Origin of the sequence: Streptomyces rubellus (assembly GCF_036323805.1) — a bacterium.
Taxonomy (GTDB): Bacteria; Actinomycetota; Actinomycetes; order Streptomycetales; family Streptomycetaceae; genus Streptomyces.
Genome location: NZ_JAZDCX010000005.1, coordinates 113,491 through 169,126, shown reverse-complemented (window position 1 = coordinate 169,126; position 55,636 = coordinate 113,491). Strand labels below are relative to the sequence as shown.

Sequence of the window (55,636 nt, the reverse complement as noted above, 5' to 3'; positions counted from 1 at the left end):
CGCGGCGGAGGAGGCGGGAGTGGCCGGACCGGGGGAGGACCGCTATCTGGCGCCGGAGTTGGCCGCGGCGGAGGCGTTCGTGCGCGGGGGAGGGCTGGTGGCGGCGGCCGAGTCCGTCACCGGGCCGCTGGCGTGAGGCCGGCGCGGCCGGAGCGGATGTGGGCGTGGGCCAGCAGGACACCGCCCACGCTCAGGAAGCCGAGGCCGCCGAAGAGGTAGGGCGTGGTGTTGAAGCTTCCGGTGTCGGCCAGTTCGGCGCCCTGCGCGGAGTCGCTCCCGGACGGGCCCTGCGCCTGTGAACGGGCCTGTCCCTGTTCCTGGGGCTGCCCCTGGACCTGTTCCTGGGGCTGGGTCTGCACGGTGCCGGGCCGGGCGGGGGCGCCGTCCCCGGTGGCGTTCGCGGACGGTACGAACCACAGACCGCACAGGAGGCCGCCCGCGACGGCGGCGGTCACCAGCGGTCGGCGATGTGCTCGCACGGAAGAGCCCCCTCGGTGCTGCGAGTCGACGGTGCGGAGAACGATGCTAGCCATGCGGGACGGGGCGCGGGAAGGGCGGTCCGGAGGAAGGTTCGCGCGCCCTCTGCGATTCCGGTCACACCGTGACATAAGGCTGTCAATGCTCAGAAAAACCATGGAGAATGGGAGTCGTGTGATCGGGTGCCACCGTGTGGTGAGCGTTCGATAACAATACGGAACGGCTGGGGAATTCCCCGCCCGACGCTGCAACCCTCCGCCCGGCACGGATGTCTTAGCCCACAGTCCTACCCTGGGGGGAACGGGTGGCGGCTCCCTCGCGTTCTTGTACGCGTGGCTGTGGGGGGTGGACATCCCGGTCGACCCTCGCCGGACGGTGTGAACGGGGATCGGGACCAGAGGTTCGAAAGCGGATGGAGAAGCGTGTGATGACGGACGGCAAGCGCCGCAGGGGCTTCGTGGCGACAGCCGCGCTGCTCAGTGGGGTGCTCACACTGTCGGCGTGCGGGGGCGGGGACGACGGCGACGGATCCGGCTCCGATTCCGCGAAGAAGCCGGACAAGCAGCAGTCCCAGGTCGACAGGGCCGCGGCCGAGGAGGCCTCCGAGGCGCGAATAGTCATCTCGCCCAAGAGCGGCTCGGACAACGCGAGCATCAACGGCACCAAGGTCACCGTGGAGAAGGGCAAGCTCACCTCGGTGACGCTCAAGGTCGCCGCCACCGGTGAGGAGGTGGCCGGCACGCTGGCCGCCGACGGCACCAGCTGGAAGCCGGACGGCTCGCTGGAGCGCTCCACCCGGTACACGCTGAGCGCGCAGGCCGAGGACGCCAAGGGCCGCGAGATCCACGAGAACGCGACCTTCACCACCGTCTCGCCCACCAACAGCTTCATCGGCTACTTCACGCCCGAGGACGGCTCGACCGTGGGCGTCGGCATGCCGGTCTCCTTCAACTTCGACAAGGGCATCACCAACAAGAAGGCCGTACAGGAAGCGATCGAGGTGAACTCCACCGGCGGCCAGGAGATCGTGGGCCACTGGTTCAGCGACACGCGCCTCGACTTCCGCCCCCAGGAGTACTGGAAGGCCAACACCAAGGTCACCGTCGACATCAACCTCGACGGCGTCGAGGGCGCCCCGGGCATCACCGGCGTCCAGGACAAGACCTTCAGCTTCACCGTCGGCCGCGCCCAGGTCAGCACGGTGGACGCGAAGAGCAAGAGGATGGAGGTCGTCCGCGACGGCAAGACCGTCAAGACCGTCAAGATCTCGGCCGGCGCTCCCGAGACCCCGACCTACAACGGTCAGATGGTGATCTCCGAGAAGTACAAGGAGACCCGGATGAACGGTGCGACGGTCGGCTTCACCGACGACGACGGCGAGGGCGAGTACGACATCCCGGACGTGCCGCACGCCATGCGGCTGTCCACCTCGGGCACCTTCATCCACGGCAACTACTGGGGTGCCGACTCGGTCTTCGGCAACGTCAACACCAGCCACGGCTGCGTGGGCCTGAACGACGTCAAGGGTGCGAACGACCCCAACCAGGACGGTGCCTGGTTCTTCCGCGAGTCGCTCATCGGTGACGTGGTCATCGTGAAGAACTCCGACGACAAGCAGATCGCCCCGGACAACGGCCTCAACGGCTGGAACATGTCCTGGGAGGACTGGAAGGCGGGCTCCGCCCTCTGACCGTCCGCCGAGGGCAACCTGACACGTCCCGCCCGGAGGCGGCGGGCCCGGCGCTCCCCGCGCCGGGCCCGCCGCCTCCGGCGTTCCCCGCCTCCCCGGACCCCGGTGCGCGTCCGTACGCCCCGGTGCGCGCTCCCCGTCTCCCGCACCGCGCCCGGCGTCCCCCGGTCTCCTGACGGAGGGCCAGACGGGGCTCCCCCGAAGGACGTTGCGGCCCGCTCCGGGGTCCGGTTGCCCCAAAGGGCAGAGCGGGCGGGGAAAACCGCCGGAGTCGAACCCGCGGGTAGGAACGGGCGTCTCCACCAGTGCGAAGGCCGGTGCGCCGGACGGACGCGGCAACGCGACCGCCCCGCCACCGAAGGGCGGGCCACCGAGTCCCGCGGTGCCCTGGAGAACACCAGCTCCCCGACGACGGCACGGACGGCATGAACAGCGTGAACGGCATGCCGCCGGGGCGCCGCGGCGCTGCGCCGTTCCGGCCTCCCGCGCACGGGACCGGACGCGGGGGCCACCGGGGCTCCCCGCCTGTGGTGTGACACCACCAGGGGGAGAAGTTGAGACACAGAAGGACAGCGGGCGCCGCGTCGGCGGCCACCGTGCTGGCCGTCGCGCTGACGGCGGGGCTGATCACCTCGTCGTCCGCCACCGCGGAGACACCGTCCGCCGGCGGCGGTCCCGCGCGGCAGTACACCTGGGGCGGCGAGGACGGCAGCTCCGTCACGCTCATCACCGGCGACCGGGTGCTGCTCGACGGCGACGGCAAGGTGCGGGGCGTGATCCGCGCCGAGGGCCGCGAGGACGTGCCCATGCAGATCATCAGCACCAAGAAGCACACCTATGTCCTGCCGCAGGACGTCACCCGGCTCGTCCGCGAGCGGAAGCTGGACCGGCGGCTGTTCGACGTCACCGAGCTGAGCCGTGCCGAGTACCGCGAGCGGGCCGGCGACGGGGTGCCGTTCATCGTCACCTACCGGGGCGGCAGCCCCGCGGCCAGGGCGGAACTGCACGCCGAGGCCGACCCGGAGGTGCGCGCCACCCTGGAGTCCGTCAACGGCGAGGCGCTGACCGTCACCGAGGAGGGCGCCACCGACGCCTGGACCGCCCTGACCCGGCCGTCCGGCGCCCCCGGACAGCTGACGGCGGCGCCCGGGGTGGCCACCGTCTCGCTCGACGGCATCAAGCGGGCGCTGCTGGACCGCAGCACCGCCCAGATCGGCGCCCCCACCGCCTGGCAGGCGGGCTACGACGGCGAGGGCGTCACCGTCGCCGTCGTCGACACCGGCGTCGACGCCACCCACCCCGACCTGAAGGGGAAGGTCGTCAAGGAGAAGAACTTCTCCACCGCCAGGACCGCGAGGGACGCCGACGGTCACGGCACCCATGTCGCCTCCACCGTCGCGGGCACCGGCGCCAAGTCGGGCGGCAAGTACAGGGGAGTCGCTCCCGGCGCCAAGCTGATCAGCGCCAAGGTCCTCGACGACGCCGGCTACGGCAGCGACTCGGAGGTCATCGCCGGCCTGGAGTGGGCCGTCGAGCAGGGCGCCAAGATCGTCAACGTCAGCCTCGGCGACACCGACACCGCCGAGGTGGACCCGATGGAGGAGGCCGTCAACCGGCTGTCGGAGCGGCACGACGTCCTCTTCGTCGTCGCCGCGGGCAACTCGGGTGAGTTCGGTCCCGTCACCATCGGCGACCCCGCCGGCGCGGAGGCCGCGCTGACCGTCGGCGCCGTGGACAAGCAGGGCAGGCTCGCGGAGTTCTCCTCCATCGGCCCGCTGCCCGGCGCCGGCACCGTCAAGCCCGATCTGACCGCCCCCGGGCAGGACATCGGCGCCGCGGCCGCCAAGGGCAGCACCACCGAGCGGGAGGGGAAGCGGGTCGCCGACGGCTACGTGTCCATCTCCGGCACCTCCATGGCCACCCCGCATGTCGCGGGTGCCGCCGCCCTGCTCGCCCAGCAGCACCCCGACTGGAGCGCCGAGCGCATCAAGGCCGCACTGACCGCCTCCGCCAAGCCCGGCGAGTACAGCCCGTTCCAGCAGGGCACCGGCCAGGCCGACCTGGTCCGGGCGATGAAGCAGACGGTCTTCGCCGAGCCCGTCTCGATCGACTTCGGGCTGGCCCAGTGGCCGCACGGCGACGACAAGCCGGTCACCAAGCCCCTCACCTACCGCAACACGGGCACCGAGGACGTCACCCTGGCGCTGACGGCCGCCGGCACCCGCCCCGACGGCGGGGCCGCCCCGGCGGGCATGTTCACCCTCGCCGCCGACCAGGTCACCGTCCCGGCGGGTGGCACCGCCACCGTCGACGTCACCGCCGACACCCGGCTCGGCGGCAGCGTCACCGGCGGCTACGCCGTGACGGTCACCGCGACCGGCGGCGGGCAGACCGTCCGCAGCACCGGCGCCGTCCACCGCGAGGCGGAGAGCTACACCCTGACCGTCAGGCACCTCGGACGCGACGGGAAGCCGACCGGTTCCTGGGACGGGAACGTCACTTCCTACGAGGGCTTCCTCAGCGAGCCCGTCGGGCTGCCGCACAGCGAGACCGGCACCAGCACCGTCCGCCTGCCCAAGGGCAGCTACGCGGTCTCCAGCGACATCCTCACCCTCGACGCGGCGGGGAAGAAGACCCGGGGCCAGGACTGGCTGCTGGCCCCCCGGGTCCAGCTCACCAAGGACACCACGCTCACCTTCGACGCCCGCAGGGCCAAGCCGATCACCATGACGGTGCCCGACAAGAAGGCCCGGCAGACCGATGTGAACCTCAACTTCCTCGGTGTCTCCGCCGACGAGGACGAGGGCGCGTACATCGTGGAGAAGAGCGTCCCGGCACCGCCGGCCGGCTTCCGCACCGCGCAGGTCGGCGGTGTGGCGGGCCTGGAGACGGCCGAGTCGGCGGCCGGGACCCGCTGGGCCAACGGCAGCACCGAGTACCACACCTTCCACACCCGCACCGGCGGCTTCTACACCGGTCTGACCCAGAACAACGCGAAGTCGGACATGGCGAAGATCACCGTCAGGACGGGCTCCACCGCCGCCGGACGCCGCGGCGAGCTGGCCCCCGTGCCGGCCGGCGGCCAGTGGTTCACCGGCCGGAAGCGCACGTTCCCGGCCACCACGACGATGTACGTCCGGGCCAAGGAGAAGACGGCCGCCTGGGGTCTGGAGTACTACCAGTACGCCCCGGACGGCGCCGCCGAGGGCGGGTACTACACCGACGAGCGCAGGTACGCGGCGGGCAAGAGCTACACCCACACCCTCAACAACGGCGTCTTCGGCCCCTGCCTGACCGAGTACGGGGGGATCCACCGCGACGGGGACACCCTCTACGGCGAGGACCACCCGTTCGCGGACGGCTCGTGCAACATCGGCGGCACCGAGTACGACTCGGCGAGGACCACCCTGTACCGCAACGGCAAGAAGCACGAGTCGGTCGACGCGCCGCTGTACGGCATGGAGTTCACGCTCCCGAAGGGCAAGGCGGAGTACAAGCTGGCCACCACCGTCAGCCGCAGCAAGCCCTCCAGGCTGAGCACCAAGGTCAGCTCCACCTACACCTTCACCTCGGCCCGTCCCGGGGACATCAGCGCGCTGCCGGTCTCGGCGGTGCGCTACACCCCGACGCTCAACCTGGACGGCACCTCCAAGGCGAAGACCGGCAAGTCGGTTCCGGTGACCCTCCAGGGAGCGGCGGCGAAGAACCGCAAGAACCTGAAGTACCTGAACTTCTACGTCTCCTACGACAGCGGCAAGACCTGGAAGAAGCTCACCCTGAAGAACAACAGGCTCACGGTGAAGAACCCCGCCAAGGGCAAGGGCGTGTCGTTCAAGGTGAACCTCCGGGACAAGAAGGGCAACGCCCTGTCCCAGACGATCATCAACGCCTACCGCACCAGGTGACCCACCGGTTCGCCCCCGGCGCCTGAGCCACTCGGGCGACCGGAGCACCGCACGGCACCGGCGGCCCGCCGGGAGCACCCGCTTCCGGCGGGCCGCCGCCGTGCGCGTCCCGCCCCCCCGTTCCGCCCGGAAAATCCAGAATCCCCGCATAACGCACTGTTCACCGGGGACCCGAAGACAGGAGGGGGGAACGCACAGAACCGGACTGCCGAAAGGACGTGGCACAAGTGAAGGTCGCCTTTCTCGTGGCCCCCGAGGGCGCGGAGCAGGTGGAGCTGACCGAACCGTGGCAGGCCGTGATCGACGCCGGCGGGAACCCCAGCCTGCTGTCCACCGGCAGCGGGGAGGTCCAGGCGTTCAACCACCTCGAACCGGCCGACACCTTCCCGGTGGACCGGCAGGTCGCCGACGCGGCGGTCGAGGACTACGACGCCCTGGTACTGCCCGGCGGTGTCGCCAACCCCGACTTCCTGCGGGCGGACGAGAACGCCGTCGCCTTCGTGCGGGGCTTCTTCGACGCCGGCAAGCCGGTGGCCGTGATCTGCCACGGACCGTGGACGCTGATCGAGGCGGACGTGGTGCGCGGCCGGAAGATCACCTCGTGGCCCAGTCTGCGGACGGACCTGCGCAACGCGGGCGCCAACTGGGTGGACGAGCAGGTCGTGGTCTGCACGGGCGGACCCAACACCCTGGTCAGCAGCCGCAAGCCGGACGACCTCAAGGCGTTCAACCAGGCGTTCCTGAAGGAGTTCAGCGCTGTGGCGGCCTGACGGCCCCGGCCGCGCGGACCCCGTCCGCGCGCCTGCTCCCACCCGGCCCCCGGCCCGCGGCGTCCGCCCGCGACCGGGGGCCGGGCCGTGCCCGCCCGCTCGTCCCGCTCACCCCGCCGGCTCGTCCGCCACCGGGAGCCGGACGGCCAGCAGGGCGCGGTCGTCGGGGAACTCGGCACCGGGCTGGTGGTGCAGGAACAGATCACACAGCTCGTCCACGGTACGGCCGGCGCTGTCCCGGGCGAGGGCGGCCAGCCGGGCGAGCCCGACGTCCAGCGACTCCCCGCGGCGCTCGATCAGCCCGTCGGTGTAGAGCAGCAGGGTCTCGCCGCCGCGGACGGTGAGCCGCGCCTCCCGGTACCGCACCTTCGGCACCGGGCCCAGCGGCGGCGCGAGCGCCCGGTCGAGATACCGGCTGCCGCCGTCGGCCCCGACCAGCAGGGGCGGCGGATGCCCGGCCCGGGCGTAGCGCACCGCGCCGGTGCGGTGGTTCAGCACCAGATAGCAGGCGGTGGCCATCAGACCGGGGTGGTAGGAGTCGACGAAGGCGTTGAGCTCCCGCAGGACGGCGGCGGGGGAGTTGCCGAAGCGCAGGACGATGCCGCGCAGGGCGGCGCTGATCCGGGCCATGGCGGCGGCCTCGGCCAGCCCGTGCCCGGCCACGTCCCCGATGCTCACCCCGGTGCGGTCCGCGTCCAGCGCGTAGACGTCGTACCAGTCGCCGCCGACCTCGACCATGCTGGTGCCGGGGGCGTAACGGCAGGCCGTCCCCAGGCCGGGGACGGCCGGCAGCACCGGCAGCAGGCTGCGCTGCAGCCGCTCGGCCAGCCGGTGCTCGTGCTCGTACAGCCCGGCACGGCGCAGCGCCTGGGCGATCTGCTGCACGACGGCGGTGATGTGCTCCCGCTCCGGGGCGGGAGCGCTCCCGTAGTGGATGACGAGGTCCCCCAGGAGCAGACCGGACACCTCCAGCGGCACCCGCGCGGCGGCCCCGGCGGCCCGCTCGCCGCCGGGGCCGCGGACCGCCGGCCGGTCGAGGTCGACCCAGTCGTCCCCCGAGATCGCCAGCAGGCTCTCGGCGGGTTCCAGGGACGGCACCAGCCGCCGCGAGTGCAGTTCCAGGACGACCTCCGCGGCGTCCAGCGCGGCGGGGGCGGTCTGCCGGGTCGCCCGGACGACCTCGGCCAGCGTGGTCGCCGCGGCCAGGGCGGCGGTGAAGCGGTACAGGCGCTGCATGCGCGCCCGCCCGGCCTGCTCGGCGGCGAGCAGCCGCCCGCGCTCGGCCTCGGCCGCCCGGCGGAAGGCGACCTCCTGGTTGAGGGCCGACACCTGCTGGGTCAGCGCCACGAACTGGTCCCCGTGGTCCAGCCGGGTCAGATGGAGCTGCACCGTCGCGTCCGGGCCCCGCCACCACACCGCCCGCGCGCCGTGGCAGCGGAACCGCACCGGCTCGCCGTCGGGGCCCTTGACCGTCATGGCGCCCGGCAGGGGATCGCCGCTGCGCAGCCAGTGGTCCATGAGCCTGCGCAGCGTGTCCGGTCCGTCGGCCGCCAGCTCGAACAGGACGCCCCCGACGGACAGGCCGGGAAGGGACCGGGCCGCGGTGGGGTTCGCGGCGAGGACCCGGCCGTCCGCCGCGCACAGCAGGACCGGGTCGGGCAGTGGTCTGGTGACGGCCTGGAACAGGCCGAGATCCATCGGGTCCCCGTCCCGGTTATGGCTGCTGCCGGACGAGGGCGCCGTCGTCGAAGTACTCCCGTCCCCCGTACTCCGCCGCCGGGTCCGGATCGGCCTTCAGCCGCACCACGACCCTGCACCCGGCGTCGCCGCGGGCGATCGTCTCCGCCAGCTCGACCCTGGCGTAGCCCAGGTTCCGCGCGGCCACGGTGCCGAAGACGTTCGAGGTCATCATGCACATCGACTCGCGTCCCACCACCTTCTCGGCGAACGGGCAGCTGCGGCCGGCCAGCACGATCTTCTCGTCGTCCTGCTCGACGACGCGGAAGTCGCCCCGGATGCGCTGCTTGAGGTCCACCAGCACCTCGGCCACCTGCTCGCGGCCGAGCCGCTCGACGGCCAGGGCCCGGGTGTAGGACTCGTTGATCTGGGTGCCCACCGACTGGCCGACCAGGCTGATGTAGCCGGAGGCCTCCTGGAGTCCGACGACCGCCTCCAGGGAGGTGGCCAGCTCCCGCACCAGCGTGCGCATGAAAACGTCCCGTTCCAGCGGGATGTCGAGCTCCGCCGCGTGCTTCACACTGGCCCTCCGCGCCGCCGTGACCGGTACCGCACGGTGCGCGCGGCTCCTCCACGGTAAGTTGCCGGGACCACAAGGGCAATCAAGCCGGGAACCGGCCGTCCCGCCGCCGCACGGGCGGGTCCGGAGGAGGGCCGCCAGGCCCGTGAGGGACGGCGCGGGGCCGGGAGGCGGTGGCCGTACCCCCGTTCCGGCCACTTCCCCCCGGCCCCCGTTCACACCCGCGAGGCGGGTGGGACCTCAGCCGCCGGGCCTCTCCCCGGCGGACGGTTCCGCCGCGACCACCGCGGCCGCCACGCCCGCCGGGGCCTGCCGCAGGGACGCGGCGATCCCGTCCGCGTCACGGAGGACCACGACGGCCGGATCCTGTCTGCTGGAACCGAACATGACAGGATCCTCCCCCGAAAGCGGTCCGGAGCCCAGCGAATTGAGGCACTTCTGAGGTCCCGCCGGCGGTACGGCGCCGTGCGCCGGCACCACGCGCACGGCCGCCGGTCCCGGGCACGGGGGCCCGGGACCGGCGGCCGGGAGGGCGTCAGGCGTCCCGGAGGAATCAGACTGTCCGGGCTGTCCGGACCGCCCGCGCCGCCCGGATCAGTTGGCGTCCACCAGGCCGTGCGGCGGCACGGTCACCGTACGGGCGCCCTTCTCGCCACCCAGGACGACCTTGCGCAGCGCGCTGTTGTTGTCCGTGTCGGTCTCCTTCAGCCGCTGCTCGGGGTTGGCCAGCACCTGGATGTAGTAGGTGCCGTTCGGCAGGTCGGTGATGTCGAAGGACTGGTCGGGCAGGTCCTGGGTGTAGGTGTCGCCGGAGCCGACGTCCAGCACCTCGCGGACGGAGATCGAGTTCTCCACCCCGCAGGCGGTGGACAGGTCGGTGTTGTGCGGGTGCCAGTCGGCGTTCTCCACCGTGTAGTCCACGGCGTCGGTGTTGGCCAGGCAGAACGCCTCCTTGCCGCTGCGCACCGCCTCCTTCTTGTCGGCCTTCAGCAGCCGGTAGCTGGCGAAGTCGGTGAAGTGCCAGTGCTCGTGGCCCTCGCGCGGGTCCCACTCCATGGTGCCGGTGGGGGTGTAGCCGACCTGCTTGCCGTCGGCGTCGTGGAAGTACTGGTAGGCGTCCATCAGGTCCTTGCCCGGGGTGCGGAAGCCGTCGACCACCAGCGGCGCGGGGCCCGCGTTCCACACGTTGGCGCTGAAGGCCAGGTAGTCGCGGTCCGGGGCGGACTCGTAGCCGTCGGTGGTGGTGATGCCGTAGGCGGGCAGGGAGCGCAGGTCGGGCAGGGGCACGTCCGGCACGCCCGCCTTGCCGGTGGGGCGCTTGGCGGCGGGTTTCAGCGCGGGCGCCTGCCGGGAGCCGTCCGTAAGGCCCGGCCCGTCACCGATCCCACCGTCGAGCGCGTCACCGCCCTCCTCGCCGTCCGTTCCCCTCACCGGCGCCCAGGGCAGGGCGGGCGGCGCGGGCGGGTACGGTCCGTGGCCCACGTTGTACGCGGGGCCCGCCCGGTCCGCGGCGGCCGCGGGCGGCGCGTCGGCGGCCGGGTGGTGCGCGTGCCCGGCGGTGTGGGAGCCGTGGGCCGAGGCGCCGTCCGGCAGGCTCTCGCCGCCCTCCTCGTCCTCCCAGCTGAGCTCGCGCACGGTCATCGCCACCGTGCGGGGCTCGTCCGCGATGCCGAACGCCTCGCGGTACCGCTCGGCCACGGACACCGTGGCGGTGTACTTCCCGGCCGGCAGCTCGACCTCCTGCTCGCCGTCGTAGCGGTAGGTGTAGGTGTTGGCCGCCCAGCCCTCCTCGATGCCCCACACCGAGCCGAGGGTGAACGGGTTGGTGGGGCAGCTCTCGGGATACCGGGACGTGGCCGGTGCGTCGGGGCTGATCCGGCCGGAGGCGTTGTTCGGGCAGAAGTCCTGGGTCTCCTCCAGGACGGTCTCGCCGCTCTCGTCGGCGACGGTGACCTCCAGGAACCCCGGCAGCCCCGAGAACCGGTCCACCAGACCCTCGGGGAGGACCTCGGTGCGGGTCCCCCCGCCGTCGCGGACGACCTGGGTGGCGACGACCGGGTCGCCGTAGGACTTGCGGGTCACCCTGATCTCCAGCGGCCCGTCCTCGGCGGTGACGTACGTGCCCAGGTCCAGGAAGAAACCGGGCGAGTCCGTCCAGGAGGTGAAGGTCAGCGAGGTGCTGGCGGCGACCAGGCCGAGCTTCGGCGTGCCGTCCGCCCCGTCGTCCTCGGCGGCGGACGCCACGGCGGCGATGCCCGCGGTCACGGCGAGGGCTGTGGTCGCGGCGAGTGCCGAGTGCCACGGGCGGATCCTGTGGGGGCGTGTCATCGTGCTTCGTTCCTCCGATTGCCTGCGGTGACAGATCGGATGACAGTCGGCGAACGGATGAGCCGGCCGGAGCGGTCGGAACACGGCGGGTCTGCCCGCGTCTGCTGTCTCCGGTGCGGATGAGGGAGGAACGGGGCCCCGGGGTTGTCCACAGGCCCGTGAGCGGCCGGTCATTGGCCGAAAACCCGTCGTGGACAACGAATCAGGACGTTCTCCGGGTACTTTCGCCGCGTCGGCGCCCCAGTGTGCTAAGGCGCGAACTCCACGACCGCGCCCGCACGGTGGCCCTCGCCGCCCTCCGCGCCTGAACGCCCCCGAGCGGCGTCGGCCGGGCGACTCCGGCCGGTCCCCGCCCAACCGGCCCACCTACCGGCTCCCGACCCGTTGCCCCACCCGCCCTCACGAACCGGCTCCGCTCGCCGGAGCCGTTCGGGACCGCCGCACGGCCCATGCCGGTGGCCGGACCGGACCGGACCGAAAGCGGCCCGCCGCCTCACCCTCCGCCACCGCGGTGGCCTGCCCCGGTCATCGAGATCCCGTCGCCCGCCGGCCGGCGTTAACCTCGACCACGGAGGACCTCGCGGCAACTCCCCGGCGAGCAACCGAGACCAGGTCCGAGGACGGAGGAGGACGATGAGTCCGGTCGAGATCCCGCAAGCGCTCGGGAAGCCCTCCTACGACTCGGAGAAGGAGATATGGCGCACCCTCTGCGCGTACTGCGAGGCCATCGACACCGCCGACTTCGACGGAGTCGCGAGGCTCTGGAAGCACGGGACGTGGCCTTTCGCGGACGGGCCGGGGCCGGAACCGGTGCGCCGCTGGCTTGACGACCACGTGATCCTGCACGACGGGCAGACGCACACCAAGCACCAGCTCACGAACGTCGTGATCGACGTCGACGAGGACTCGGGAAGCGCTTCCTTCACAAGCTGCGCCAGCATATGGCAGGCACTCGCGGACTTCCCGCTCCAGCCGATCATCTACGCGCGCTTCAACGGCACCTTCGAGCGCGTGGACGGACGGTGGTGGTGGAAGACGCTCGAGGTGATACCGGACCTGACAGGCGATACCAGTCGGCACGTCCGCGGGTGAAGAAGGGCTCACAGAAGAGACGCGCGCTTTTCATCGGGAGATCCCGGACTCCCTGGTCCCGCTCGGCGTCAGCTTCCACCGGCCGACCGGCCCGACGGGGCCTTCTCCCTCACCCCGGGCGCCGGCCCGGGTGCGGCCCGTCCTGCCGTTCGTGGCGGTCAGGAATCCTCGGAGTCCTGCTCGAAACCGAAGTAGACGCTCAGCCAGTACGGCTCGTCCTCGTCGTGCAGGAAGTCCCAGGAGGTGTCGACGAGGAAGACCTCGCGCCCCTCCACCCACTCGGCGGCCTTCCTGAGGACGCCCGCGGCGGTGGTGGCGTGGAACAGCTTCCGGGCGACGGGGTGGACCTGGGTTTCGGCGTCCGAGTCGTCGAACCCCTCCGGGACGTCCAGGCAGAGTCCGGGATCGATCTCCACGGGCTGCGTTCCTTCCGGCGAGTCCACGGGCGCGAGCCGACGGGGGCCGGCGCCCCGAGCACGGCACCCGGTAAGACAGCGGCACCCCCGGGGAGGTCGCCCGTACCGGCGGGCGGCCGGTGGCCGCCGGTGACGTGGGCGTCGTCCGTGCGTACTCCCCGCGGTGGATGCCGCTCACCGCCGGGGCGGAGTGGCAAGCGCGGCGTCCAGAATGCGGCCGATCCCGGAGGCCACCCTGCGGGCACCTGCGCGGCTCTCTCCGAGACGAGCCCCTCTTCCGTCCCCCGAGCAGCGCCGGACGGCATGCCGAACCCACTCCCCCTGGTCGTGACCGACCGTGTGCCGCCGAGGCAGACGACGGCACACAGCGGACATCAACCCGACCGTACCCAGGGAGAGGAGCTGCGACGAGGCCAGGACGTGACGGTCTGCCGACCGCCTACTTCAGTGCCAGGCCGGGGATGAGGGCGATGAGCCCGGACAGGAAGCTCTCCCCACGCCCGCAAGTGTGACCACAGCGGCCTTACTGTCCGAGAACAGACCGGAACAGAACTCCCTGACCTGTCGGCGGAGGATGAGCATCTTCAGTTTCTGCCACCGATGCTGGCGTATGCGGCAGCCCAGGAGCAGGCCGTATGCGTTGTTCCGGCAGCCGTCCTTGTGGCCCCGGACCGGGGCACCGCACGTGACGGGTGCCTGGAAGAAGGACCACACGCCTGTGGCCGCCGAGAGGATGACCACGACTGCCGGTCCGACAGTCCGGTCAACCCACGCCGCAATGAGCAGGGCGCCCGTGAGGACGCCCCACCAGCGTTCCAGTCCGCCGTATCTGCTGCGCGCCGAGGTGGCCATGCCCGGATACTTATGCTCGGACGGACAGCGTTACTCGGGGATGGTTCACATTGGCCGGATCCGATTCAGGGAGCCAGCCATCACTCTCCGGCGGGGGCGATGCCGGTCGGGCAGGAGCGGCCCCAGTTCGTCTCGGACGGGGCACTTAGCTTGACGCCTGTGCCGCCGATGCCGCAGTAGCCGCCCGGGTTCTTGCCGAGGTACTGCTGGTGGCTGGAGTCGCCTGCACACTCCCGTTCACAACTGGTCGAAGGGCGGGACGATCCTCACGACGACGATCAGGCGGTCCCTGGGGGAGGCCAGGAAGTAGAACCAGCCGCCTGCCGCGTCCATACGGCGCAGTCCGCCGGTGCGCGGTCCGTTGCCCAGGTCTCCGATGTCGACGCCCATGCCGGCCAGTTCGGTGAGCTGGGCGGCGAGGCGTTCCACTTCGGCGGTGATCTCGGCCGGTACTCCGCCGGTGACGTGCGCGCTGTCCGGGTCGTATTCCCAGCGCCAGGTGTCACTCACCGCTGGGGCGGGGTGGCGAGCGCGGCGTGCGCGTCGTCCAGGATGCGGCCGATCTCGGAGGCCGCTTTGCGGGCCTGGTCGGCGTCGCCGGTGGCGGCGAGGTCCTCCAACTGCCGCAGCCGCTCCGCCAGGTGGGGATGCCGCTGGATGTGCACCTGGACCGCCCACTGGGCGACGAAGCGCCGCAGCGGCGCGAGGTCGGAGCCCTGCCGCGCCTGGTCGGCGGCCTGGTCAAGCTCCCGGGTGAAGGCAGGCAGGGCCGCCGGTGCGATCTGGGCGACGGCCTGCCGCAGCGCGGCCACCGTGGCGGGCGGCTGGGGGATGAGCGGTCGGCCTGTGGCGGAGGTGGTCATGGCGTCTCCCATGGGCGGGATTCTGCTCGCTGCGGGCAGCGTATCCGGCGGGGGCCGCCCGCAGTCGTCCGAACGAGTGACGACGGCGGACGGCCCGGCCGGTCAGCCCTCTGCCTTGGCCACGCCGACGGGGCAGGCGACACCGGTTCCGCCGATGCCGCAGTAGCCGCCCGGGTTCTTGTCGAGGTACTGCTGGTGGTAGCCCTCGGCCGGGTAGAACGGGCGGGGGGCGGCGGGGAGGATCTCGGTGGTGATCGTGCCGTGGCCCGAGGCGGTCAGGACCGACTGGTACGCCTCGCGCGAGGCCTCCGCGGCGGCCTGCTGGGCGGGGGAGTGGGTGTAGACCGCCGAGCGGTACTGGGTGCCCACGTCGTTGCCCTGGCGGAAGCCCTGGGTGGGGTCGTGGGCCTCCCAGAACACCTTCAGCAGCTCCTCGTAGGAGACCTTCGCCGGGTCGAAGACGACCCGGACGGCCTCGGTGTGCCCGGTCAGGCCCGAGCAGACCTCCTCGTACGTCGGGTTCTCGGTGTGGCCGCCCTGGTAGCCCACCAGGGTCGTCCACACGCCCGGCGTCTGCCAGAACTTCCGCTCCGCGCCCCAGAAGCAGCCCAGGCCGAAGTCGGCGGTCTCCAGGCCCTCGGGGTAGGGGCCCAGCAGGGGGTTGTCCAGGACGGTGTGGCGCGCCGGGACCGTGTAAGGGCGCTCCGGGCGGCCGGGCAGGGCCTCCTCCGGGGTGGGGAGGGACTTCTTGTGGTGGCCGAACAGCATGCTCAACTCTCCTCCGTGCGCCTCGTACGCCTCGTGTGCCGCCGGTGCGTCAGTGCGACGGCGGGGTGCGGGCCGCGTCGCCCCGGGTCTCGTAGCCCGCGACCGCCAGGGCGCGGTACGCCGCGTACTCGGCCGCCGGGTCGCCGCCGTCGACCCACGGCACCGCTCCCACATAACCGTCGACGGCCCGTACCTGTTCCAGGGCCTCCGCGTACCGCTCGGCGCGCACCAGGAAGCACAGCAGCAGATGGCGTACGTGCGGGGCGACGGGGTGGCCGGCGGGGGCGTGGTGCAGGGCGTACTGGGCGCCGGCCACGGCCTGCTCGATCACCGCGCTCCGGTACAGGCCGCTGACCATGTTGGCCTCGGGCAGGTGGTCGTAGACCGCGAAGAGGGGGAGGGCCGGGAGCAGGCTGCCCTCCGGAGCCCGGCCCGCGGCGCCCTCCGCGAAGGAGTAGGCGTCCTCCTTGGAGCCGCAGCCCTTGGCGGACCAGTACCGGAGCGCCGCCAGATGCGCGCCCATGTGGTGCGGGGCCCGGCGGCGGACCTCCTCCCACAGCGCCTCGAAGTCGGCGTGGCGCAGGCCCAGGGCGCGGGCGGCGAACAGGTCGGTGATGTACGGGGTGGGGTCGGCCGGGGCGATGCGGGCCGCCTCGCGGGCGATCTCGCGGGCCTCCTCCAGGATGATCCGCCGGTCCGCCGAGCCGGTGCCGCCCAGCACCTGCCAGACGAGGAACTGCGCGTACACCTGGGCGCAGCCGGCGTCGCGCGGGGACGAGGAGCGCCACTGGCGCAGCCAGCGCGCGTCCTGGGGGACGGGGGCGGCGTCCGGGTCCTTGGAGAGGGAAAGGTCCTTGGAGAGGGAGGGGGAGGGGTCGGCGGGCTCGGCGGGCGGGGGCTGCTCCTCGCCGTCGGCCGGGGCGGTGCGGGAGCGGGCCAGTTCCATGGCCGCCGCGCCCGCCAGCGACTGGACGCGCTGCCAGCGCAGCTCCCAGTCGTCGCCGGTCAGCGCGAGCAGCCGGGCGACGGGCTGCCAGTCCTGGGTCCGCTGGGTCTCCTCCAGCGCGTCGGTCAGCTCCCGGTCGGGGCCGGGCAGCCGCACGTCGAGCCGTTCGGGCGGTACGAAGCCGTAGTGGTCCGGGTCGGTGAGGCGGGCCGGGAGTGCGGCGGAGCCCTCCAGCGCCCGGCGGCGGCGGATCGCGGGAACCACCAGCAGCCCGACGACGGCGGCGATGGCGACGAAGAACAGCAGCGCTTCCATGCCTCTACCGTACGGCCACCGCACGGCCCGCAGACTACGCTCGGGGACCATGAGTGACCAGCACGCAGACCCGAACACGGCCCCGGAGCGGGCGCGGCACTTCGAGACCCTCGCCATCCACGCCGGGCAGGAGCCCGACGCCGCGACGGGGGCGGTGGTGCCGCCGATCCACCAGTCCTCGACGTTCAAGCAGGACGGGGTGGGCGGCCTGCGCGGCGGCTACGAGTACAGCCGCAGCGCCAACCCGACGCGCACCGCCCTGGAGGAGAACCTCGCCGCGCTGGAGGGCGGCCGCCGCGGGCTGGCCTTCGCCTCCGGGCTGGCGGCCGAGGACTGCCTGCTGCGCACCCTGCTGGTGCCCGGCGACCACGTGGTGATCCCCAACGACGCCTACGGCGGCACCTTCCGGCTGTTCGCGAAGGTGGCCGAGCGCTGGGGCGTGGAGTGGGACGTCGCCGACTCCGCCGACCCGGCGGCCGTACGCGCCGCCCTGCGCCCGCGCACGAAGGCGGTGTGGGTGGAGACCCCCAGCAACCCGCTGCTGGGCATCGCCGACATCGCGGCGCTGGCCGGTGTGGCCCGGGAGGCGGGCGCCCGGCTGGTGGTGGACAACACCTTCGCCAGCCCCTACCTCCAGCAGCCGCTCGCGCTCGGCGCGGACGTGGTGGTGCACTCCACGACCAAGTACATGGGCGGCCACTCCGACGTGGTGGGCGGCGCGCTGGTCACCGCCGACGAGTCGCTGGGCGATGAGCTGGCCTTCCACCAGAACGCGATGGGCGCCATCGCCGGGCCGTTCGACTCCTGGCTGGTGATGCGCGGTGTCAAGACCCTGGCGGTGCGGATGGACCGGCACTGCGCCAACGCCGCCCGGATCGCCGGGATGCTGGAAGCCCACCCCAAGGTCACCCGGGTGTACTACCCGGGCCTGGAGTCGCACCCGGGGCACGAGGTGGCCGCCAAGCAGATGCGCGGCTTCGGCGGGATGGTGTCCTTCCGGGTCGCCGGGGGCGAGGAGGCGGCCGTGGCGGTGTGCGACCGGGCGGAGCTGTTCACGCTGGGCGAGTCACTGGGCGGGGTGGAGTCCCTGATCGAGCATCCGGGCCGGATGACGCACGCCTCGGCGGCGGGTTCGGCGCTGGAGGTGCCCGGCGATCTGGTGCGGCTGTCGGTGGGCATCGAGGCGGCGGACGATCTGCTGGCGGACCTGACGCGGGCGCTCGGCTGACCGGGGGTTCGGGCCGGCAGGGCGAGGACGTGCCCGGGCGGGTGCTCACCGCGCGGGAGGAGGAAGTGCTCGAAACCGGTCGCCGGGGGAACTGCGCGAAGCAGATCGCCGGGACACCGGTCGTCAGCGTGAGGACTGTGGCGCGGCACCGTGCGAACATGCTGCACAAGCTCGGGCCGCGGGACAGGCCGGAGCCGATCCGCTACGCGATCCGGGCCGGGCTGATCGAGCCGTGACCCCGGGCCCCGGCGGCCCGTCGCGGGACCACGGAAGGAGGGGCGGCATGACCCGGCGGTCCACCGTGCCCTCCTCCGTACCCCCCACCGGGGCCGGGTGCGCGCAGCCGGCCGGTGACGTGCCCGGCGGCGCGGTCGGCGTGCTGCTGGCGGCGGTGGCCCTGCTGCTGGGGGTGCTCGCCTCCGCCGCCGCGGCGGCCGTGCCGGGCGGCGGCCCGCACGCCGCCTCCCGCACCGACATCAGGCACAGCGCCGACGAACCGTGCCCGGCCGGGTGCGAGGGCGTCCCGCTGCTGCACCGGGGAACCACCGCCGAGCGGCAGGCCGTACCGCCGGGCGGTACGGCCGTACCGGTCCGCGCCGCGTACCCGCCCCCGCCCCGGGCGGGGATACCCGCGCACGCCGCCGTGCCGGGGGCCGCCGGGCCCGGCCCGGACACCGTCCGCCACCGGGGCCGCGCCCCGCCGCCTCCACCGGGCACCTGACAGGAACCCCACACCCGTCACTTCCCGTACGCCCCGGCCCGTCACCGGCCGTGGCGCACGTCCTGCTGGAGGCAACCCTTGACACGCGCCACCCTGGTGCGGGCGCTGATCGCCCTCGCCGTCGTCGCCCTGTCCGCCTACTTCGCCGTCACCACCTCCCCACGGCTCGGTCTCGATCTGCGCGGCGGCACCCAGATCGTGCTGGAGACCCGCGACTCGCCCACTGCCGAGGCCGACCGGGAGGCCACCGACCGCACCCTGGAGGTGCTCCGCCGCCGGGTCGACGCGCTCGGCGTCGCCGAACCCACCATCGCCCGCTCCGGGGACAACCGGATCATCGTCGAGCTGCCCGGGCTCCAGGACCCGCGCGAGGCCGCCGAGGTCCTCGGCCGTACCGCGCAGCTCTCCTTCCATCCCGTCACCGGGACCGCCGAGGAGGGCGCGGAGGCGGGAGAGGAGGAGCAGATCCTGCCGGACGAGTCCGGGCAGCGGCTGCGGCTGGGCCCGCCCGCCCTCACCGGGGCGGAGGTCTCCGGTGCCGAGGCGCAGATCGACCAGCAGACCGGCGGCGGCTGGTTCGTCACCGTCGACCTGCGCGGCAAGGGGAAGGACGCCTGGGCCGACCTGACGGGCGAGGCGGCCTGCTCCCCGCCGGGCGACCCGGAACGCCGGGTCGCGATCGTGCTGGACGAGCGGGTCATCTCCTCGCCGCAGGTCGACCCCTCGGTCCAGTGCGACGTCGGCATCACCGGCGGCTCCACCCAGATCACCGGCAGCTTCAGCCGGGAGGAGGCCAGGGAGCTGGCCCTGCTCATCGACGGCGGCGCCCTGCCGGTGCCGGTGGAGATCATCGAGCAGCGGACCGTCGGCCCGACCCTCGGCGAGGAGGCCATCGAGGCCAGTGCCTGGGCCGCCGTCATCGGCACCGCGCTGACCGCGCTGTTCATCATCGTCGTCTACCGGCTGCTGGGCTTCCTCGCCGTCGTGGCGCTGGCCTGCTACGGGCTGATCGCCTACGCCGCGCTGGTCGCCCTGGGCGCCACCCTCACCCTGCCGGGTCTGGCCGGTTTCGTGCTGGCGATCGGCATGGCGGTGGACGCCAACGTGCTGGTCTTCGAACGGGCCCGGGAGGAGTACGCCGCCCACCGCGGCCGGGGCCTGCGCACCGCCGTCACGGCGGGCTTCCGCAACGCGCTGAGCGCCATCGCCGACTCCAACGTCACCACGCTGCTCGCCGCCGGACTGCTGTTCTTCTTCGCCTCCGGCCCGGTGCGCGGCTTCGGTGTGACGCTGTCCATCGGTGTGCTGGCCTCGATGGTCAGCGCCCTGGTCGTCACCCGGGTGCTGGCCGAGTTCGCCGTCGCCCGGGGCGCGGTCCGCGCCCGCCCGCGGATCACCGGCATCGCCAATGTGGGCCGGGTGCGCGAGTGGCTCACCGAGCGGCGGCCGGACCTGATGGGCCGGCCGCGGCGCTGGCTGGCCGTCTCCCTGGTGGCCGTCGTCCTGGCCGGGTCGGGGATCGCGGTGCGGGGGCTGAACTTCGGGGTGGAGTTCACCGGCGGACGGATGATCGAGTACTCCACCGCCCAGCCCGTCGATCCGGAGGAGGCCCGCACCGCGCTGGCCGACGCAGGCTTCCCGCGCGTCGTCGTCCAGACCTCCGGGGACGGCGACCTCACGGTGCGCACCGAGGAACTGTCCAACGACGAGGCGGCCGAGGTCGCCGAGGTGGTCGAGGAACTGGGCGGGGAGACGGAGAAGGTCCGCGACGAACTGATCGGGCCCAGCATCGGCGACGAGCTGCGCCGGGGCGCGCTGATCGCACTCGGGGTCGCCCTGGCGGCCCAGATGCTCTATCTGGCCGTACGGTTCCGGTGGACGTTCTCGGTGAGCGCGGTCACGGCGATGGTCCACGACGTGCTGATCCTGGTCGGGATCTTCGCCTGGCTGGGCAAGACGCTCGACGGAGTGTTCCTGGCCTCGCTGCTGACCGTGATCGGCTACTCGGTCAACGACTCGGTGGTGGTCTTCGACCGGGTCCGCGAGCTGTGGGCGGCCGACCGGAAGACCCCCTTCGCGCGGGTCGCCAACGCCGCGGTCCTGCAGACCGTGCCCCGTACCGTCAACACCGGTCTGGGCGCGCTGTTCATCCTGCTCGCGCTCGCCGTGCTCGGCGGCGACACCCTGACGGACTTCGCCCTCGCGCTGATCATCGGCATCGTGGTGGGCACCTGGTCCTCGGTGTTCACCGCCACGCCCGTGGCCATCGAGCTGGAGGCCCGCACCGACACGCCGCCGCCCCAGCGCGGCGGGAAGTCCTCCGCGCTCACCGGGCAGCGTTCCCGCCGCCGGCCGCAGCGGCGGCCCGGCGACACCGGCGCCCAGGTGTGACACGTGTGGGGCACCCCCGTGCCGCCGCCGTACGCCCGCCGGGCGTACGGCGGCGGCACGGGGCGGCGGAGCCGGGGACCTTCCCGGCGGGGACGGGCCCGCCCGCGGCGGCTCAGGGACGCTCGGCGTCCCCGGCGGGCCGCTCCTCGAAGTCGACCTTCCCGATGTGGCGGGTCATCGACTTCAGCAGCATCCAGACGGCCACCCCCAGCACGGCGAAGACCAGGAAGCCGAGGATTCCGGGCGTCACCTTGGTCTCGTCGAACTCCTTGGCGAGGTCGACGAGGCCGGCGGCGGGGCTCAGGGCGAGGAAGGTGGTGGGGCTCATGGCGTCAATTGTCGCGGATACCCGCGAAGAGGTCGTCCTCGGGTAGCGAGGTGTCCACCAGCGACTTCGCCAGCTCGTACTCCTCGGTCGGCCAGACCTCCCGCTGGAGGTCCAGCGGGACCTTGAACCAGCCGCCGTCGGGGTCGATCTGGGTGGCGTGGGCGATCAGCGCCTTGTCCCGGATCTCGAAGAAGTCCGCGCAGGGCACATGGGTGGTCAGGGTGCGGTCGGGGCGCTGGAACTCCTCCCAGCGCTTGAGCCACTCGCCGTAGGGGGACTCCAGGCCGCGCTCCAGCATCGCGTTGTGCAGGGCGAGGGTGCGGGGGCGGTTGAAGCCCTGGTTGTAGTAGAGCTTCAGCGGCTGCCAGGGCTCGCCCGCCTCCGGGTAGCGCGCGGGGTCACCCGCGGCGTCGAAGGCCACCATCGTGATCTTGTGGGTCATGATGTGGTCCGGGTGCGGGTAGCCGCCGTTCTCGTCGTAGGTCGTGACGACCTGCGGCCGGAAGGAGCGGATCAGTGCCACCAGCCGCCCGGCCGCCTCCTCGACGTCCTGGAGGGCGAAACAGCCCTCCGGCAGCGGCGGCAGCGGGTCGCCCTCGGGCAGGCCGGAGTCGACGAAGCCCAGCCACTCCTGCTTCACCCCGAGGATCTCGCGGGCCTCGGCCATCTCCTTGGCCCGCACCTCGTGGATGTGCTCCTCGATGTAGGGGTCGCCCTGGAGCTTGGGGTTGAGGATGGAGCCGCGTTCTCCGCCCGTGCAGGTCGCGACCAGCACGTCCACCCCCTCGGACACGTACTTCGCCATGGTCGCCGCGCCCTTGCTCGACTCGTCGTCGGGATGCGCGTGCACGGCCATCAGTCTGAGCTGTTCAGTCAAGGCTCGATCCTCGTTACCTGGTCTCGGAAGACGGCTTCTATAGTGACCGAACCGGCATCCGCTTGTATTCCCCCACCGGACCGACAGGACGTGACCCCATGACCTCCGCGACTCCCGCAGGCGGCGGGCTTCCCCAGGGACGCTACGGGCGCCCGGGCGGCGCCGGTCCGGACCGCGGGCTGAAGGCGGTCGGCGCGGTGCTGGGCGTGGTCTTCCTGGCGATGATCGCCTGGTTCGGGGTGTCGTACGTCATGGGGACGAAGGTCAGCGCCGAGCTGATCAAGTTCGAGGTGGTGTCGGACCGGGAGGTCGCCGTCCATCTGGAGGTCCGCAAGGACGCGGACGTCACGGGCGTGTGCACCGTGAGCTCGCTCGCCGAGGACGGCGGCGAGGTCGGCCGCGCGGACTTCACCTTCGAGGCGCCGGAGAGCCGGATCGACGAGGTCGTCACCCTCCGCACCACGGCCAGGGCGACCACCGCCAAACTGGTCGGCTGTACGGCAGTGGACGGAACCTGACGATCCGCCCCGGGCGGCGGCGGTCCGACCTTCTTCCCTTTTCCCCCGGAATTGTTAGGCTCGTGGTTTCGCCCACCCATGAAGGCGCCACCCTTCGGGTAGGGCGTTGCTTTATATCCCGAGTACCGACGAGGAGCACCTGTGACCCAGACCAGCGACAACGTCACCTGGCTCACCCAGGAGGCGTACGACCAGCTCAAGGCCGAGCTGGAGTACCTGTCGGGTCCTGCCCGCACCGAGATCGCCAAGAAGATCGAGGCGGCCCGCGAGGAGGGCGACCTCCGTGAGAACGGCGGTTACCACGCGGCCAAGGAGGAGCAGGGCAAGCAGGAGCTGCGGGTACGCCAGCTCACCCAGCTCCTGCAGAACGCCAAGGTCGGCGAGGCTCCGGCGGACGACGGCGTGGTCGAGCCCGGCATGGTGGTCACCGTCGCCTTCGACGGCGACGAGGACGACACCCTGACGTTCCTCCTCGCCTCCCGCGAGTACATGAGCTCGGACATCGAGACCTACTCGCCGCAGTCCCCGCTGGGCTCGGGTGTGAACGGCAAGAAGGTCGGCGACGACGCGCGGTACGAGCTGCCGAACGGCCGGACGGCGTCGGTGCGGATCCTGCGGGCCAAGCCGTACCAGGGCTGAGCGCCGGGCCGGTGCCGGAGGCGGCACACCGGCGGTGAGAGAGGGGCGGCCCCCGGGCCGCCGCGGGACGATCCCGCGGCGGCCCGGGGGCCGGTGTGCCGGGTACGGATCAGGCGGCCGAACGGTACTTGCGGACCGCCAGGGTGCGGAAGAGCGCGATGATCACCACCGACCACAGCACCGAGGCCAGCACCGGGTTCTCCATGGGCCAGGCGTCGGGGGTCGGGTAGTCCGCCGGGAGGTTGCCGAACAGCTCGCGGCACGCCAGCACGGTCGCGCTGAACGGGTTCCACTCGGCGACGTTCTGCAGGAAGGACGGCATGTTCTCCGCGGGCACGAAGGCGATCGAGACGAAGGTCAGCGGGAACAGCCAGATCAGCCCGCCGGAGGTGGCCGCCTCCGGGGTGCGCACCGACAGGCCGATCAGCGCCCCGATCCAGGTGAAGGCGTAGCCCAGCAGGAGCAGCAGGCCGAAGCCCGCCAGCGCCTTGAGGATCCCCTCGTGGGCGCGCCAGCCGACGAGCAGCGCCACCACCGCCAGCACCACCAGGGTCAGCGCGGTCTGGACGAGGTCGGCCAGGGTGCGGCCGGTGAGGACCGCGCCGCGTGCCATCGGCAGTGAGCGGAAGCGGTCGATCAGGCCCTTGTGCATGTCCTCGGCGATGCCCGCGCCCGCGCCGGCCGTGGCGAAGGTGACCGTCTGGGCGAAGATGCCCGCCATCAGGAACGAGCGGTAGGCCTCCGCGTCCGCGCCGGCGCCGGGGAGGGTGATGGAGCCGCCGAAGACGTAGCTGAACAGCACCACGAACATGATCGGCTGGATCAGCCCGAAGATGACCACCTCCGGGATGCGCATCATGCGGAGCAGGTTGCGCTGGGCGACGATCAGCGAGTCCGACACGGACTGGCGGATGCCGCCCGCCGAGCGCGGGGCCCGGGTGCCGGGGGCCGGCTCGGCCGTGGTGGTGCTCACTTGACGCTCTCCTTCTGTCCGCCGGTCTGCCCGGCGCCGTGGTTGTCCTTGCCGTTCTCCGTGCCGTTCCCCGGACCGTCCTCCTCGGCGGCGTGGCCGGTCAGGGAGATGAACACGTCGTCGAGGGTCGGGCGGCGCAGTCCGATGTCGTCGATCTCGATGCCGCGGGCGTCCAGGTCGCGGATGACCTCGGCGAGCAGCTTGGCGCCGCCGACCACCGGTACGGTGAGCCGCCGGGTGTGCTCCTCCAGGGCGACCGCGCCCCTGCCGAGGACGCGCAGCACCTCCTGGGCGGCGGTGATCTCCTCGCGCCGGTGGACGACCACCTCGATGCGCTCACCGCCGATCCGCGCCTTGAGCTCGTCGGAGGTGCCTCGGGCGATGACCCGGCCGTGGTCGACGACGGCGATGTCGTGGGCGAGCCGGTCGGCCTCCTCCAGGTACTGGGTGGTCAGCAGCAGCGTGGTGCCGCCGGAGACCAGCTCCTCGATGACCTCCCACAGCGCCTGGCGGTTGCGGGGGTCCAGGCCGGTGGTCGGCTCGTCCATGAACATCACCGGCGGGCTGACGACCAGCGCGGCGGCGAGGTCGAGCCGGCGGCGCATGCCGCCCGAGTACGTCCTGGCGGTCCGGTCGGCGGCGTCGGCGAGGTTGAACCGCTCCAGCAGCTCGTCCGCCCGGCGCTTCGCGTCCCGGGCGGACATCTGGTAGAGGCGGCCCACCATCGTCAGGTTCTCACGGCCGGTCAGATACTCGTCGACGGCCGCGAACTGGCCCGACAGGCCGATGGAGCGGCGCACCTGGTGGGGCTGGGCGAGGACGTCGATCCCCGCCACCGTCGCGCGGCCGCTGTCGGGCCGCAGCAGGGTGGTCAGCACCCGGACGGTGGTGGTCTTGCCGGCGCCGTTCGGCCCGAGCAGGCCCAGCACGGTGCCTTCCGGGACATCGAGGTCGACACCGTCCAGCGCCTTGACGTCGCCGAAGGTCTTGACCAAGCCCTCGGCATGGATGGCACCTGGCATGGCGGTTCTCCCCTGGGATGTGGATGGGCGGAAAAGGTCTTCGGGAGCGGGGCCCGTGGTGGGGGGGGGCGGGCGGCGCGCCGGAGACGTCCGGCGCGGACGGGCCGGCGGGCACCCCGCGGACGCGGCGTGGGTCAGCACTATGCAGCAACGCGATATATCGCGTCAATTCGCGTTGCGCGCCGGGGAGTCGCGTGTCCGCCCGGCTCCGGCCGTCCCCGGGCGGCGGCGTCCCCGGCGCGGGACCGGTGGGTTCGGCACGGCGGGACCGGCCCCTCAGTCCAGCACCGTGTAGCCGGACCGGCGCAGTGACGCCGTCACCTCGGCGCAGTGCTCCGGCCCCTTGGTCTCCAGGTGAAGCTCCACCTCTGCCTCCGCGAGTCCGAGCCGGGGATCGGTCCGTACATGGCTGACGTCGAGGACGTTAGCGTCCGCCACTGACAACTCCCCCAGCAGCGCGGCCAGCGCCCCCGGGCTGTCGGTCAGCCGCAGCCGCAGCGACAGGTAACGGCCCGCCGCGGCCATGCCGTGCCGCAGTGTCCGCTGCAGCACCAGCGGGTCGACGTTCCCCCCGGAGAGCACCGCCACAACCGGCCCCTCGAATTCCTCCGGGGCGGACAGCAGCGCCGCGACCGGAGCGGCCCCGGCCGGTTCCACGACGAGCTTGGCCCGCTCCAGACAGAGCAGCAGCGCGCTGGAGAGCGCGTCCTCGGACACCGTACGGACCTCGTCCACCAGTTCGCCAACGATTTTGAAGGGCACGTCGCCGGGCCGCCCGACCTTGATGCCGTCCGCCATCGTCGCCACCGACTCCAGCGCCACCGGGTGCCCCGCGGCCAGCGAGGGCGGGTACGCCGCCGCGCCCTCGGCCTGCACCCCGACCACCCGTACGTCCGGGCGCAGCGACTTCACCGCCAGCGCCAGCCCGGCGGCCAGACCGCCGCCGCCCACCCCGACGACGACCGTGCGCACCCGGGGGCACTGCTCCAGGATCTCCAGCCCGACCGTGCCCTGCCCGGCCACGATGTCGGGGTGGTCGAAGGGGTGGATGAAGACCGCCCCGGTCCCGGCCGCGTACTCCTGGGCCGCCCGCAGCGTCTCGTCCACCACCTGCCCGTGCAGCCGCACCTCGGCGCCGTACTCCCGGGTCGCCGCCACCTTCGGCAGCGGCGCGCCCACCGGCATGAAGACCGTCGAGCGCACCCCCAGCAGGGAGGCGGCCAGGGCGACACCCTGCGCGTGGTTGCCCGCGCTGGCCGCGACGACGCCGCGGGCCCGCTCCGCGGCGGGCATCGCGGCGATCCGGGTGTACGCCCCGCGGATCTTGAAGGAGCCGGTGCGCTGGAGGTTCTCGCACTTGAGCAGGACCGGCGCGCCCACCAGCGCGCTCAGATGGCGGCTGCCCTCCAGTGCCGTCATCCGGGACACCCCCGAGAGGGTCTTCTGGGCGCTTCTGATGTCGTCGAGGGTGAGGACCGCGGAGCCGTCGGAGCCGTCGGAACCACTGTGCGGGAGGGAACTGGCAACCATGCCGCCAGTCTGGCAGCCCGGTCCCGGGGCGGCCGGGCGCGGACCCCGCCCGGAGGCCGGACGACGGCGTCACGGGGCCCACCTCGGGCTACCGGCGGTAGGTCCTTCCGGGTCCGGACGGATTCGTACGGCACCGGTACGACACGGCCCCGGGACGCGTACTCTGTGGCAAACCCTCAGCCCGTCGTACCCCGTATTCCTCAAGAAGCGAGCCACCGGCCATGCCCACGCACCCGGACATGACGACCGCCCACCCCTACGACGAAACGAGCGAAGCGAGCGTGCAGGCCAGCATGCCCCCCACACCCCCCGGGTCCGGTTCCGGGCCCGGTCCCGACAGCCTCCTCGACGCCATGCAGCACCAGGTGGCGCTCTTCGCGCGCCGCGCCGAGCAGACCCGGCTCGGCGGCGTCGGCCAGGCCCGGAACTCCATGGACCGCGCCGCCTACCTGCTGCTCAACCGGCTCGACCAGGACGGGCCGACGGGCGTCAAGGCGCTCGCCGCGGGCATGGGGATCGACTCCTCGACCGTGACCCGCCAGGTCGCGCCGCTCGTCGAGTCCGGCCTCGTCAAGCGCACCTCGCACCCCGACGACGGCCGAGCGGTCGTCCTCCAGCTCTCCCCGCGCGGCGCCGCGCGGCTGGAGCAGGTGCGCACCTCGCGGCGCGAGCTGATGGCCCTGCTGACCCAGGAGTGGAGCGAGGACGAACAGGCGGTGTTCTGCGAACTGCTCACCCGCTTCAACCAGGCGCTGTCGGACTTCCAGGCGTCGGGTTCCTGACCCGGCCGGGCCGGCACCCGCCGCGCGGACCCGATGGTTCGCCGGTCCGGGGCGCGCGGGGGCAGGATGGGGGCATGGCCAACCGACTTGCCGCCGAGACGTCCCCCTACCTCCAGCAGCACGCCGACAACCCGGTGGACTGGTGGCCCTGGTCGCCCGATGCCTTCGAGGAGGCGAGGCGGCGGGACGTGCCGGTGCTGCTGAGCGTCGGGTACGCCAGCTGCCACTGGTGCCACGTGATGGCCGAGGAGTCCTTCGCGGACGAGGCCACCGCCGCCTACCTCAACGCCCACTACGTGTCCGTCAAGGTCGACCGCGAGGAGCGGCCGGACGTCGACGCCGTCTACATGGAGGCCGTCCAGGCCGCCACCGGGCACGGCGGCTGGCCCATGACCGTCTTCCTCACCCCCGACGCCGAGCCCTTCTACTTCGGCACCTACTTCCCGCCCCGGCCCCGGGGCGGGATGCCGTCCTTCCGGCAGGTGCTGGAGGGTGTACGGGCCGCCTGGGCCGACCGCCGGGAGGAGGTCGCCGCCACCGCCGGGCGGATCGTGGCGGAGCTGGCCGGCCGGAGCATCGGCTACGCCGGCGACGGCACCCCGCGCCCGCCCGGCCCCGAGGAGCTGGGGGCCGCGCTGCTCGGGCTGACCCGGGAGTTCGACGCCCGGTACGGCGGTTTCGGCGGCGCGCCCAAGTTCCCGCCGTCGATGGTGCTGGAGTTCCTGCTGCGCCACCACGCCCGCACCGGCTCCGAGGGCGCGCTGCAGATGGCGGAGGCCACCTGCGAGGCGATGGCCCGCGGCGGGATCTACGACCAGCTCGGCGGCGGCTTCGCCCGCTACTCGGTGGACGAGAAGTGGCTCGTGCCCCACTTCGAGAAGATGCTGAGTGACAACGCGCTGCTCTGCCGGGTGTACGCGCATCTGTGGCGGGCCACCGGCAGCGGACTGGGGCGGCGGATCGCGCTGGAGACCGCCGGCTTCCTGGTGCGCGAGCTGCGCACCGCGCACGGCGCCTTCGCCTCCGCGCTGGACGCCGACAGCCCCGACGGCACCGAGGGCCCCGATGAGGCTGCCGGGCACAAGGAGGGCGCGTACTACGTCTGGACGCCGGAGCAACTGCGCGAGGTCCTCGGCGCGGAGGACGCCGAGACGGCCGCCGCGTACTTCGGGGTGACCGAGGAGGGCACCTTCGAGGAGGGCGCCTCCGTCCTGCGGCTGCCGGACACCGGCACCCCGCTGGACGCCGGGCGGACCGAGTCCGTGCGGCGGCGGCTGCTGGCCGCGCGCGAGCGGCGTCCGCGTCCCGGCCGGGACGACAAGGTCGTCGCCGCCTGGAACGGGCTGGCGATCGCCGCGCTCGCCGAGACCGGCGCCTACTTCGACCGCCCCGACCTGGTCGAGGCGGCCACCACCGCCGCCGATCTGCTGCTGGCCGTCCACCTCGACGAGCACGGACGGCTGGCGCGCACCTCGCGCGACGGCGCGGCGGGCCCCGGGGCCGGGGTGCTGGAGGACTACGCCGACGTCGCCGAGGGCTTCCTCGCCCTGTACTCGGTGACCGGCGAGGACGCCTGGCTGGAGCTGGCCGGCACCCTGCTGGAGACCGTGCTGGAGCGCTTCACCGCACCCGACGGCGCACTGTACGACACCGCCGACGACGCCGAGAAGCTGATCCGCCGCCCCCAGGACCCCACCGACAACGCCGTCCCCTCCGGCTGGACGGCCGCCGCCGCGGCCCTGCTGTCCTACGCGGCCCACACCGGCAGCGCCCGCCACCGCGAGGCGGCCGAACGGGCGCTGGGCGTCGTGACCGCGCTGGCCCCGCGGGTGCCGCGCTTCACCGGCTGGGGACTGGCCGCCGCCGAGGCGGCCCTCGACGGGCCGCGCGAGATCGCGGTGGTCGGCCCGGCCGCCGATCCGGCGACCGCCGTACTGCACCGCACCGCCCTGCTGGCCACCGCGCCCGGCGCGGTGGTGGCGGTGGGGGAGCCGGCACCGGACGGCGGCGCGGAGGTCCCCCCGCTGCTGCGGGACCGGCCGCTGATCGACGGCCGTCCGGCGGCGTACGTCTGCCGCCACTTCGTGTGCGACGCCCCCACCGCCGACCCGGAGCGGCTGGCCCGGGCGGTGGGGACGGTCGCGGACGTCCGGGCGGGGGACTGACCGCCGGGCCGGCCGCCCCGGCCGCTCACAGCGGGAGGCCGCGTTCCAGTAAGTCGAGGGCGCGGCCGACCTGCTCGGCCAGGTCTCCCGGCATGTCGTTCTCCACCCAGTGGAGCATCGCCTCGGTCAGGCCCCCCAGCATCGCGGTCGTGGCGACCCGCAGCGCCAGATCGCCCTCCGGCCGCCCGGTCCGCTCCGACAGCACCTCGCGCAGCCGCCGGCCGGTGGTCTCGGTGTGCTCGGCCAGCCGGGCGCGGACGGCCGGCACGTCGCGGATCAGGCGGGCGCGCAGGTACATCTCGGACGGGTCCGTCCGGTAGGCCTCGCCGACCGTCGAGTACAGCGCCTCCCGCACGGCCCGCACCGGGGGCTCGTCGGCCGGCCGGCCGCGCAGCGCCGCCACGGTGACCGGGTCGTGCCCGTCGGCGAGCACGATGTCCTCCTTGGTCGGGAAGTACCGGAAGACGGTGCTCGGCGAGACCTCCGCGGCCTCGGCGATCTGGTCGACGGGGGTGGAGTCGTAGCCCTGTTCGGCGAAGAGCCGGTACGCGGCCTGCCGTATCGCCTGACGGGTGCGGATCTTCTTCCGCTCCCGGAGCCCGAGCTTGGGTGCGGAAGGGGACGAGGTGCGTGCGGGGGCCATGCCGGTGATTCTCGGACACCGGTCCGCGGCGGCGCCACGTTTCCGCCGGTATCGGAGACATTCGGGCAGGTGACGGGTGCTTGCCGGGCATCCGGCGGGCACGGGCGCGCTCCGGTGCGCGTCACCCGCGTGGGGAAGAACACGCGGCGCCGCGGGTGAGGCGCCCGTAGAGTGACCGGTATGCAGGTGATCCAGTCGACGAAGCTCGCCAATGTCTGCTACGAGATCCGGGGCCCGGTACTCGAGGAGGCCATGCGGCTGGAGGCGGCGGGTCACCGCATCCTCAAGCTCAACACCGGCAATCCCGCGCCCTTCGGGTTCGAGTGCCCGCCGGAGATCCTCGAGGACATGCTGCGCAACGTCGGGTCGGCGCACGGCTACGGCGACGCCAAGGGCCTGCCGGCCGCCCGGCGCGCGGTGATGCAGTACTACCAGACCAAGGGCATCGACCTCGACATGGAGGACATCTACCTCGGCAACGGCGCCTCCGAGCTGATCCAGATGGCCATGCAGGCGCTGCTGGACGACGGCGACGAGGTGCTCGTGCCGGCGCCGGACTACCCGCTGTGGACGGCCGCGGTCTCCCTGTCGGGCGGCACCGCCGTGCACTACCGCTGCGACGAGCAGGCCGACTGGATGCCCGACCTCGTCGACATAGAGCGCAAGGTGACCGACCGCACCAAGGCGATCGTGGTCATCAACCCCAACAACCCCACCGGGGCCGTCTACGACGACGAGCTGCTGCGCGGTCTGACGGACATCGCCCGCCGGCACAACCTGATCGTCTACTCCGACGAGATCTACGACAAGATCCTCTACGACGGCGCCACCCACACCCCCACCGCCGCCCTCGCCCCGGACCTGCTCACCGTCACCTTCAACGGGCTCTCCAAGTCCTACCGGGTGGCCGGCTACCGCAGCGGCTGGATGGCCGTGTGCGGGCCGAAGGCGCACGCCGCCAGCTACATCGAGGGCCTGACGATCCTGGCGAACATGCGGCTGTGCGCCAACATGCCCGCCCAGTACACGGTGGCCGCCGCCCTGGGCGGCCGGCAGTCGATCAACGACCTGGTGCTGCCCGGCGGGCGGCTGCTGGAGCAGCGCGACGCCGCGTACGAGCTGCTCACCGCCATCCCGGGGGTGACCTGTGTGAAGCCCCGGGGCGCGCTGTACCTCTTCCCGCGGCTGGACCCCAAGGTCTACAAGGTCAAGGACGACCGGCAACTGGTCCTCGACCTGCTGCGGGCGGAGAAGATCATGGTCGTGCACGGCACGGGCTTCAACTGGCCCGAGCCCGACCACTTCCGCATCGTCACCCTGCCGGCCGTGCAGGACCTGGCCGACGCGGTGCGGCGGATCGGGGACTTCTTGGACGGCTACGGCCAGTACTGAGGGGCGCACGGACGAGGGACGCCGGAAAAGGCGCCGGAAAAACTGACGGAGTGTCCTGCGGCGGCGGTAACTTTAGACAGTGTCCAAGTTAGGATGGTCTCCTGAAAACGCCAGGAGGCCATCCATGTACGAACCGATTCGCACACCGTCGGTCCACACCATGGCCGAGCAGGCCGGGACCGGGCGCGGTCTTCCCCGCCGCTCCCGCGCGGAGGAGCTGGACAACCGGCTCGCCGGGCAGCTGACCGCGCTGCTGACCGTGACCGACGAGCTCCGCGTCCTCACCCCCCACCCGGCGCTGGACGCGGCCGCGCGGCGGCTGGAGGGCGAGGTCACCCGGCTGTGCGGCCGGCCGCCCCTGCGGGCCACCCCGTCCGCCGCCACGGCCGACGCGGCCCGTACGGCGGCCCTCCACCAGCGGGCCCACAACCTCGCCGGGCAGGCGCTGGTGGTGGCCACCTCCCGGGCGAACAAGGAGGCGGCCGAGCTGGCCGCCGAGCGCATGGCGGCGCACTCCCGGGCGCTCGGCCTGGCCGAGGCCGGCTGACCGGGGACCGGACCGGCGGGCCCGTACGCCCGCCGCCCCGCCGCACACGGTGCCGTGCGCGGCGGGGCGGCGGAAGCGGCGGGCCGGGCTCAGCCCAGCCGCTCGACCAGGGCGCGGTACTCGTCCCACAGCTCCTTCGGCGTGTGGTCGCCGAAGGTGTTCAGGTGCTCGGGGATGAGCGCCGCCTCCTCGCGCCAGACCTCCCGGTCCACGGTCAGCAGCAGGTCCAGGTCCTCCTCGGACAGCTCCAGCCCGGCGGTGTCCAGGGCCTCCCGCGTCGGGACGGTGCCGATGGGGGTCGCCACGCCCTCGGCCTCGCCGTTCAGCCGGCCGACGATCCACTTCAGCACCCGGCTGTTCTCGCCGAAGCCCGGCCACACGAACTCGCCCGCGTCGTTCTTGCGGAACCAGTTCACGTAGTAGATCCTCGGCAGCTTCTCCGGGTCCGTCTTCCGTCCGACCTCGAGCCAGTGGCCCATGTAGTCGCCCATGTTGTAGCCGCAGAACGGCAGCATGGCGAACGGGTCGCGGCGCAGCTCGCCGACCCGGCCCTCGGCCGCCGCGGTCTTCTCCGAGGCCACGTTGGCGCCGAGGAAGACGCCGTGCTGCCAGTCGAAGGACTCCGTCACCAGCGGCACCGCGCTCGCCCGGCGGCCGCCGAAGAGGATCGCCGAGATCGGCACGCCCCTGGGGTCCTCCCACTCCGGGGCGATGATCGGGCACTGCGCGGCCGGCACGGTGAAGCGGGCGTTGGGGTGGGCGGCCGGGGTGCCGGACTCCGGTGTCCAGTCGTCGCCCCGCCAGTCGGTCAGACGGGCCGGGGGCTCCTCCGTCATGCCCTCCCACCACACGTCGCCGTCGTCGGTGAGGGCGACGTTGGTGAAGATCGCGTTGCCCCACAGGGTCTTCATCGCGTTGGCGTTGGTGTGCTCGCCGGTTCCCGGCGCCACCCCGAAGAAGCCCGCCTCGGGGTTGATCGCGTAGAGGCGGCCGTCCTCGCCGAAGCGCATCCAGGCGATGTCGTCGCCGATGGTCTCGACCGTCCAGCCGGGGATGCTCGGCTCCAGCATCGCCAGGTTGGTCTTGCCGCAGGCGCTGGGGAAGGCCGCGGCCACGTACTTCGACTCCCCCCGGGGCGGGGTGAGCTTGAGGATCAGCATGTGCTCGGCCAGCCAGCCCTCGTCGCGCGCCATCACCGAGGCGATGCGCAGGGCGTAGCACTTCTTGCCCAGCAGGGCGTTGCCGCCGTAGCCCGAGCCGTAGGACCAGATCTCCCGGGTCTCGGGGAAGTGGGAGATGTACTTGGTGGAGTTGCACGGCCACGGGACGTCGGCCTGCCCGGGCTCCAGCGGGGCGCCCACGCTGTGCACCGCCTTCACGAACGCCCCGTCCTCGCCCAGCTCCTCCAGCACGGCGCTGCCCATGCGGGTCATCGTCCGCATGGAGACGGCCACGTAGGCGGAGTCGGTGAGCTCCACGCCCAGCGCGGAGAGGGGGGAGCCGAGGGGGCCCATGCAGAAGGGGACGACGTACATCGTGCGGCCGCGCATGCAGCCGCGGAAGACGCCGCCCTGCCCGCCGGCGCCGGTGAAGATCTCCCGCATCTCGGCGGGGGCCATCCAGTTGTTGGTGGGGCCGGCGTCCTCCTCCTTCTCGGAGCAGATGAACGTCCGGTCCTCCACCCGCGCCACATCGCCCGGGTCGGAGGCGGCGTGGTACGAGTGGGGACGTTTGACCGGGTCCAGCTCGGTGAAGGTGCCCTTCTCGACCAGTTCCCGGCACAGCCGGTCGTACTCCGCCTCCGAGCCGTCGCACCAGACGACGCGGTCGGGCTGGGTGAGGGCGGCGATCTCGTCGACCCAGGCGGTCAGTTCCCTGTGCCGGGTCGGGGTGGTGTTGCCGGGAGCCGCAGTACTGCGCGCCACGATCGCTCCAGAGGTTGAGGGTTTTCCGTTGTCGTGGTGGACATGACGGACACCGCACATGTATCCGTCTCTCATGTCCGCATCTCAGCCGTGGCCCCTTGGGGGCTGCGGTCCGGACGCCGCGGCATGCTCATCCGGTACCGACTACGCTCATTTGATACTCCGCTTTCGGAGTGCTCCTGTCCAGACGGGCAGGCCGTGAGCAACGCCACGGCATAGCGGCAACCTACGATCACGTAGGTACGATGAGACGTATGACCGCCGCAGCTCCCGATGACACAGGAACCCTCGACCAGGCCGCGGACCGGGCCGCCCAGTACCTCAAACCCCGGCTGCGGGGCTGGCTGCACGCCGGGATGTTCCCGGCCGTGCTGGTCTCCGGCGTCTTCCTGACCGCGTTCGCGGAGACCGCGCGGGGACGCGCCGCCTGCGCGGTCTACACGCTGACCGCCTGTCTGCTGTTCGGCGTCAGCGCCCTGTACCACCGCGGGGACTGGGGTCCGCGCGCCGAGGCGGTGCTCCGCCGCCTGGACCACGCGAACATCTTCCTGATCATCGCGGGCACCTACACCCCGCTGACGATCCTGCTGGTCCCCGGCGGCCGCGGTCAGCTGCTGCTGTGGGGCATCTGGGCCGCCGCCGTCGCCGGGATCGTCTTCCGGGTCTTCTGGGTGGGCGCGCCCCGCTGGCTCTACACCCCCTGCTACATCGCGATGGGCTGGGCCGCGGTGTTCTTCCTCCCCGACTTCCTGCGCACGGGCGGGGTCGCCGTGCTGGTGTGCGTGGTCGCCGGCGGGCTGCTCTACAGCGCGGGCGGGATCGTCTACGGCATCAAGCGGCCGAACCCGTCACCGCGCTGGTTCGGCTTCCACGAGGTCTTCCACTCCCTCACCCTGGCCGCCTTCGCGTTCCACTACGTGGGGATCTCGCTGGTGGCCTACAACGCGACCTGACCGGAACCGGCCGCCGGGAGCGGGCGGCCGGCGGGCGGCGGGTCAGCGGCCGCCGCCGGACCACCCGGCGCGCCGCACCGAGCGGCCCGGCAGCGCGTCGGTACGGCGGCCGCCGTCGATCACGAACCGGCCGTCGACCAGGACGTACGGGATGCCCACCGGGAGCCTGCGCGGCTCGGCGAACGTCGCGCCCGCCGCCACCGTCTCCGGGTCGAACAGCACCAGGTCGGCCCGGTACCCCTCGCGCACCAGCCCCCGGTCCGGCAGCCGCAGCCGGGCGGCGGGCCGCCCGGTCAGACGCGCCACGCACTCCTGGAGCGACAGCACCCCCAGTTCCCGCACATAGCGGCCCAGATAGTGCGGGAAGGTGCCGTACGCCCGCGGGTGCGGCCGGTCGCCGACGAGGATGCCGTCGCTGCCGCCGGTGTGGACCCGGTGCCGCATGATCGCCCGGACGTTCTCCTCGTGCCCCACGTGCTGGAGCACCGTGGTGCCCAGCCGGTCGGCCAGCAGCAGGCGCCGGGCCACCGCGAACGGCTCCTCGCCGCGCTCGGCCGCCGACCGCGCCACCGTCCGGCCCGTGTACCCGGCCAGTGCCGGATCGGCGGTGCCGGAGACCTCCACGGTGTCCCAGTCGACGGGCACACCGTGGCAGCCGTCCGAGCCCTCCACCTCCATCGCGTACCGGACGCGTTCGCACACCCCGTCGTCCCGCAGCCGCGCCAGGACCGCCTCGGGGCCGCCCGCGCAGGCCCAGCCGGGCAGCAGCGCGGCCAGTGTGGTGCAGCCGGCCAGGTAGGGATAGCTGTCCAGCGTCACGTCCACCCCGTCGGCCAGTGCCGCGTCCAGCAGCGCCAGCAGTTCGGGCGCCCGGCCCGCGTTGCCGGGGAAGTTCAGGGTGGCGTGCGCCAGGTGCAGGGCGCAGCCCGAGGCGCGGGCGACCGCCACCATCTGCGCGTATGCCTCCAGCGCGCCCGCGCCGTAGGAGCGGTGGTGCGGGCAGTGGTAGCCGCCGTACGCGGCCACCGTCCGGCACAGCCCGGTCAACTCGGCGTCGTCGGCGTACCGGCCCGGGGAGTACGTCAGCCCCGAGGACATGCCCACCGCGCCCTGCGCCAGCCCCTCGGCGACCAGGCGCCGCATGCGGCGCAGCTCCCCGGCCGTGGCGGGCCGGTCCTCCCAGCCGACGGCCATCGCCCGCACCGTGCCGTGCGGGACGAGGTAGGCGGCGTTGACGGCGGTGCCGGCGTCGAGGCGGTCCAGGTACTCCCCGACGCTCCGCCAGGTGAACTCCACGTCCGAGCCGTCCCCGTTCCAGCCGGTGACCGTCCGCCGCACCTGGTCCAGGGTGCGGTCGTCCACGGGCGCGTACGACAGTCCGTCCTGGCCGATCACCTCCAGCGTCACGCCCTGGGCGGCCTTCGCGGAGTGGTCGGGGTCGCTCAGCAGCGCCAGGTCGCTGTGCGCGTGCATGTCGACGAAGCCGGGCGCCAGGACCAGGCCGGCGGCGTCCAGGACGCGCCGGCCCCCGGGGCGCGGCGGGCCGTCCCCGGGCCGGTGCAGCACCGCGATCCGGCCGCCGGCGATGCCGGCGTCGGCCCGGAAGAGGGGCGCGCCGGTGCCGTCGGCGACGGTCGCGCCGCGCAGGACGAGATCCATCCGCGGGCCCGGCTCAGAAGAAGGTGCGGACGAAGTCGGTGACCGTGCCGTCCGCCCCGGTCACCGGGATCAGCTGCCAGCGGTCGAAGACCGTGCAGGGGTGGGACAGGCCCAGCGCCACCCAGTCGCCCACCTCCAGCCCGCTGGCCGGCCCGCCGTCCGGACCCGCTTCCGGGCCGACGGTGACGAAGGCGTGCTGGTCGGAGAGCTTCACCACCTCCAGCCCCGCCGCGCCGCGCTCGGTGCCGTCCGGGGTGCGGACGGCCACCGGCTGGGGCAGGCCCAGATCGTAGGAGGCGTCCCGCTTGCCCGCGTTGAGGAACGCCAGATGCGGCTCGGGCCGGGAGACCACCTGCGCCCACAGCCGGAACGCGGGCCGCAGCGACCCCTCGCCGGGCACCCGGTTGAACGGGGTCAGCCGCCGGTAGTGGCCGTCGTCGTGGGAGACGTACGCGCCCGAGCGCAGCAGCCGCAGCACCGGCCGGGACAGCTCCGGCAGGGCCGCGAACTCCTCGGCCACCACGTCGAACCAGGCGCTGCCGCCCGCGCTCACCACGATCTCCTCGTCCGCCCCGAGGGAGGCGAAGCGGCCCGCCGCGTCCAGGTGGGCGGCCAGCGCCGTCAGGGAGCGCAGCCAGGCCCGCACCCGGCCGGCGTCGGCGTCCGGCACCTCGCCCTCGTAGCCGGCGACCCCCACCAGCCGCAGCGCCGGGGAGGCGGCCACCGCCTCGGCGACCCGGGCCGCCTGCCCGGCGGTACGGACCCCGGTGCGGCCGCCGGGCACCCCGAGCTCGACCACGACGTCCAGGGGAGGGGCGCCCGGCACGCCGCCCAGCGCGGTGCCCATCAGCTCCACCCCGCGCACCGAGTCCACGTAGCAGACGAAGCGCACCCCGGGGTCGGCCGCCCGCTCACCGGCCAGCCAGCGCAGCGCGGCGGCGTCCACCACCTCGTTGGCCAGGAAGATCCGCCGCACCCCGAAGGCCCGGCAGACCCGGGCCTGCCAGGGCACCGCCACCGTGACGCCCCAGGCGCCCAGGTCCAGCTGCCGCCGGAAGAGCCGCGGGGACATCGAGGTCTTGCCGTGCGGGGCGAAGGCCAGACCGTGCCGGGCGCAGAACTCCGCCAGGTGCCGCAGGTTGTGCTCCAGGGCATCGGCCGAGAGGGTCAGCAGCGGGGTGGTGAAGCCGCCGGTGAACACGGAGCGCCGCTGGGCGGCGAGCTCGCCCACGGTCAGCCCGGCCGCGTCCGGGGGCAGGCTCTTGAAGCGGTGGTCGACCCGCTCCCCGGCGAGGGCCGCGACCGGGTCGGGAACGGGGGAGACGGGGGTGGGCTCGGCGGTCATGGGGCCTCCGGGTGCCGTGGCGGGAACGCCGATGGGAGCGTCCGCTGTTGCATTGTGTGCAACGGTCGTTGCGTGATGTGCTCAAGGCTGTCTAGCATCCCGGCGAACACCCGGTCAACGGCAGCCCAGGAGCAGTCCAGGAACGGAGCCGGCCATGACGCAGCCCCCCGCCGGCGCCCCCGCCGGCGCCCCGGCCGATGCCGTCTGCCTGGGGGAGACCATGGCGGTCCTCCGGCCCGACGGCCCCGGCGGTCTCGCCGGCGCGGCCCGTTTCGCCTGCGGGGTCGGCGGGGCCGAGTCCAACGTCGCGTGCCTGCTGGCCCGTGCCGGGCACCGGGTCCGATGGGTGAGCCGGCTGGGCGCCGACGGCCTCGGCGACCGGGTGCTGGCCGAGCTCGCCGCCCACGGGGTCGACGTCTCCGCGGTCCGGCGTGATCCGCACCGCCCCACCGGCGTGTACTTCCGCACCGCCGGAAGCGGCGGACCCGGCCCCGGTGACGGACCGGCCGAGGTGCTGTACCACCGCGCCGGCTCGGCCGCCTCCGCCATGTCCCCGGACACCGTCGACCGCGCCACGGCGTACTCCGGCCGGGTGCTCCACCTCAGCGGGATCACCGCGGCCCTCTCCGACTCCTGCCGTGCCCTGCTGACGGAGCTGACCGGGCCCCGGCCCGGGCGTCCTCTGCTGTCCTTCGACGTCAACCACCGTCCGGCCCTGTGGCGGGGCGGGGACCCCGCCGTACCGGCCGCGCTCGCCCGCCGCTGCGACCTGGTCTTCGTCGGGGCGGACGAGGCGCGGGAGGCCTGGGGGGTGACCGATCCCGGGCGGCTGCGGCTCCTGCTGCCCGAGCCGGCCGTCCTGGTGGTCAAGGACAGCGGCCGGGACGCGACGGCGTACACCGCGGACGGCGAGTTCCGGGTACCGGCCCCGTCCGTGGCGGTCACCGACCCCGTCGGCGCCGGGGACGCGTTCGCGGCCGGATTCCTCTCGGCGACCCTGCGCGGACTGCCCGTCCCGCTGCGGCTGCGGCACGGCCACCTGACGGCCGCCGCCGTGCTCACCGCAGCCGGGGACTTCGCCGAACCGCCCGCCCGCGCCCTCGCCGACCGGCTGGCCGCCCTCGACGACGAGACCTGGGCCCGGCTGCGGCTCGCCCCCGGCTGGACGGCGGACGGCGGCCGGGAGCCGGGCCCGGGCCCGGTCCCGGGCCCGGAAACACGGAAGGGCTGACCCGTGAGCCAGAGCGTCGACCGGGCACTGAGCATCCTGCCGCTGCTGGCCCGGGGGCCGGCCGGCCTGGAACAGGTCGCCCGGGAGCTGGACGTCCACAAGTCCACCGCCCTGCGCCTGCTGCGCACCCTCCACGGCCACGGCCTGGTCTACCGCCAGCCCGACCAGCGCTACCGGCTGGGGGCGCGGCTGTTCGCCCTCGCGCAGGAGGCGGTGGAGAACCTCGACGTGCGCGCCGTCGCCCGCCCCCGGCTGATGGAGCTGAACGCGGCCTGCGGGCACACCGTCCATCTGGCCGTCCGGCAGGAGGACGAGGTCGTCTACGTCGACAAGGTCGAGAGCCGCTACCCGGTACGGATGTACTCGCGGGTCGGCCGGCCGGTGGCGATCACCGTCGCCGCCGTCGCCAAGGTGCTGCTGGCCGACCTCCCCGAGCCCGAGCGGCGGGCCCTGGCCGAGCGGCTCGACTACCCCCGCCACACCGCCCGCTCCACGAAGGACGCCGCCGCCTACCTGGCGGAGCTGGCCCGGGTGCGCGAGCAGGGCTGGGCCACCGACCTCGGCGGCCACGAGGAGACGATCAACTGCGTGGCCGCGCCCGTACGGGGCGCGGACGGCCGGGCCGTCGCCGCGCTGTCCGTCTCCGCGCCCGGTGCCGTCGCCGGCGCCGAGGAGCTGATACGCCTGGTGCCGCTGGTACGCCGCACGGCGGAGGCCGTCGGCGCCGAGTACTCCGGCCGGGACCCCGGCACCGGCACCCGCACCACGAGCCCGACAGGAGAGCGGCATTGAGCGACACCCCCGGCAGGACCGCGAAGACCGCGGTGACCCCGCCCACCCACACCACCCCGCCCGCCCGGTTCTCGCACGGCCTGCGCAAGGGGAACCTCCTCCAGGTGGCCGGGCAGGTCGGTTTCCTGCCCACCGGCCCCGGGCGGCCGCCCGCCCCGGCCGGACCGACGCTGCGCGAGCAGACCGCGCAGACCCTGGCCAATGTCGGGGCGGTCCTGACCGAGGGCGGCGCGAGCTGGGAGGACGTGGTGATGGTCCGGGTCTACCTCACCGACACCGCCCACTTCGCCGAGTTCAACGAGCTCTACGACGCCCATCTGGCGGAGTGTCTCGCCGACGGCTCGGCGCCCCCGGCCCGTACCACCGTCTACGTCGGACTGCCCGCCGGGCTGCTGGTGGAGATCGACGCCCTGGCGGTCCTGGGCTGACGGGCCGTCAAACCCGTCCGTCAGCCCCGCCCTCACACCGTCCGGTGCCCTCTTGTGCCCGGCGGCACGGCGCTGTTGTATGCGCCACGCCGGTCACCGGGACGAGACGGAGGTCACACATGACCAGTACGGGTGAGACGGACGGGACGGGCGGGACGGACAGCGCGGAACGGCGGACCGCGGCGGGCGCGCCCGGGGAACCCCCGGCCGGGCAGCCCCCCGGGCGGCGGACGAGCTGGCGGCTCATCGGGCCCGGCATCGTGGCGGCGGCCACCGGGGTCGGCGCCGGCGACCTGGTGGCGACCCTCGTCGCGGGCGGCAGGTTCGGCCACACCCTGCTGTGGGCGGCCGTCGTGGGCTGTCTGGTGAAGATCGCGCTGGCCGAGGCGACCGGCCGGTGGCACCTGGCCACCGGCCGGACGATCTTCGACGGCTGGCGCGGCCTGGGCTCCTGGACCACGGGCTACTTCGCGGTCTACGTCGTCGTCTGGGGCTTCGTCTACGGTGCCGCCGCCATGTCCTCCAGCGCGCTGCCGCTGGTCGCACTCTTCCCCGACTCGCTGTCCCTGCGCACCTGGGCCATCCTGTGCGGGCTGGCGGGGCTGGCGTTCGTCTGGTTCAACCGGTACGCGGCCGTCGAGAAGACCATGATGGTCTTCGTCGGGGTGATGTTCGTGATCGTCGTCTATGTGGCGGTCCGGGCCGCCCCCGACCTCGGTGCCACCCTCGCCGGGCTGCTGCCCGTCCTGCCGGACGGCTCGCTGGTCTACACCCTCGGACTGGTCGGCGGGGTCGGCGGGACGATCACCATGGCCGCCTACGGCTACTGGATCAACGCCAAGGGCTGGACCGACAGCGGCTGGATGCGCATGATGCGGCTCGACAACCGGGTCGCGTACCTCACCACCGGCGTCTTCGTCGTGGCGATGCTGATCGTCGGGGCCGAGCTGCTGCACGCCACCGGCACCGCCGTCGGCTCCGGCGGACAGGGGCTGCTGGACCTGGGCGGGGTACTGGAGGACCGGTTCGGCACCGTCACCGCCAAGCTCTTCCTGGTGGGCTTCTTCGCCGCCTCCTTCTCCTCGATCGTGGGCGTCTGGCACGGCGTCAGCCTGCTGTTCGCGGACTTCGTGGAGCGCACCCGGGCCGCCCGGGCGCAGGGCACCGGCTCCGAGCCGCCGGTGCTGGAGATCGCCCGCGGGCGGCGCGAGCGGTCCCGGCCGTTCCGCGGCTATCTGCTGTGGCTGACGTTCCCGCCCATGAGCCTGCTGTGGCTGGACGAGCCGGTCGGGCTGGTCATCGCCTACGGGGTGCTGGGCGCCTTCTTCATGCCCTTCCTGGCCGGGACCCTGCTGTGGCTGCTGAACTCCGACCGCACCCCGCGCGCGTGGCGCAACGGTCCGGTCAGCAATGTCTCACTGGCGGTGGCGGGGCTGCTCTTCGTCGTCCTGTGCGTGCAGGAGCTGCGCGAGCTCCCCTGGTAGACGGGAGGGCGCGGTGGCGGGAACGGGGGCGGGCCCGGTCCACCGGACCGGGCCCGCCCCGCACCCCCCCCTCGCGGTGCCGCCGGATCCCCTACGGCAGCGCGTGGACGTGCGGGCCGACCGTGTCCGACCACCGGTCGCCGTTGAGGGCGTCCCAGTTGGTGGACCAGGTCATGGCGCCGCGGATGCCCGGGTAGGTCCGCGCGGGCTTGAACGAGCCGCAGTTCGTGCCCCGGGCCAGGCAGTCCAGCGCGGCGTTCACCACGGACGGGTCGACGTAACCGGAGCCCGCGCCCCGCGGGGAGGCGGGGGTGCCGATGCCCACCTGGGACGGGTCGAGGCCGCCCTCGAGCTGGATGCAGGCCAGCGCGGTGAGGAAGTCCACCGAGCCCTGCGAGTACACCTTGCCGTCGCAGCCCAGCATCGAACCGCTGTTGTAGTACTGCATGTTGACGACGGTGAGGATGTCCTTCAGGTTGAGCGCCAGCTTGAAGTACTCCGTCGACGTGGACTGCATGTCGATCGTCTGCGGGGCCATCGTGAGCACCATGCCCGGCCCGGCCTTCGCCGACAGCGAGCGGATCGCCTCCGTGAGGGAGGCGGAGTCGATGCCGTGTTCGAGGTCGATGTCCACCCCGTCGAACCCGTACTCCGTCATCAGCCGGTGGGCGCTGTCGGCGAAGCGCGCGGCGGAGGCGGCGTCGTTGACGGTGACGTTGCCCTTCTCGCCGCCCACCGAGATGATCACCTTCTTGCCCTCGGCCTGCTTGGCGGCGATGTCGTCCTTGAACTCCTGGACCGAGCCGTAGCCGAGGGCCGGGTCGAGGTTGAAGGTGATCTCGCCCGGGCTGGCCGTGGAGTCGGCGAAGGAGACGGCGATGATGTCGTACTGGTCCTGCACGTCGCGGAGCTTCTGCACGGTGGCGCCGTTGTCGAAGTTCTGCCAGTAGCCCGTCACGGCGTGCTCGGGCACGTCCGCGCCGGGTCCGTCGCCGCCGGTCTCGCCGCCGGTGGTGGCGGTCACGGGGGCGGAGCGGGCCGACTCGCCCGCGCCGTTGACCGCGCTGACGGCGAACTCGTAGGAGGTGGCGGGCGCCAGCCCGGTCACGGTCGCCGAGGTGCCGGAGACGGAGAGGACCTTCCGCCCGTCCCGGTGGACGTGGTAGCCGGTGGCGCCGGTGACGGCGTCCCAGTTCAGGGTGACCGAGGACGGGCCGGCCGGGGCGGCGGTCAGCCCACCGGGCACGGCCGGGGGCTCCGGCTCGGGATCGGGGCCGCCCGGGTCGCCGCCGCCGTCCCCGTCCCCGGCGCCGGGTCCGGTGAGCAGGACGTCGTCGACGTGGTAGGCGCCCTGGCCGTACCAGCCGTGGGTGTGCACGGTGACCGAGGTGGTGTCCGGGCCGGTGGTGAAGGACGTCCGCAGCCGCTCCCAGTCGGAGGCGCCCGGGGTCCAGGTGGACACGTCGGTGGTGCCGGTGCCCGAGACGCCGAGGTGGACGTAGGGGCCCCGCACCCAGGCGCTCAGCCGGTACTCGGAGTCCGGCAGCACGGTGACGGTCCGGGAGCAGCGGGCGTTGTCGCTGTTCGTGGGGACCGCGCGCAGTGCCGCCGTACCGCCGTGCACCGGGGAGCCGGTGACCGAACCGCTGCCGGCGGAGCAGGTCCAGCCGTCCAGTCCGGACTCGAAGCCCGGGTTGTCCAGCAGGTTCGGCTCGGCGGCCCCGGCGCTGCCGGTCAGGCCGCCGAACGCCACCGCGCCGGCCGCCAGCGCGGCCGTGCCGAGCGCCGCGACGAGCCGCGTACGGACGCCCTTCCGCCGTGCCCGTCCGGACGGCCCGCCTCGCGCGCTTCCGCGGTCTCTTCGCGTCGTGCCTTCCACTTGCTGCCTCCGTGCGTTGGGGGATGAGGGCGCGTGGGGAGACGGTGGCCACCGTGCTGACCCGGAAGAATGGTTCAGACCAATGGGCATGTCAAGGGGAGCCGCCCGGCGCGGGCGTCCGGTGCGGAGCGCGGGGCGGGTGCGCTCCGTAATCCGGGCCGCTTTTCCGATTCGGCTCCGCTGCCGGGTGCGGGGCGCCCGGCAGCGGTTGTGTAATTTCGTCCTTCAACTTTCCGTCCGGTGCCGTGGACCGGCCGGGAAAACCGCGTTCGCGACCATGATCAAAGGTTGCGAAACCATCAAAACGCCCGGCAATCTGTCACTGCTTGCCCGTGTTTGACGGTGTGTCGGCAGCGACCGCACGTCCCCTGGTTCCCGGTAAGTGTTCTCTGCCGGGTAAAGCGTCGATAGGCTGCTGAGTCGGCAGGACCGGCCGGACTCCACAGGGCAGAGCAGTACCGCAGAAAAGTTCTTGGACAGGGGAGCCCCCACGTGCCCACCGCAATAGCCGTCACCAGCGCCGACCTGGTGCTCCCCCCGCCCGACGTGCACACGCCGGCGGCGCACGTGCTGACACCGCCCGACCGGCAGCCGCTGGACGACGCGCTCGCCGAGACGCACCTGCTCGTCGAGCGGCACGGCTATGTGGTCGTCCTGTACCCCTCGTCCGCCCCCGCCGCCTCCGTCCGGCGGCTGCACACCGTCCGCTCCGTGCTGGAGAGCGACCGCGTCGCCCTGCTGGAGACCGACCTCCCGCCGCTGGCCACCGGCATCCTGGCCCGCCAGCTGTGCCAGCTGTCCGTCTGCGACTTCAGCCCCGGCGTGCTCGCCGCCGCCTCCCGGCTGCTCGCGCACTACATCTACGCGGGTGCGCTGCTGAACTCCGTGGCCCGGCTCGACCGCGTACCGGTGAGCCTCACCGCGCACGCCAAGTCCTGGGTGCCCGGCTCCCAGTTCGCCGTGCTCGCCCGCCCCACCCCCCAGCTGATCAGGATCGGCGGGGACGGCCTGCTGGCCGGGCCGGGGTTCGCCACCGAGCTGACCGTCGCCCCCGGCCCGCTCTCGGCCGACTGGGTGACGGGCACCCTCGCCCCGCACTGGCGGGTGGGCGGCCTGCGCCGGGCACCGCTGCCGGCGGACTCCGCCCGCTGGTGGGGCACCGGGAAACTGGTCGAGTTCGCCGCGGCCATCCCCGACATCTCCGTCCTGTACCAGCTCGTCAGCTCGGTACGGCGGGAGGAGTGCCACTGGTGCGGCCTGGAACTGATCGGTGACCGCTGCGCGTTCTGCTCCGCGCCCGTGGCACCGCCGGACGGCGCCGGCGGCCCCCGCGCCCTCCCGGCGGCGCCGGAGCCGGCCGGCCGCCGAGCCCTGGCACCCGGCCGGACGCGCTGAGGTGCGCCGCCGTACGTCCGCGGCCCGGCCGGCGGCCGGTGCCGGTCCCCCGGCCCGCACCGCCTCCCGCGCCCCGGCGGGCGCCCGCCGCACCCGCCGTCCGCACAGCCCCCGCCGTCCGCACCGTTCCCGAACGAGGTAGCCGCGACCATGAACTCACGCCAGCGCCGTGGCGTCATCCTGCTGCTCCTGTCCGTCCTGTGCGCCCTCGTCGCCTTCGGTGGAGTGCTGTCGGTGATCAACGACGTGGAGTCGAAGGTCGGCCCGGAGGTCACGGCGTACCGCCTGGCGAAGGACGTACCGGCCTACCAGGTCCTGGACGAGGAGGCGGTGGAGCGGATCTCGATACCGGAGCGCTGGCTGTCGGACACCGCGCTCACCGACCTCGACGACATCGAGGGCAAGATCGCCGCCAACCGGTTGCGGAAGGGCTCGCTTCTGCAGTCCGGCATGGTGGCCGAGCAGCCCGAACTGAAGCCGGGCGAGCAGGAGATCGCCATCATGATCGACGCGGCCACCGGTGTCGCGGGCAAGATCTCGCCCGAGTCGAGGGTCAACATCTACGCGACGTTCCGCGACGAGGAGGGGGACGAGGAAACCGAGGTCTCCCGCGTGATCGTCGACAACGCCCGGGTCGTCGACGTCGGCAGGCTCACCCCCATCTCCCGCGCGGACGACCGTGACGGCAGGAGAGGGGACCGCGACACCGAGGCGGTGCCGATCACCTTCGCGCTGAGCACGCTCGACGCCCAGCGGGTGGCCTTCGCCGAGTCCTTCGCGGTGAACGTCCGGCTGGCGCTGGTGGCGCCCGGCGACACGGCCGAGATCTCCGAGCAGGAACGCAACTACACGCTCACCGGGGACAAGTGAGGCACGGATGGTGACACGCATCCTCCCGGCCGTCGGCGACGCCGACGCCGCCCGCTCCCTGACGGCGCTGCTGAGCCAGCTCCCCGACAGCGAGCCCGCGCCGCCGGCCGGCGACTCCACCACCCTGCTGGGCACCCTGGCGGCGCTGGCCGCCGAGTCGGTGGGCGACCTGCCGGAGGTCGTCCTGGTCCACGAGCGCGTCGGGCCGCTGCCCGCGCTGGAACTGATCCGGGAGGTCGCGCTCCGCTTCCCGGCGGTCGGGGTGGTCCTGGTCACCACCGACACCACCCCCGGGCTGTACTCCGCGGCCATGGACGCCGGCGCGCGCGGGGTGGTCGGACTGCCCCTGGCGTACGACGAACTGGTGGCGCGGGTGGGCGCCGCCGCCCAGTGGGCGGCGGGGGTGCGGCGCCACCTCGGCACCGGCCCGGACACCCCGGGCGGCCCGGGCGGCACCGTGGTCGCGGTCACCGGCGCCAAGGGCGGGGTGGGCACCACCGTGCTGGCCGTGCAGCTGGCCCTGGCCGCCCGTGCCTCGGGCCGTACCACCGCGCTGGCCGACCTGGACCTCCAGGCGGGCGACGTGGCCTCGTACCTCGACGTCCAGTTCCGCCGCTCGGTGGCCGACCTGGCGGGCATCAGGGACCTGTCCCCGCGTGTGCTGCAGGACGCCGTCTTCACCCACTCCACCGGGCTGTCGCTGCTCCTCGCCCCGGCCGAGGGCGAACGCGCCGAGGAGGTCGACGACCGCGCGGTCCGGCAGATCACCCATGTGCTGCGCTCCCGCCACGAGGTCGTGGTCGTCGACTGCGGCACCCACATGACCGGCGCCAACGCCGCCGCGATCGAGCTGGCGGACATCGCCCTGCTGGTCACCACCCCGGACGTGGTCGCCGTCCGGGCGGCCAAGCGCATGATCCGGCTCTGGGACCGGCTGCAGATCCGCAAGGCGGAGGAGACCCGGACGGTCGTCAACCGCCACAGCCGCGGCGCGGAGATCCAGCCGCAGCTCATCGAGCGGATCGTGCGGACCCCGGTCGCGCGCGGTGTCGTTCCGGCCAATTTCAAGGAACTGCAGGCCGCCGTGGACTCCGGCCGGATGCAGGACCTCGACAGCCGCGGCGCCGTCCGGCAGGCGATGTGGGGACTGGCCGGTGAGCTGGGACTCGTCAAGGCCGCCGAGGCGGGCGCCGGAGGCCGGGGCCGGGGCGCGGGGCAGCACGCCGACCGCGGCTCGATCGGTCTGCGCCGCCGCCGGGGAGGCGTCGACAAGCGGCTGTAGGGGCAGCAAAGCAGTGGACTCGGGGGCGGGCCGCGCGGCGGACCCGGCGGTACGGGCGGCGGAGGCGACGGAGGGGAGGTAGGGATGCGTGTCGGGCGAGGACCGGACGACGCTGCCGCGGGCGGCGGCGCGGAGGGCCCGGACCGGGGCCAGACGACCGTCGAGTTCGTCGGCATGGTGCCCCTCATCCTGGTCGTGCTGGCCCTGATGTGGCAGCTCGTCCTGGTCGGCTACACCTTCACCCTGGCGGGCAACGCCGCCGACGAGGCCGCCCGCGCGGCGGCGGTGGACGGCGACTGCCAGGGCGCGGCGCGGGAGCACCTGCCGAGCGCCTGGCAGGGGACGGTCGGCTGCGGTGACGGGGCCGCCGGCCTGGTCACCGCCACCGTCGAGCTGCGGGTGCCGGTCCTCTTCCCGGGGATGGCGGACCTGCCGCTGACGGTCACCGGCGAGGCGGGGGCGGTACGGGAGGAGGAACGATGAGCGTCCACCGGCGTCCGTACCGCCCCGCAGGGCGGCGCCGCGGCCGGACCGGGGCGGACCGGGGCCAGGTCGCGGTGGAGTTCGTGGGCTTCCTGCCGGTGCTGCTGCTGATCGGGCTGGCCGCGCTCCAGCTCGGCCTGGTGGCGTACGCCGCCCAGCAGGCCGGCACGGCGGCCCGGGCCGCCGCCCGCGCCGAGTCGCTGGAGGACGGGCCGGACGGCGCCGCGGCCGGCCGGGCGGCCGTCAGCGACTGGCTCACGGTCGGTTTCGCCTGGGGCGGGTCCTCGGACGAGGTGAGCGTCACCGCCGAGGTGACCATCCCGTCCGTCGTCCCCGGCATCGGCGACTTCGGCGAGGTGAGCAGGACGTCCACGATGCCCCGCGACTGACCGGGCGCCGCCCGTACCACCCCGCACAGCACCGCCCCGCACCACCCGCAGCACTGGAGGATTCGGCACATGAGCCTGAGGGCGCGCATCAACGCTCCGGACCCGGCCGGCGGATCGCAGCAGGAGGGCCACCTCGTCGCGGTCTACCGGGCCAAGCTGCTGGAGGAGATCGACCTCGCGGAGATGTCGTCGCTCGCCGCGGCCGAGCGCCGGGTGCGCCTGGAGCGGGTCCTGGGGCACATCATCAGCCGCGAGGGCCCGGTGCTCTCCACCCCCGAACGCGCGCTCCTCATCCGCCGGGTGGTGGACGAGGCCCTGGGACTGGGCATCCTGGAGCCGCTGCTGGAGGACTCCTCCATCACGGAGATCATGGTCAACGGACCCGACCAGGTGTTCGTGGAGCGGGCCGGCCGGGTCGAGCGACTCCCGCTGCGCTTCGCCTCCGACGAGCAGCTGATGCAGACCATCGAGCGCATCGTCTCCACGGTCAACCGCCGGGTGGACGAGTCCAACCCGATGGTCGACGCCCGCCTCCCCTCCGGGGAGCGCGTCAACGTCATCATCCCGCCGCTGTCCCTGTCCGGTCCCACCCTCACCATCCGGCGCTTCCCCCGCGCCTACACCCTGCGGGAGATGATCGGGCTGGGCTCGCTGGACGAGCAGCTGGTGCTGCTGCTGTCCGGGCTGGTACGCGCCAGGTTCAACATCGTGGTCTCCGGCGCCACCGGTTCCGGCAAGACGACCCTGCTCAACGCGCTGTCCGGGCTGGTCCCCGACGGCGAGCGCATCATCACCATCGAGGACGCCGCCGAACTCCAGCTCCAGCAGAGCCACGTCATCAGCCTGGAGAGCCGCCCCGCCAACGTCGAGGGGAAGGGCCGGATCACCATCCGCGACCTGGTGCGCAACTCCCTGCGCATGCGCCCCGACCGCATCATCGTCGGCGAGGTCCGCGGCGGCGAGACCCTCGACATGCTCCAGGCGATGTCCACCGGCCACGACGGGTCACTCGCCACCGTCCACGCCAACAGCGCCGAGGACGCCCTGATGCGGCTGCAGACGCTCGCCTCGATGTCGGAGGTGAAGATCCCCTTCGAGGCGCTGCGGGACCAGATCAACAGCGCCCTGGACGTCATCGTCCAGCTCAGCCGCTACCCCGACGGGTCACGCCGGGTCAGCGAGGTCGCCGTCCTGGACTCCCACGGCCGCGAGGAGTACCGCATCGCGACCGTGTGCCGCTTCGACACCCGGCCCATGGGGGCCGACCGCACCGTGCGCGGCGTCTTCCGCCACCTGCCCCTGCCGGGCCGGGTCGCCGAACGCCTCCGGCTGAAGGGGGAACCCGTTCCGCCCGCCTTCGGCATCGCCCGGGACGACAACCAGCTCCTCACCCGCGAAGCCCTCTAGGAAGCCGCCCCGCCATGGACAACCTCGCCCTGCCGACGATCGGCGTCACCCTGCTCGCCGGGGTGCTCGCGGTAGCGGGCATCCACGCCTACGCGTCCGGCCGGGCGCAGCGCCAGGAGCTGATCGACCGGCTCGCGCTGACCGGGCAGCCGGCCTCCGGCCGGCACCGCCGGTTCGCCGGCCTCGACCGGAGGCTGCGCCGGACCGGTCCGGGACGGCGGATCGAACTGAAGCTCACCACCACCGGACTCGACCTGACCCCGGGCGAGTTCCTCGTCTGTCTGGTGGCGGTGGTGGCCGCCCTGTGGCTGCTGGCCTCCTCGGTCCTGGCACCCTTCTTCGGGCCGCTCGCCGGGCTGCTGGGCGTCTGGGGTGCCAACGCCTTCCTCAACTGGCAGCGCAACAGGCGGATCGAGGCCTTCATCGGCCAGCTCCCGGAGCTGTCCCGGGTGCTGGCCAACGCCACCCGGGCGGGGCTTGCGCTGCGCACGGCCCTGGGCATGGCCGCGGACGAACTGGACGCCCCCGCGGGCGACGAACTGCGCAGGGTCGCCGACCAGCTCGCCCTGGGCCGCTCCATCGACGAGGCCCTGGACGAGCTCGCCGACCGGCTCCCCTCCCGCGAACTGGTCGTCCTGGTCACCACCCTGGTGCTCTCCAACCGGGCCGGCGGCGCGGTCGTCAGCTCCCTGCAGAACCTCACCCGGACCCTGGAGGAGCGCAAGGAGACCCGGCGCGAGGTCCGCACCCAGCTCTCCCAGGTGAACGTCACCGCCTACGCGGTCCCGGCCATCGGCCTGGGCGCCATGCTGCTGATCAACGCCATCGAGCCCGGTGCCCTGGACCGGGTCACCGGAAGCTTCCCCGGGCAGGTCGCCGTGCTGGTCTCCCTGGGGCTGTACGTCCTGGGCTTCATCGCCATCCGCCGCATCTCCAGAATCGACGTCTGAGGGAGAGGAACAAGCCATGGGTCTGCTGCTCGCCCTCGCCCTCGCGGCCGCTGTCTGCGGGATCTTCGCCGGGCTGCGCATGTACCGCGGCGAGACCAGGCTGCCCGGCGACCTCGCCGTCGCCCTGGAGGTCGGCTCCTCGCGCACCGGCGCCGTCGGCTCGGTCGTCGACCGGCTGGGCATGCGCTGGGCCCCGCTGGTGCTGCGGCTGATGGGCCCGAGGCTCGTCGACCGCAAGCGCCGCCAGATCAGCATGGCGGGCAACCCGGGCGGCCTCACCATCGACCGCTACGCGGCCCGCCGCGCCGTCTACGGGTTCCTGGGACTCTTCGGCGCCCTGGTGATGCTGCTCGACGGCCAGCCGGTCGCCGCCCTGGTGCTGCTGGCCTTCGCCTTCCTGTGGGCCGAGGTGGGGCTGTGGATCGCCGTCCGCCAGCGCCGGGAGGACATCGAGCGCACCCTTCCGGACTTCCTGGACGTCCTCGCGGTCGTCGTCAGCGCCGGGCTCGGTTTCCGGCAGGCCCTGGAGCGGGTGGCGGAGCGGTACCAGGGGCCGTGGGCCGACGAACTGCGCATCACCCTGCGGCAGATGGACATGGGCGTCAGTCGCCGGCAGGCCTTTGACGAACTGCGCAGACGGAACGACTCGGAGCAGGTCGCGATGTTCGTCAGCACGCTCCAGCAGGGCGAGGAGCTGGGTGCCCCGATCGTCGGCACCCTGATCTCCATCGCCAACGACATGCGGCGGGCCGACGCGCAGAACGCCCGGCGCAAGGCGGCCAGGGCGATTCCCAAGGCCACCATGGTCGTCACCACCTTCATGGTGCCGGCCACCATCATCCTGATGGCCGCCGGTCTCCTCCTCGGCTCCGGCACCGACTTCGGCTCCTTCACGGGTGAGTAGGCGAGCGGGGTGCGGCCCATGGTGACCGGCGGGGACACGGCGGACGTAACGGCGCATTCGGGGGCGCTTGCACTTGAGAAGGAAGCGCAAAGCGCCCATCCCGGACCAAGTGCGCCTTTGTCAAGGCCGTTGACGGTTGTCTCGAACAGGCCGCGGCCTTCCCGTTGGTCTTCGCAAACGCAATTCGGTATGGCACAGTCGATGCCGGGCCCGGACACTCCCCGGGCCGAGCGGTCCGGACCGGCCGACAGGGAGGAGGGTGCGCCGTGACCGAGCGGGAAACGCCTCCGCGCGCCCCCCGGGAGGGGAATTGGCCTCCGGCACCCTGGGACGAGTCGGGAGAACCCGCGTACGTTTCTCATGTCGCCGATGAGCCCGGCCGTGGAGAGGCCGGTGACGGGGACGGCGTCGCAAGCACAGAATCGTACGTGTCGGCCGGCGGACGGCCGGCCGGACTCGGAGGGGTAGACCGTGAGCGACAAACTGCTGAGGACCGCCGTCAACGCCCAGACCCGGCTGCGGAACTGGGGGAGGGTCAGGACCGACGCCCTGCGGCGGCGCGCGGACGAGGGACAGTCCGCGGTGGAGTACATGGGCATCATCGCGGTGGTCGTGGCGATCATCCTCGTGCTGCTCGGAACCAATCTGGGTGCCACGATCGCGGCGGAGATCGTCGAGCAGGTCGAGAGCATCACCGGGTGAGCCGTGGCACCTCCGACGCCGGGCAGGCCTTCCCCGTCTACATCACGGCGGTGGCGGGCCTGCTCTTCCTCGCGCTGGCGTTCTTCGCGGTCGGGATGGCGTCGGCCGACCGCAACGACGCCCAGGGCGCGGCGGACGCCGCCGCGCTGGCCGCCGCCCAGGACGCCCGGGACGGGCTGCGGGAGGACCTCCTGGAGCTCTTCGACCCGGACGTCTGGGAGGACCTGCTCGGCGGGGGAGAGGTGGGCGACGCGGACGGTGCCTGCGGGGCGGCCGCGGAGTTCGCGCGGAAGAACGACGCGGAGCTGACCGGCTGTGACCCGGTGAGCTTCCCGGCCGGATTCACGGTCGGGGTCAGGAACACCGAACCGGTCGGGGACTCGCTGATCCCCGGGACGGAGAGCACGTATGCCGAGGCCACCGCCACGGCGGTCATCGAGCCCCGCTGCGACATCGGTGAGACCGAGGTGCCCCCGAACGGCGAGCCGGGCGGGGAAGAGGAGGACACCGAGGAGCCCCCGGGCGAGGAGGAGGAGCCGGAACCGGGGCACGAACTGGTCTGCGACGGGATCGACGCACCCATCGAGATCGGCCCCGACCTCGACCCGGAGGACCTCCTGGAGATCCTTCCGGACCCGGAGGAGCTGTTCTCCGTCCATCTGGCGGACCAGTGAGCGAACGACAAGCAGAGGAAACGCAACGCATGGGCACACGCGCGATAGGGAAGCTGCTGCGAGGCGCGGCCGCCGCGGCGATGACCGCGGCGCTGGCCTTCACCCTGACGGCGTGCGGCGGGGGAGACGACGAGGCGCCGAACACCGGCTCCTCCGCCCAGCCGTCCGGCGGTGGGGGAGGGGACGGCGGCTCGGACGGCCGGCAGGACGGCTCCGGCGGCGAGAACGGCGGGAAGGACGGCGAGGAGGACACGGCCCTGGCGACGATCAAGGGCTCGGACGGCGTGAACATCGTCGTGACCTCGGCCGTCCGGGACCAGGGGGGGTTCGTCACCGTCAAGGGACGGATCGAGAACACCGGCGACCAGGTCTACGCCTTCCGGCACTGGACCGCGGGTGACACGGAGCTGGCGAGCAAGGGCGCCTCGGTCGGCGGTATGACGCTCGTCGACAAGAAGGGCAAGAAGCGCTACTACATCCTGCGCGACACCGATGACAACTGTCTGTGCACGATGTTCCCGAGTGGTCTGGGAGCCGGGAAGACCGCGGACTTCTTCGCGCAGTTCCCCGCCCCGCCGGCGGAGACGACCGAGGTCGACCTGCAGGTCCCCACCATGAGCAGCGTGACCGTACAGATCACCGACAAGTGAGAGGCGCGCAGCGATGACCGATCGACCGCGCACCCTCACAGTGCGGCGCACCGTCGCCGCGGGCGCCGGTGTGTTCCTTGCCGTGGCCGCCCTCACGGTGACGGCGCCGGGCACCGCGTCCGCCGAGCCCGGAGGTCCCAGCTCGCCGCCGGGCTTCGCCCCCACCCCGTCCCCACCGGTCGAGGTGGACCAGAACGCGCCCGGCCTGATGATGAAGGACGGCGCCACCCTCAAGGAGCCCAAGGTCCTCGACATCCGCTCCATCGTGGAGGAGCAGGGCGGCGCGGAACGGCGCGAGGACTCCAACTTCCAGACCAAGTTCACGCTCCAGGCCGAGGTGCTCTTCGGCCGGGACAGCGCCAGGCTGAACGCCGAGGCGCACGCCCGCATCAAGGACATCGCCGCGGAGATCGACAAGCAGGGCGCCACGGAGGTCAACGTCTTCGGCTTCACCGACAACCTGGGCTCCTACGCGCACGGCAGGGACCTCTCCAAGCGGCGTGCGGAGTCGGTGCACCGGCAGCTGCTGAAGGAGCTCACCGCGCAGGTCACCTTCCGGATCCGCGGCTACAGCGAGGACTACCCCATCGCCGACAACTCCACGGAGGAGGGCCGCAAGAAGAACCGCCGCGTCGAGGTCTCCTTCCCGCGCGGCGGATGACCGGGACGACCGTCCGGGACCACCGGCTGCTCCCGGACCCGGACCCATGGGCCCGGCCTCACGGCTCCAGCGCCACCCGTACGCCCGGCCGCAGCCCCCAGCGCGCCATGGCGCCCGCCTCGGCCTCCAGCACATGGCGGGCGCGCAGCCGGGGGAGGCCGAGGCGCCCGGGCCGCATGGTCCGCACCGCCAGCACCCGCAGACCGCGGTCGAGGTAGGCCACGTCGATCGCGAACCGCATCCGGAAGGTGTGCACACCGCTCGCGGGGCTCAGCAGGAGCGCTCCCTCGACGCCGTCGCGCCCCAGCAGGCCGCGGGTACGGGCCCCGGGGGACGCGGCGATCTCCACCGGAACCTCCACCGGGGTCCCCGCCGGGCCCTCCGCGGGGACACGCAGCACTCCCCGTCCGTCCCGCCGGCGGCCCATGGCGCTTCCCCTCGTCCCGTACGACCCGTGCCCGTGCTGTGGTGCCCGTGCCGGGTTCTACCAGAGGAGCCCCCGGGTTCCACAAGCCGTACCCGGAACCGGCCGTCCGCCGTACGCTCGCGGCGTGTACTGCGCGCTGATCGCCCTCGCCGCCGGCTACGGCGCCGCCGCCGGGCTGCTGGTGCCGCGCGCCGTGTACCGGCTCGCCGTGGAGCCGGGGACGGCGTGGCGCGCGGAGTGCCCCGGCGGCCATCCGCTGCGGGGCCCGCTGTCGGGCTGGGCGGGTCCGGCCCGCTGCCGGACGTGCGGGAGCAGCGGGGCGTACGGGCCGGGCGCCGCGGGCACGGCCGCGGTGACGGCGGCGGTGTGCGCGCTGCTCGCGGCGGCCGTCGGGAGCCGGCCGGAGCTGGGCGTGTGGCTGCTGCTGGCGCCGTTCGCGGTGCTGCTGGCGGCCGTGGACCGCAGGGTCCACCGGCTGCCGGACGTGGTGACCCTGCCGCTGGCGGCGGCCTGCGCGGCCCTGCTGGGCGTCGCCGCGCTGCTGCCCGGGGCGGGCGGCAGCTGGACGGGAGCCCTGCTGGGCGGGCTGGTGCTGGGCGCGGTGTACCTCGGGCTGTTCCTGGTCAGTCCGCGCGGCATGGGGCTCGGTGACGTCAAGCTGGCGGTTCCGGTGGGGACGGCCCTCGGGTGGTACGGCTGGGGCACCCTGCT

Annotated in this window: 53 protein-coding genes and 2 pseudogenes (2 of these 55 running past the window's edge); 33 read left to right on the top strand and 22 right to left on the bottom strand. The window is 73.3% G+C overall.

Translation table 11 applies throughout. The annotated features are described in order from the left end of the window. Nucleotides 1-136: the 3' end of a histidine ammonia-lyase gene (gene hutH / locus V1L54_RS07850; RefSeq protein ID WP_330117158.1), read on the top strand. 1,421 nt of this gene lie to the left of the window's left edge; the window shows 136 of its 1,557 coding nt (coding positions 1,422-1,557); its start codon lies off the left edge, out of view; it ends in the stop codon at nt 134-136. On the opposite strand, the gene V1L54_RS07845 is transcribed toward hutH, so the two are convergent. Then, nucleotides 117-479, bottom strand: coding sequence for a hypothetical protein (locus tag V1L54_RS07845; RefSeq protein WP_330117157.1), 363 nt, complete (start codon nt 477-479; stop codon nt 117-119). The genes hutH and V1L54_RS07845 overlap by 20 nt on opposite strands. Nucleotides 480-889: 410 nt before the next feature. On the opposite strand from V1L54_RS07845, the gene V1L54_RS07840 reads away from it, so the two are divergent. From V1L54_RS07840 to V1L54_RS07830, 3 genes are all read left to right on the top strand, one after another. Beyond that, entirely contained in the window at nt 890-2,167 is a 1,278-nt protein-coding gene (locus tag V1L54_RS07840; protein WP_330117156.1) for a L,D-transpeptidase, read from the top strand. Between the two features lie 554 nt (nt 2,168-2,721). Next, entirely contained in the window at nt 2,722-6,072 is a 3,351-nt protein-coding gene (locus V1L54_RS07835; protein WP_330117155.1) for a S8 family peptidase, read from the top strand. A 227-nt stretch (nt 6,073-6,299) separates the two neighbouring features. Further along, nucleotides 6,300-6,842: a type 1 glutamine amidotransferase domain-containing protein gene (locus V1L54_RS07830; RefSeq protein WP_330117269.1), complete on the top strand. Its 543-nt coding sequence runs from the start codon at nt 6,300-6,302 to the stop codon at nt 6,840-6,842. A gap of 108 nt (nt 6,843-6,950) precedes the next feature. Here V1L54_RS07830 and V1L54_RS07825 read toward each other — a convergent pair whose 3' ends face one another. The 4 genes from V1L54_RS07825 to V1L54_RS07810 all read right to left on the bottom strand — a co-directional run bounded on the left by V1L54_RS07825 (nt 6,951) and on the right by V1L54_RS07810 (nt 11,427). Then, the gene (locus V1L54_RS07825; RefSeq protein WP_330117154.1) at nt 6,951-8,540 is read right to left on the bottom strand and encodes a SpoIIE family protein phosphatase; all 1,590 of its coding nucleotides are present in this window, start codon (nt 8,538-8,540) and stop codon (nt 6,951-6,953) included. Between the two features lie 16 nt (nt 8,541-8,556). Beyond that, nucleotides 8,557-9,099, bottom strand: a complete 543-nt coding sequence (locus tag V1L54_RS07820; RefSeq protein WP_330117153.1) for a methanogen output domain 1-containing protein — start codon at nt 9,097-9,099, stop codon at nt 8,557-8,559. Between the two features lie 240 nt (nt 9,100-9,339). Further along, entirely contained in the window at nt 9,340-9,486 is a 147-nt protein-coding gene (locus V1L54_RS07815; protein ID WP_330117152.1) for a hypothetical protein, read from the bottom strand. Nucleotides 9,487-9,693: 207 nt separating this feature from the next. After that, nucleotides 9,694-11,427, bottom strand: a complete 1,734-nt coding sequence (locus tag V1L54_RS07810; RefSeq protein ID WP_330117151.1) for a lysyl oxidase family protein — start codon at nt 11,425-11,427, stop codon at nt 9,694-9,696. Nucleotides 11,428-12,060: 633 nt separating this feature from the next. Between V1L54_RS07810 and V1L54_RS07805 the strand changes: the two genes are divergently transcribed. Further along, nucleotides 12,061-12,519, top strand: coding sequence for a nuclear transport factor 2 family protein (locus V1L54_RS07805; protein WP_330117150.1), 459 nt, complete (start codon nt 12,061-12,063; stop codon nt 12,517-12,519). Nucleotides 12,520-12,677: 158 nt separating this feature from the next. On the opposite strand, the gene V1L54_RS07800 is transcribed toward V1L54_RS07805, so the two are convergent. From V1L54_RS07800 to V1L54_RS07775, 6 genes and pseudogenes are all read right to left on the bottom strand, one after another. Next, nucleotides 12,678-12,935, bottom strand: a complete 258-nt coding sequence (locus V1L54_RS07800; RefSeq protein WP_330117149.1) for a hypothetical protein — start codon at nt 12,933-12,935, stop codon at nt 12,678-12,680. A gap of 932 nt (nt 12,936-13,867) precedes the next feature. Then, a pseudogene (locus V1L54_RS07795) lies at nt 13,868-14,008 on the bottom strand (peptide-methionine (S)-S-oxide reductase MsrA); the annotation flags it as partial. Between the two features lie 16 nt (nt 14,009-14,024). Next, on the bottom strand, nt 14,025-14,297 hold the full coding sequence (locus V1L54_RS07790; RefSeq protein WP_330117148.1) for a hypothetical protein: 273 nt from the start codon (nt 14,295-14,297) through the stop codon (nt 14,025-14,027). After that, nucleotides 14,294-14,650, bottom strand: a complete 357-nt coding sequence (locus tag V1L54_RS07785; RefSeq protein WP_330117268.1) for a DUF6247 family protein — start codon at nt 14,648-14,650, stop codon at nt 14,294-14,296. Before V1L54_RS07785 ends, V1L54_RS07790 begins: the two co-directional genes overlap by 4 nt. A gap of 102 nt (nt 14,651-14,752) precedes the next feature. Next, nucleotides 14,753-15,418 (bottom strand): peptide-methionine (S)-S-oxide reductase MsrA, encoded by a 666-nt coding sequence (gene msrA / locus V1L54_RS07780; protein ID WP_330117267.1) that lies wholly within the window; start codon nt 15,416-15,418, stop codon nt 14,753-14,755. A gap of 49 nt (nt 15,419-15,467) precedes the next feature. Next, entirely contained in the window at nt 15,468-16,679 is a 1,212-nt protein-coding gene (locus V1L54_RS07775; RefSeq protein WP_330117147.1) for a hypothetical protein, read from the bottom strand. A gap of 49 nt (nt 16,680-16,728) precedes the next feature. Between V1L54_RS07775 and V1L54_RS07770 the strand changes: the two genes are divergently transcribed. The 4 genes and pseudogenes from V1L54_RS07770 (at nt 16,729) to secD (ending at nt 21,019) form a co-directional block, all read left to right on the top strand. After that, the gene (locus tag V1L54_RS07770; protein ID WP_330117146.1) at nt 16,729-17,907 is read left to right on the top strand and encodes a cystathionine gamma-synthase; all 1,179 of its coding nucleotides are present in this window, start codon (nt 16,729-16,731) and stop codon (nt 17,905-17,907) included. Nucleotides 17,908-17,921: 14 nt separating this feature from the next. Next, nucleotides 17,922-18,143 (top strand): annotated as a pseudogene (locus V1L54_RS07765) (response regulator transcription factor); the annotation flags it as partial. 47 nt (nt 18,144-18,190) lie between these two features. Beyond that, the gene (locus V1L54_RS07760) at nt 18,191-18,628 is read left to right on the top strand and encodes a hypothetical protein (RefSeq protein WP_330117145.1); all 438 of its coding nucleotides are present in this window, start codon (nt 18,191-18,193) and stop codon (nt 18,626-18,628) included. A 78-nt stretch (nt 18,629-18,706) separates the two neighbouring features. Further along, complete coding sequence (gene secD / locus V1L54_RS07755; protein WP_330117144.1) at nt 18,707-21,019, top strand: protein translocase subunit SecD; 2,313 nt, start codon at nt 18,707-18,709, stop codon at nt 21,017-21,019. 112 nt (nt 21,020-21,131) lie between these two features. On the opposite strand, the gene V1L54_RS07750 is transcribed toward secD, so the two are convergent. Then, nucleotides 21,132-21,347, bottom strand: coding sequence for a hypothetical protein (locus tag V1L54_RS07750; RefSeq protein ID WP_330117143.1), 216 nt, complete (start codon nt 21,345-21,347; stop codon nt 21,132-21,134). A gap of 4 nt (nt 21,348-21,351) precedes the next feature. Further along, nucleotides 21,352-22,224, bottom strand: a complete 873-nt coding sequence (mca, locus tag V1L54_RS07745; RefSeq protein WP_330117142.1) for a mycothiol conjugate amidase Mca — start codon at nt 22,222-22,224, stop codon at nt 21,352-21,354. Between the two features lie 98 nt (nt 22,225-22,322). Between mca and V1L54_RS07740 the strand changes: the two genes are divergently transcribed. Then, a complete protein-coding gene (locus tag V1L54_RS07740) occupies nt 22,323-22,742 on the top strand; it encodes a DUF4307 domain-containing protein (protein WP_330117141.1) in 420 nt (139 codons plus the stop codon). 141 nt (nt 22,743-22,883) lie between these two features. After that, a complete protein-coding gene (greA, locus tag V1L54_RS07735; RefSeq protein WP_100202637.1) occupies nt 22,884-23,381 on the top strand; it encodes a transcription elongation factor GreA in 498 nt (165 codons plus the stop codon). 109 nt (nt 23,382-23,490) lie between these two features. Here the strand turns inward: greA and V1L54_RS07730 are convergent, their stop codons facing one another. The 3 genes from V1L54_RS07730 to ilvA all read right to left on the bottom strand — a co-directional run bounded on the left by V1L54_RS07730 (nt 23,491) and on the right by ilvA (nt 26,906). Beyond that, complete coding sequence (locus tag V1L54_RS07730) at nt 23,491-24,354, bottom strand: ABC transporter permease (RefSeq protein ID WP_330117140.1); 864 nt, start codon at nt 24,352-24,354, stop codon at nt 23,491-23,493. Further along, the gene (locus V1L54_RS07725; protein WP_330117139.1) at nt 24,351-25,376 is read right to left on the bottom strand and encodes an ATP-binding cassette domain-containing protein; all 1,026 of its coding nucleotides are present in this window, start codon (nt 25,374-25,376) and stop codon (nt 24,351-24,353) included. The genes V1L54_RS07730 and V1L54_RS07725 overlap by 4 nt, the downstream gene beginning before the upstream one ends. Nucleotides 25,377-25,652: 276 nt before the next feature. Then, nucleotides 25,653-26,906, bottom strand: a complete 1,254-nt coding sequence (gene ilvA / locus V1L54_RS07720) for a threonine ammonia-lyase (protein ID WP_330117138.1) — start codon at nt 26,904-26,906, stop codon at nt 25,653-25,655. 221 nt (nt 26,907-27,127) lie between these two features. Here ilvA and V1L54_RS07715 point away from each other — a divergent pair, with 221 nt between their 5' ends. Together V1L54_RS07715 and V1L54_RS07710 are read left to right on the top strand one after the other, a co-directional pair. Next, nucleotides 27,128-27,688, top strand: a complete 561-nt coding sequence (locus V1L54_RS07715; RefSeq protein ID WP_443076531.1) for a MarR family winged helix-turn-helix transcriptional regulator — start codon at nt 27,128-27,130, stop codon at nt 27,686-27,688. 74 nt (nt 27,689-27,762) lie between these two features. Further along, nucleotides 27,763-29,853 carry a thioredoxin domain-containing protein gene (locus tag V1L54_RS07710; protein WP_330117137.1) on the top strand — a complete coding sequence of 697 codons (2,091 nt, stop codon included), beginning with the start codon at nt 27,763-27,765 and terminating at the stop codon, nt 29,851-29,853. 25 nt (nt 29,854-29,878) lie between these two features. Here the strand turns inward: V1L54_RS07710 and V1L54_RS07705 are convergent, their stop codons facing one another. Further along, nucleotides 29,879-30,496 carry a TetR/AcrR family transcriptional regulator gene (locus tag V1L54_RS07705; protein ID WP_330117136.1) on the bottom strand — a complete coding sequence of 206 codons (618 nt, stop codon included), beginning with the start codon at nt 30,494-30,496 and terminating at the stop codon, nt 29,879-29,881. Between the two features lie 180 nt (nt 30,497-30,676). Here V1L54_RS07705 and V1L54_RS07700 point away from each other — a divergent pair, with 180 nt between their 5' ends. Both V1L54_RS07700 and V1L54_RS07695 read left to right on the top strand, forming a co-directional pair. After that, a complete protein-coding gene (locus V1L54_RS07700; RefSeq protein ID WP_330117135.1) occupies nt 30,677-31,888 on the top strand; it encodes a pyridoxal phosphate-dependent aminotransferase in 1,212 nt (403 codons plus the stop codon). Nucleotides 31,889-32,012: 124 nt separating this feature from the next. Further along, a complete protein-coding gene (locus V1L54_RS07695; RefSeq protein ID WP_330117134.1) occupies nt 32,013-32,435 on the top strand; it encodes an SCO4983 family protein in 423 nt (140 codons plus the stop codon). Nucleotides 32,436-32,524: 89 nt separating this feature from the next. Here the strand turns inward: V1L54_RS07695 and V1L54_RS07690 are convergent, their stop codons facing one another. Then, nucleotides 32,525-34,360, bottom strand: a complete 1,836-nt coding sequence (locus tag V1L54_RS07690; protein WP_330117133.1) for a phosphoenolpyruvate carboxykinase (GTP) — start codon at nt 34,358-34,360, stop codon at nt 32,525-32,527. Nucleotides 34,361-34,614: 254 nt separating this feature from the next. Between V1L54_RS07690 and trhA the strand changes: the two genes are divergently transcribed. Further along, nucleotides 34,615-35,313 (top strand): PAQR family membrane homeostasis protein TrhA, encoded by a 699-nt coding sequence (gene trhA, locus V1L54_RS07685; RefSeq protein ID WP_330117132.1) that lies wholly within the window; start codon nt 34,615-34,617, stop codon nt 35,311-35,313. A 42-nt stretch (nt 35,314-35,355) separates the two neighbouring features. Here the strand turns inward: trhA and V1L54_RS07680 are convergent, their stop codons facing one another. Together V1L54_RS07680 and V1L54_RS07675 are read right to left on the bottom strand one after the other, a co-directional pair. Next, complete coding sequence (locus V1L54_RS07680; RefSeq protein WP_330117131.1) at nt 35,356-36,972, bottom strand: N-acyl-D-amino-acid deacylase family protein; 1,617 nt, start codon at nt 36,970-36,972, stop codon at nt 35,356-35,358. A 13-nt stretch (nt 36,973-36,985) separates the two neighbouring features. After that, nucleotides 36,986-38,317 (bottom strand): amino acid deaminase, encoded by a 1,332-nt coding sequence (locus V1L54_RS07675; protein ID WP_330117130.1) that lies wholly within the window; start codon nt 38,315-38,317, stop codon nt 36,986-36,988. 154 nt (nt 38,318-38,471) lie between these two features. Between V1L54_RS07675 and V1L54_RS07670 the strand changes: the two genes are divergently transcribed. The 4 genes from V1L54_RS07670 to V1L54_RS07655 all read left to right on the top strand — a co-directional run bounded on the left by V1L54_RS07670 (nt 38,472) and on the right by V1L54_RS07655 (nt 42,252). Further along, nucleotides 38,472-39,548: a sugar kinase gene (locus V1L54_RS07670; protein ID WP_330117129.1), complete on the top strand. Its 1,077-nt coding sequence runs from the start codon at nt 38,472-38,474 to the stop codon at nt 39,546-39,548. Between the two features lie 3 nt (nt 39,549-39,551). Next, on the top strand, nt 39,552-40,340 hold the full coding sequence (locus V1L54_RS07665) for an IclR family transcriptional regulator (protein ID WP_330117128.1): 789 nt from the start codon (nt 39,552-39,554) through the stop codon (nt 40,338-40,340). Next, entirely contained in the window at nt 40,337-40,768 is a 432-nt protein-coding gene (locus tag V1L54_RS07660) for a RidA family protein (protein WP_330117127.1), read from the top strand. Before V1L54_RS07665 ends, V1L54_RS07660 begins: the two co-directional genes overlap by 4 nt. Before the next feature lie 119 nt (nt 40,769-40,887). Next, nucleotides 40,888-42,252 carry an Nramp family divalent metal transporter gene (locus tag V1L54_RS07655; RefSeq protein WP_330117126.1) on the top strand — a complete coding sequence of 455 codons (1,365 nt, stop codon included), beginning with the start codon at nt 40,888-40,890 and terminating at the stop codon, nt 42,250-42,252. Nucleotides 42,253-42,343: 91 nt separating this feature from the next. On the opposite strand, the gene V1L54_RS07650 is transcribed toward V1L54_RS07655, so the two are convergent. After that, on the bottom strand, nt 42,344-44,131 hold the full coding sequence (locus tag V1L54_RS07650; protein ID WP_443076529.1) for a chitinase: 1,788 nt from the start codon (nt 44,129-44,131) through the stop codon (nt 42,344-42,346). Nucleotides 44,132-44,623: 492 nt separating this feature from the next. On the opposite strand from V1L54_RS07650, the gene V1L54_RS07645 reads away from it, so the two are divergent. From V1L54_RS07645 to V1L54_RS07590, 12 genes are all read left to right on the top strand, one after another. After that, nucleotides 44,624-45,526, top strand: a complete 903-nt coding sequence (locus tag V1L54_RS07645; protein WP_330117125.1) for a hypothetical protein — start codon at nt 44,624-44,626, stop codon at nt 45,524-45,526. Nucleotides 45,527-45,676: 150 nt separating this feature from the next. After that, complete coding sequence (gene cpaB / locus V1L54_RS07640; RefSeq protein ID WP_330117124.1) at nt 45,677-46,396, top strand: Flp pilus assembly protein CpaB; 720 nt, start codon at nt 45,677-45,679, stop codon at nt 46,394-46,396. 7 nt (nt 46,397-46,403) lie between these two features. Then, a complete protein-coding gene (locus V1L54_RS07635; RefSeq protein WP_330117123.1) occupies nt 46,404-47,678 on the top strand; it encodes a CpaE/TadZ family protein in 1,275 nt (424 codons plus the stop codon). Nucleotides 47,679-47,762: 84 nt separating this feature from the next. Next, the gene (locus V1L54_RS07630) at nt 47,763-48,161 is read left to right on the top strand and encodes a TadE/TadG family type IV pilus assembly protein (protein WP_330117122.1); all 399 of its coding nucleotides are present in this window, start codon (nt 47,763-47,765) and stop codon (nt 48,159-48,161) included. Beyond that, nucleotides 48,158-48,550 (top strand): TadE family protein, encoded by a 393-nt coding sequence (locus tag V1L54_RS07625; protein WP_330117121.1) that lies wholly within the window; start codon nt 48,158-48,160, stop codon nt 48,548-48,550. The genes V1L54_RS07630 and V1L54_RS07625 overlap by 4 nt, the downstream gene beginning before the upstream one ends. Nucleotides 48,551-48,619: 69 nt before the next feature. Beyond that, entirely contained in the window at nt 48,620-49,957 is a 1,338-nt protein-coding gene (locus V1L54_RS07620; protein WP_330117120.1) for a TadA family conjugal transfer-associated ATPase, read from the top strand. Nucleotides 49,958-49,971: 14 nt separating this feature from the next. Continuing rightward, on the top strand, nt 49,972-50,907 hold the full coding sequence (locus V1L54_RS07615; RefSeq protein WP_330117119.1) for a type II secretion system F family protein: 936 nt from the start codon (nt 49,972-49,974) through the stop codon (nt 50,905-50,907). 16 nt (nt 50,908-50,923) lie between these two features. Next, complete coding sequence (locus V1L54_RS07610) at nt 50,924-51,811, top strand: DUF5936 domain-containing protein (RefSeq protein WP_330117118.1); 888 nt, start codon at nt 50,924-50,926, stop codon at nt 51,809-51,811. A gap of 471 nt (nt 51,812-52,282) precedes the next feature. Further along, complete coding sequence (locus V1L54_RS07605) at nt 52,283-52,513, top strand: hypothetical protein (RefSeq protein WP_330117117.1); 231 nt, start codon at nt 52,283-52,285, stop codon at nt 52,511-52,513. Continuing rightward, the gene (locus V1L54_RS07600) at nt 52,510-53,187 is read left to right on the top strand and encodes a pilus assembly protein TadG-related protein (RefSeq protein WP_330117116.1); all 678 of its coding nucleotides are present in this window, start codon (nt 52,510-52,512) and stop codon (nt 53,185-53,187) included. Before V1L54_RS07605 ends, V1L54_RS07600 begins: the two co-directional genes overlap by 4 nt. 29 nt (nt 53,188-53,216) lie before the next feature. Further along, nucleotides 53,217-53,837 carry a hypothetical protein gene (locus V1L54_RS07595; RefSeq protein ID WP_330117115.1) on the top strand — a complete coding sequence of 207 codons (621 nt, stop codon included), beginning with the start codon at nt 53,217-53,219 and terminating at the stop codon, nt 53,835-53,837. Nucleotides 53,838-53,850: 13 nt separating this feature from the next. Next, entirely contained in the window at nt 53,851-54,498 is a 648-nt protein-coding gene (locus V1L54_RS07590) for an OmpA family protein (protein WP_330117114.1), read from the top strand. A gap of 58 nt (nt 54,499-54,556) precedes the next feature. Here V1L54_RS07590 and V1L54_RS07585 read toward each other — a convergent pair whose 3' ends face one another. Continuing rightward, nucleotides 54,557-54,925 carry a DUF192 domain-containing protein gene (locus tag V1L54_RS07585; RefSeq protein WP_330117113.1) on the bottom strand — a complete coding sequence of 123 codons (369 nt, stop codon included), beginning with the start codon at nt 54,923-54,925 and terminating at the stop codon, nt 54,557-54,559. A gap of 124 nt (nt 54,926-55,049) precedes the next feature. Between V1L54_RS07585 and V1L54_RS07580 the strand changes: the two genes are divergently transcribed. Then, nucleotides 55,050-55,636 carry the 5' portion of a prepilin peptidase gene (locus V1L54_RS07580; protein WP_330117112.1) on the top strand. 166 nt of this gene lie beyond the right edge of the window, so the window shows 587 of its 753 coding nt (coding positions 1-587); its start codon is at nt 55,050-55,052; the stop codon falls past the right edge of the window.

What these genes read in the sequence shown, in the direction of transcription:
- V1L54_RS07760 (WP_330117145.1), top strand. Translation starts at nt 18,191, where the DNA reads ATGACCCGGCGGTCCACCGTGCCCTCCTCCGTACCCCCCACCGGGGCC.
- V1L54_RS07840 (WP_330117156.1), top strand. Translation starts at nt 890, where the DNA reads ATGGAGAAGCGTGTGATGACGGACGGCAAGCGCCGCAGGGGCTTCGTG.
- V1L54_RS07750 (WP_330117143.1), bottom strand. Translation starts at nt 21,347, where the DNA reads ATGAGCCCCACCACCTTCCTCGCCCTGAGCCCCGCCGCCGGCCTCGTC.
- V1L54_RS07740 (WP_330117141.1), top strand. Translation starts at nt 22,323, where the DNA reads ATGACCTCCGCGACTCCCGCAGGCGGCGGGCTTCCCCAGGGACGCTAC.
- msrA (WP_330117267.1), bottom strand. Translation starts at nt 15,418, where the DNA reads ATGCTGTTCGGCCACCACAAGAAGTCCCTCCCCACCCCGGAGGAGGCC.
- V1L54_RS07655 (WP_330117126.1), top strand. Translation starts at nt 40,888, where the DNA reads ATGACCAGTACGGGTGAGACGGACGGGACGGGCGGGACGGACAGCGCG.
- V1L54_RS07715 (WP_443076531.1), top strand. Translation starts at nt 27,128, where the DNA reads ATGCCCACGCACCCGGACATGACGACCGCCCACCCCTACGACGAAACG.
- V1L54_RS07595 (WP_330117115.1), top strand. Translation starts at nt 53,217, where the DNA reads ATGGGCACACGCGCGATAGGGAAGCTGCTGCGAGGCGCGGCCGCCGCG.
- V1L54_RS07770 (WP_330117146.1), top strand. Translation starts at nt 16,729, where the DNA reads ATGAGTGACCAGCACGCAGACCCGAACACGGCCCCGGAGCGGGCGCGG.
- V1L54_RS07805 (WP_330117150.1), top strand. Translation starts at nt 12,061, where the DNA reads ATGAGTCCGGTCGAGATCCCGCAAGCGCTCGGGAAGCCCTCCTACGAC.
- V1L54_RS07630 (WP_330117122.1), top strand. Translation starts at nt 47,763, where the DNA reads ATGCGTGTCGGGCGAGGACCGGACGACGCTGCCGCGGGCGGCGGCGCG.
- V1L54_RS07815 (WP_330117152.1), bottom strand. Translation starts at nt 9,486, where the DNA reads ATGTTCGGTTCCAGCAGACAGGATCCGGCCGTCGTGGTCCTCCGTGAC.
- V1L54_RS07635 (WP_330117123.1), top strand. Translation starts at nt 46,404, where the DNA reads ATGGTGACACGCATCCTCCCGGCCGTCGGCGACGCCGACGCCGCCCGC.
- cpaB (WP_330117124.1), top strand. Translation starts at nt 45,677, where the DNA reads ATGAACTCACGCCAGCGCCGTGGCGTCATCCTGCTGCTCCTGTCCGTC.
- ilvA (WP_330117138.1), bottom strand. Translation starts at nt 26,906, where the DNA reads ATGGTTGCCAGTTCCCTCCCGCACAGTGGTTCCGACGGCTCCGACGGC.
- V1L54_RS07785 (WP_330117268.1), bottom strand. Translation starts at nt 14,650, where the DNA reads ATGACCACCTCCGCCACAGGCCGACCGCTCATCCCCCAGCCGCCCGCC.
- V1L54_RS07680 (WP_330117131.1), bottom strand. Translation starts at nt 36,972, where the DNA reads ATGGATCTCGTCCTGCGCGGCGCGACCGTCGCCGACGGCACCGGCGCG.
- V1L54_RS07775 (WP_330117147.1), bottom strand. Translation starts at nt 16,679, where the DNA reads ATGGAAGCGCTGCTGTTCTTCGTCGCCATCGCCGCCGTCGTCGGGCTG.
- V1L54_RS07725 (WP_330117139.1), bottom strand. Translation starts at nt 25,376, where the DNA reads ATGCCAGGTGCCATCCATGCCGAGGGCTTGGTCAAGACCTTCGGCGAC.
- V1L54_RS07825 (WP_330117154.1), bottom strand. Translation starts at nt 8,540, where the DNA reads ATGGATCTCGGCCTGTTCCAGGCCGTCACCAGACCACTGCCCGACCCG.
- V1L54_RS07700 (WP_330117135.1), top strand. Translation starts at nt 30,677, where the DNA reads ATGCAGGTGATCCAGTCGACGAAGCTCGCCAATGTCTGCTACGAGATC.
- V1L54_RS07675 (WP_330117130.1), bottom strand. Translation starts at nt 38,317, where the DNA reads ATGACCGCCGAGCCCACCCCCGTCTCCCCCGTTCCCGACCCGGTCGCG.
- V1L54_RS07625 (WP_330117121.1), top strand. Translation starts at nt 48,158, where the DNA reads ATGAGCGTCCACCGGCGTCCGTACCGCCCCGCAGGGCGGCGCCGCGGC.
- V1L54_RS07590 (WP_330117114.1), top strand. Translation starts at nt 53,851, where the DNA reads ATGACCGATCGACCGCGCACCCTCACAGTGCGGCGCACCGTCGCCGCG.
- V1L54_RS07670 (WP_330117129.1), top strand. Translation starts at nt 38,472, where the DNA reads ATGACGCAGCCCCCCGCCGGCGCCCCCGCCGGCGCCCCGGCCGATGCC.
- V1L54_RS07610 (WP_330117118.1), top strand. Translation starts at nt 50,924, where the DNA reads ATGGGTCTGCTGCTCGCCCTCGCCCTCGCGGCCGCTGTCTGCGGGATC.
- trhA (WP_330117132.1), top strand. Translation starts at nt 34,615, where the DNA reads ATGACCGCCGCAGCTCCCGATGACACAGGAACCCTCGACCAGGCCGCG.
- V1L54_RS07710 (WP_330117137.1), top strand. Translation starts at nt 27,763, where the DNA reads ATGGCCAACCGACTTGCCGCCGAGACGTCCCCCTACCTCCAGCAGCAC.
- V1L54_RS07810 (WP_330117151.1), bottom strand. Translation starts at nt 11,427, where the DNA reads ATGACACGCCCCCACAGGATCCGCCCGTGGCACTCGGCACTCGCCGCG.
- V1L54_RS07585 (WP_330117113.1), bottom strand. Translation starts at nt 54,925, where the DNA reads ATGGGCCGCCGGCGGGACGGACGGGGAGTGCTGCGTGTCCCCGCGGAG.
- V1L54_RS07705 (WP_330117136.1), bottom strand. Translation starts at nt 30,496, where the DNA reads ATGGCCCCCGCACGCACCTCGTCCCCTTCCGCACCCAAGCTCGGGCTC.
- V1L54_RS07615 (WP_330117119.1), top strand. Translation starts at nt 49,972, where the DNA reads ATGGACAACCTCGCCCTGCCGACGATCGGCGTCACCCTGCTCGCCGGG.
- V1L54_RS07620 (WP_330117120.1), top strand. Translation starts at nt 48,620, where the DNA reads ATGAGCCTGAGGGCGCGCATCAACGCTCCGGACCCGGCCGGCGGATCG.
- V1L54_RS07695 (WP_330117134.1), top strand. Translation starts at nt 32,013, where the DNA reads ATGTACGAACCGATTCGCACACCGTCGGTCCACACCATGGCCGAGCAG.